Annotated in this window: 49 protein-coding genes and 2 pseudogenes; 18 read left to right on the top strand and 33 right to left on the bottom strand. The window is 73.3% G+C overall.

Features of this window, described 5'->3' with window-relative positions; translation table 11 throughout:
• Positions 1–124: 124 nt before the first annotated feature.
• The 3 genes from ACWDVG_RS19995 to ACWDVG_RS20005 form a co-directional block, all read right to left on the bottom strand.
• On the bottom strand, positions 125–1,015 hold the full coding sequence (locus tag ACWDVG_RS19995; protein WP_451700611.1) for a TIGR03943 family putative permease subunit: 891 nt from the start codon (positions 1,013–1,015) through the stop codon (positions 125–127).
• The gene (locus tag ACWDVG_RS20000; protein WP_451700612.1) at positions 1,012–2,064 is read right to left on the bottom strand and encodes a permease; all 1,053 of its coding nucleotides are present in this window, start codon (positions 2,062–2,064) and stop codon (positions 1,012–1,014) included. The genes ACWDVG_RS19995 and ACWDVG_RS20000 overlap by 4 nt, the downstream gene beginning before the upstream one ends.
• A gap of 225 nt (positions 2,065–2,289) precedes the next feature.
• A complete protein-coding gene (locus ACWDVG_RS20005) occupies positions 2,290–3,453 on the bottom strand; it encodes an esterase-like activity of phytase family protein (RefSeq protein ID WP_451700613.1) in 1,164 nt (387 codons plus the stop codon).
• A gap of 256 nt (positions 3,454–3,709) precedes the next feature.
• On the opposite strand from ACWDVG_RS20005, the gene lanKC reads away from it, so the two are divergent.
• From lanKC to ACWDVG_RS20025, 4 genes are all read left to right on the top strand, one after another.
• Complete coding sequence (gene lanKC / locus ACWDVG_RS20010) at positions 3,710–6,343, top strand: class III lanthionine synthetase LanKC (RefSeq protein ID WP_451700614.1); 2,634 nt, start codon at positions 3,710–3,712, stop codon at positions 6,341–6,343.
• Positions 6,344–6,387: 44 nt separating this feature from the next.
• Positions 6,388–6,516, top strand: coding sequence for a mycelium formation morphogenetic lantipeptide SapB (gene ramS / locus ACWDVG_RS20015; RefSeq protein WP_015037662.1), 129 nt, complete (start codon positions 6,388–6,390; stop codon positions 6,514–6,516).
• 153 nt (positions 6,517–6,669) lie between these two features.
• On the top strand, positions 6,670–8,490 hold the full coding sequence (locus ACWDVG_RS20020; RefSeq protein WP_451700615.1) for an ABC transporter ATP-binding protein: 1,821 nt from the start codon (positions 6,670–6,672) through the stop codon (positions 8,488–8,490).
• Positions 8,487–10,238, top strand: a complete 1,752-nt coding sequence (locus tag ACWDVG_RS20025; protein WP_451700616.1) for an ATP-binding cassette domain-containing protein — start codon at positions 8,487–8,489, stop codon at positions 10,236–10,238. The genes ACWDVG_RS20020 and ACWDVG_RS20025 overlap by 4 nt, the downstream gene beginning before the upstream one ends.
• 36 nt (positions 10,239–10,274) lie before the next feature.
• Here the strand turns inward: ACWDVG_RS20025 and ACWDVG_RS20030 are convergent, their stop codons facing one another.
• The gene (locus ACWDVG_RS20030; protein WP_451700617.1) at positions 10,275–10,886 is read right to left on the bottom strand and encodes a helix-turn-helix transcriptional regulator; all 612 of its coding nucleotides are present in this window, start codon (positions 10,884–10,886) and stop codon (positions 10,275–10,277) included.
• Between the two features lie 538 nt (positions 10,887–11,424).
• Here ACWDVG_RS20030 and ACWDVG_RS20035 point away from each other — a divergent pair.
• Positions 11,425–13,164 carry a SpoIIE family protein phosphatase gene (locus ACWDVG_RS20035; RefSeq protein ID WP_451700618.1) on the top strand — a complete coding sequence of 580 codons (1,740 nt, stop codon included), beginning with the start codon at positions 11,425–11,427 and terminating at the stop codon, positions 13,162–13,164.
• On the opposite strand, the gene ACWDVG_RS20040 is transcribed toward ACWDVG_RS20035, so the two are convergent.
• The 21 genes and pseudogenes from ACWDVG_RS20040 to ACWDVG_RS20140 form a co-directional block, all read right to left on the bottom strand.
• Positions 13,156–13,662: a hypothetical protein gene (locus tag ACWDVG_RS20040; protein WP_451700619.1), complete on the bottom strand. Its 507-nt coding sequence runs from the start codon at positions 13,660–13,662 to the stop codon at positions 13,156–13,158. The two genes, ACWDVG_RS20035 and ACWDVG_RS20040, sit on opposite strands and share 9 nt — an antisense overlap.
• 149 nt (positions 13,663–13,811) lie before the next feature.
• The gene (locus ACWDVG_RS20045) at positions 13,812–14,543 is read right to left on the bottom strand and encodes an alpha/beta fold hydrolase (protein ID WP_451700620.1); all 732 of its coding nucleotides are present in this window, start codon (positions 14,541–14,543) and stop codon (positions 13,812–13,814) included.
• 44 nt (positions 14,544–14,587) lie between these two features.
• Complete coding sequence (locus tag ACWDVG_RS20050; RefSeq protein WP_451700621.1) at positions 14,588–15,493, bottom strand: helix-turn-helix domain-containing protein; 906 nt, start codon at positions 15,491–15,493, stop codon at positions 14,588–14,590.
• A gap of 41 nt (positions 15,494–15,534) precedes the next feature.
• The gene (locus tag ACWDVG_RS20055; protein WP_451700622.1) at positions 15,535–16,386 is read right to left on the bottom strand and encodes an alpha/beta fold hydrolase; all 852 of its coding nucleotides are present in this window, start codon (positions 16,384–16,386) and stop codon (positions 15,535–15,537) included.
• Positions 16,387–16,525: 139 nt separating this feature from the next.
• Positions 16,526–17,773, bottom strand: coding sequence for a PucR family transcriptional regulator (locus tag ACWDVG_RS20060; protein ID WP_451700623.1), 1,248 nt, complete (start codon positions 17,771–17,773; stop codon positions 16,526–16,528).
• 136 nt (positions 17,774–17,909) lie between these two features.
• Positions 17,910–20,729 carry a helix-turn-helix transcriptional regulator gene (locus tag ACWDVG_RS20065; RefSeq protein ID WP_451700624.1) on the bottom strand — a complete coding sequence of 940 codons (2,820 nt, stop codon included), beginning with the start codon at positions 20,727–20,729 and terminating at the stop codon, positions 17,910–17,912.
• Between the two features lie 124 nt (positions 20,730–20,853).
• Positions 20,854–20,976 (bottom strand): annotated as a pseudogene (locus ACWDVG_RS20070) (LLM class flavin-dependent oxidoreductase); the annotation flags it as partial.
• Positions 20,977–21,014: 38 nt separating this feature from the next.
• Positions 21,015–21,851, bottom strand: a complete 837-nt coding sequence (locus ACWDVG_RS20075; protein WP_451700625.1) for an alpha/beta fold hydrolase — start codon at positions 21,849–21,851, stop codon at positions 21,015–21,017.
• Positions 21,852–21,987: 136 nt separating this feature from the next.
• Positions 21,988–24,744 carry an ATP-binding protein gene (locus ACWDVG_RS20080; RefSeq protein ID WP_451700626.1) on the bottom strand — a complete coding sequence of 919 codons (2,757 nt, stop codon included), beginning with the start codon at positions 24,742–24,744 and terminating at the stop codon, positions 21,988–21,990.
• Positions 24,741–25,628: a carbohydrate ABC transporter permease gene (locus ACWDVG_RS20085; RefSeq protein WP_451700627.1), complete on the bottom strand. Its 888-nt coding sequence runs from the start codon at positions 25,626–25,628 to the stop codon at positions 24,741–24,743. Before ACWDVG_RS20085 ends, ACWDVG_RS20080 begins: the two co-directional genes overlap by 4 nt.
• A complete protein-coding gene (locus ACWDVG_RS20090; protein ID WP_451700628.1) occupies positions 25,625–26,590 on the bottom strand; it encodes a carbohydrate ABC transporter permease in 966 nt (321 codons plus the stop codon). Before ACWDVG_RS20090 ends, ACWDVG_RS20085 begins: the two co-directional genes overlap by 4 nt.
• Positions 26,590–27,921 (bottom strand): ABC transporter substrate-binding protein, encoded by a 1,332-nt coding sequence (locus tag ACWDVG_RS20095; RefSeq protein ID WP_451700629.1) that lies wholly within the window; start codon positions 27,919–27,921, stop codon positions 26,590–26,592. The genes ACWDVG_RS20090 and ACWDVG_RS20095 overlap by 1 nt, the downstream gene beginning before the upstream one ends.
• Before the next feature lie 104 nt (positions 27,922–28,025).
• Positions 28,026–28,382, bottom strand: a pseudogene (locus ACWDVG_RS20100) (alpha/beta fold hydrolase); the annotation flags it as partial.
• The gene (locus tag ACWDVG_RS20105) at positions 28,277–28,597 is read right to left on the bottom strand and encodes a GNAT family N-acetyltransferase (protein ID WP_451700630.1); all 321 of its coding nucleotides are present in this window, start codon (positions 28,595–28,597) and stop codon (positions 28,277–28,279) included. The gene ACWDVG_RS20105 and the pseudogene ACWDVG_RS20100, both read right to left, overlap by 106 nt.
• Positions 28,598–28,642: 45 nt before the next feature.
• Positions 28,643–29,371: a GPR1/FUN34/YaaH family transporter gene (locus tag ACWDVG_RS20110; RefSeq protein WP_451700631.1), complete on the bottom strand. Its 729-nt coding sequence runs from the start codon at positions 29,369–29,371 to the stop codon at positions 28,643–28,645.
• 14 nt (positions 29,372–29,385) lie between these two features.
• Positions 29,386–31,281, bottom strand: coding sequence for an amidohydrolase (locus ACWDVG_RS20115; protein WP_451700632.1), 1,896 nt, complete (start codon positions 31,279–31,281; stop codon positions 29,386–29,388).
• Entirely contained in the window at positions 31,278–32,231 is a 954-nt protein-coding gene (locus ACWDVG_RS20120) for an alpha/beta hydrolase (protein ID WP_451700633.1), read from the bottom strand. Before ACWDVG_RS20120 ends, ACWDVG_RS20115 begins: the two co-directional genes overlap by 4 nt.
• A 44-nt stretch (positions 32,232–32,275) precedes the next feature.
• The gene (locus tag ACWDVG_RS20125) at positions 32,276–32,974 is read right to left on the bottom strand and encodes an alpha/beta fold hydrolase (RefSeq protein WP_451700687.1); all 699 of its coding nucleotides are present in this window, start codon (positions 32,972–32,974) and stop codon (positions 32,276–32,278) included.
• An 81-nt stretch (positions 32,975–33,055) separates the two neighbouring features.
• Positions 33,056–33,634 (bottom strand): Dps family protein, encoded by a 579-nt coding sequence (locus ACWDVG_RS20130; protein ID WP_451700634.1) that lies wholly within the window; start codon positions 33,632–33,634, stop codon positions 33,056–33,058.
• Positions 33,635–33,747: 113 nt separating this feature from the next.
• Entirely contained in the window at positions 33,748–34,254 is a 507-nt protein-coding gene (locus ACWDVG_RS20135; protein ID WP_451700635.1) for a DoxX family protein, read from the bottom strand.
• A 5-nt stretch (positions 34,255–34,259) separates the two neighbouring features.
• Positions 34,260–34,922, bottom strand: a complete 663-nt coding sequence (locus ACWDVG_RS20140; RefSeq protein WP_451700636.1) for a hydrolase — start codon at positions 34,920–34,922, stop codon at positions 34,260–34,262.
• 463 nt (positions 34,923–35,385) lie between these two features.
• Between ACWDVG_RS20140 and ACWDVG_RS20145 the strand changes: the two genes are divergently transcribed.
• The 6 genes from ACWDVG_RS20145 to ACWDVG_RS20170 are packed head-to-tail and all read left to right on the top strand — an operon-like array spanning position 35,386 to position 41,539.
• A complete protein-coding gene (locus ACWDVG_RS20145) occupies positions 35,386–36,231 on the top strand; it encodes an STAS domain-containing protein (RefSeq protein WP_451700637.1) in 846 nt (281 codons plus the stop codon).
• Positions 36,228–36,605 (top strand): STAS domain-containing protein, encoded by a 378-nt coding sequence (locus tag ACWDVG_RS20150; RefSeq protein ID WP_351846482.1) that lies wholly within the window; start codon positions 36,228–36,230, stop codon positions 36,603–36,605. The genes ACWDVG_RS20145 and ACWDVG_RS20150 overlap by 4 nt, the downstream gene beginning before the upstream one ends.
• Positions 36,602–37,024: an ATP-binding protein gene (locus ACWDVG_RS20155; RefSeq protein ID WP_451700638.1), complete on the top strand. Its 423-nt coding sequence runs from the start codon at positions 36,602–36,604 to the stop codon at positions 37,022–37,024. The genes ACWDVG_RS20150 and ACWDVG_RS20155 overlap by 4 nt, the downstream gene beginning before the upstream one ends.
• A 5-nt stretch (positions 37,025–37,029) precedes the next feature.
• The gene (locus ACWDVG_RS20160; RefSeq protein WP_451700639.1) at positions 37,030–38,073 is read left to right on the top strand and encodes an ATP-binding SpoIIE family protein phosphatase; all 1,044 of its coding nucleotides are present in this window, start codon (positions 37,030–37,032) and stop codon (positions 38,071–38,073) included.
• A complete protein-coding gene (locus ACWDVG_RS20165) occupies positions 38,070–39,914 on the top strand; it encodes an ATP-binding protein (RefSeq protein ID WP_451700641.1) in 1,845 nt (614 codons plus the stop codon). The genes ACWDVG_RS20160 and ACWDVG_RS20165 overlap by 4 nt, the downstream gene beginning before the upstream one ends.
• Positions 39,914–41,539, top strand: a complete 1,626-nt coding sequence (locus ACWDVG_RS20170) for a SpoIIE family protein phosphatase (RefSeq protein WP_451700689.1) — start codon at positions 39,914–39,916, stop codon at positions 41,537–41,539. Before ACWDVG_RS20165 ends, ACWDVG_RS20170 begins: the two co-directional genes overlap by 1 nt.
• A 154-nt stretch (positions 41,540–41,693) precedes the next feature.
• Here ACWDVG_RS20170 and ACWDVG_RS20175 read toward each other — a convergent pair whose 3' ends face one another.
• Positions 41,694–41,864 carry a hydrophobic protein gene (locus ACWDVG_RS20175; protein ID WP_451700642.1) on the bottom strand — a complete coding sequence of 57 codons (171 nt, stop codon included), beginning with the start codon at positions 41,862–41,864 and terminating at the stop codon, positions 41,694–41,696.
• 83 nt (positions 41,865–41,947) lie between these two features.
• Complete coding sequence (locus ACWDVG_RS20180) at positions 41,948–42,304, bottom strand: STAS domain-containing protein (RefSeq protein WP_451700643.1); 357 nt, start codon at positions 42,302–42,304, stop codon at positions 41,948–41,950.
• Between the two features lie 399 nt (positions 42,305–42,703).
• On the opposite strand from ACWDVG_RS20180, the gene ACWDVG_RS20185 reads away from it, so the two are divergent.
• Together ACWDVG_RS20185 and ACWDVG_RS20190 are read left to right on the top strand one after the other, a co-directional pair.
• Positions 42,704–46,879 carry a SpoIIE family protein phosphatase gene (locus ACWDVG_RS20185; protein WP_451700691.1) on the top strand — a complete coding sequence of 1,392 codons (4,176 nt, stop codon included), beginning with the start codon at positions 42,704–42,706 and terminating at the stop codon, positions 46,877–46,879.
• Positions 46,876–47,172 (top strand): STAS domain-containing protein, encoded by a 297-nt coding sequence (locus ACWDVG_RS20190; protein WP_451700644.1) that lies wholly within the window; start codon positions 46,876–46,878, stop codon positions 47,170–47,172. The genes ACWDVG_RS20185 and ACWDVG_RS20190 overlap by 4 nt, the downstream gene beginning before the upstream one ends.
• Before the next feature lie 117 nt (positions 47,173–47,289).
• Here the strand turns inward: ACWDVG_RS20190 and ACWDVG_RS20195 are convergent, their stop codons facing one another.
• On the bottom strand, positions 47,290–48,255 hold the full coding sequence (locus ACWDVG_RS20195; RefSeq protein WP_451700645.1) for a pirin family protein: 966 nt from the start codon (positions 48,253–48,255) through the stop codon (positions 47,290–47,292).
• A 110-nt stretch (positions 48,256–48,365) separates the two neighbouring features.
• Between ACWDVG_RS20195 and ACWDVG_RS20200 the strand changes: the two genes are divergently transcribed.
• The 3 genes from ACWDVG_RS20200 (at position 48,366) to ACWDVG_RS20210 (ending at position 49,216) form a co-directional block, all read left to right on the top strand.
• Positions 48,366–48,710, top strand: coding sequence for a tetratricopeptide repeat protein (locus ACWDVG_RS20200; protein ID WP_451700646.1), 345 nt, complete (start codon positions 48,366–48,368; stop codon positions 48,708–48,710).
• Positions 48,711–48,794: 84 nt separating this feature from the next.
• Positions 48,795–49,067, top strand: a complete 273-nt coding sequence (locus tag ACWDVG_RS20205; RefSeq protein ID WP_451700647.1) for a hypothetical protein — start codon at positions 48,795–48,797, stop codon at positions 49,065–49,067.
• Positions 49,052–49,216, top strand: a complete 165-nt coding sequence (locus ACWDVG_RS20210) for a DUF305 domain-containing protein (RefSeq protein ID WP_451700648.1) — start codon at positions 49,052–49,054, stop codon at positions 49,214–49,216. Before ACWDVG_RS20205 ends, ACWDVG_RS20210 begins: the two co-directional genes overlap by 16 nt.
• 102 nt (positions 49,217–49,318) lie before the next feature.
• On the opposite strand, the gene ACWDVG_RS20215 is transcribed toward ACWDVG_RS20210, so the two are convergent.
• A complete protein-coding gene (locus ACWDVG_RS20215) occupies positions 49,319–50,983 on the bottom strand; it encodes an amidohydrolase (RefSeq protein ID WP_451700649.1) in 1,665 nt (554 codons plus the stop codon).
• A 60-nt stretch (positions 50,984–51,043) separates the two neighbouring features.
• Positions 51,044–52,486 (bottom strand): purine-cytosine permease family protein, encoded by a 1,443-nt coding sequence (locus ACWDVG_RS20220; protein ID WP_451700650.1) that lies wholly within the window; start codon positions 52,484–52,486, stop codon positions 51,044–51,046.
• A gap of 157 nt (positions 52,487–52,643) precedes the next feature.
• Here ACWDVG_RS20220 and ACWDVG_RS20225 point away from each other — a divergent pair, with 157 nt between their 5' ends.
• The gene (locus ACWDVG_RS20225; RefSeq protein WP_451700651.1) at positions 52,644–53,273 is read left to right on the top strand and encodes a TetR/AcrR family transcriptional regulator; all 630 of its coding nucleotides are present in this window, start codon (positions 52,644–52,646) and stop codon (positions 53,271–53,273) included.
• A 7-nt stretch (positions 53,274–53,280) separates the two neighbouring features.
• Here ACWDVG_RS20225 and ACWDVG_RS20230 read toward each other — a convergent pair whose 3' ends face one another.
• Positions 53,281–54,807, bottom strand: coding sequence for a dihydrolipoyl dehydrogenase family protein (locus ACWDVG_RS20230; protein ID WP_451700652.1), 1,527 nt, complete (start codon positions 54,805–54,807; stop codon positions 53,281–53,283).
• 114 nt (positions 54,808–54,921) lie between these two features.
• Between ACWDVG_RS20230 and trxA the strand changes: the two genes are divergently transcribed.
• The gene (gene trxA / locus ACWDVG_RS20235; protein WP_451700653.1) at positions 54,922–55,290 is read left to right on the top strand and encodes a thioredoxin; all 369 of its coding nucleotides are present in this window, start codon (positions 54,922–54,924) and stop codon (positions 55,288–55,290) included.
• A 114-nt stretch (positions 55,291–55,404) separates the two neighbouring features.
• Here trxA and ACWDVG_RS20240 read toward each other — a convergent pair whose 3' ends face one another.
• Both ACWDVG_RS20240 and ACWDVG_RS20245 read right to left on the bottom strand, forming a co-directional pair.
• Positions 55,405–55,674, bottom strand: a complete 270-nt coding sequence (locus ACWDVG_RS20240) for a hypothetical protein (RefSeq protein WP_451700654.1) — start codon at positions 55,672–55,674, stop codon at positions 55,405–55,407.
• Between the two features lie 17 nt (positions 55,675–55,691).
• Positions 55,692–56,783 (bottom strand): LacI family DNA-binding transcriptional regulator, encoded by a 1,092-nt coding sequence (locus ACWDVG_RS20245; RefSeq protein ID WP_451700655.1) that lies wholly within the window; start codon positions 56,781–56,783, stop codon positions 55,692–55,694.
• Positions 56,784–56,802: the final 19 nt, after the last annotated feature.

The following is a 56,802-nucleotide window of genomic DNA, read 5'->3' on the forward strand; positions in this document are numbered from 1 at the left end:
CTCCCCGCCCCCCCTCCGGGGCCCCCGCGGTGGCCCGGGGGGGGGGCGGGGGGCCGCACCCGGGGGGGGTGGCCCCCCGGGCCCCCGGCCCCCCGGGGGCCGGCGGCCGCCGGGCGCCGCGGGCTCAGCCGTCCGAGGGCGGCGCGTCCTGGTAGGGGTTGCGGGGCTCGGCCACGGGCTTCAGGGCACCGACGTCCATGGTCGGCACGGGCTCGTCGGCGTCGACCTCGTCGGCGCGCAGGACGCCGGTGACCTCGACCCAGGTGTCGTTGCCCGGCGCCTTCGCGCCGTGCATCTCCACGCGCATCGTCCGCGCGTCGCCCGCGCAGCAGTTGAGCTTCAGGCGGTTGAGGTACCAGGTGTCCGGGCTCTTGCCGGCGGAGACGAAGCCGAGCAGCCGGATCTTGCGGCCGCGCAGGCTCATGGAGTCGTGCACGGAGCGCCCGATGAACTCCTCCATGGCCATGGCGGTGGTCGGCGCGTCGGCCAGCTCCTCGTAGTCGGTCCGCTCGACGCGCACCGCCGCGCCGTCGCGCGAGGCCGTGTACGAGCCGAGCGCGGGCGGGGCGACGAAGAGGAGGGTGAGGGCCGGGACGGCGAGCAGCCAGGCGACGTGCGTGGCCCCGCCGTGCCCGTGCCCGTGGTCACCTCCGTGCCCGTGCCCGTGCCCGTGGTCACCTCCGTGGTCGTGCCCGTGGCCCCGGTCGTCGTGGCCCGCCGCGTGGTCGTCCGACGGGTCGTGCCAGTACCTGCGGCCGGACGCGTCGCGGCGCAGCACCGGCTGCCGCAGGCGGCGCACCGCCTCGGCGCCGAGCCCGGCGAGTCCCAGGGCGACCAGCAGGATGCCGGAGGCGACGAGGAAGGGCCAGAGGCCCTCCTTCACGTACCGGAGGTAGACGTCGCTGCGTACGGTGGCGCGGAGCAGTCCCGCGCCGGTCAGCACCAGCAGGAGGGGCAGACCGAGTTCGCTCAGCGGGCGTGGGTGGCGCGCGCGGGTGGGGGGTCGTCCGGTCACAGGAACAGGCCTCCGACGAGTACGCAGCACAGGACGGCCACGACGAACGTGCCGGCGCAGAAGCGCACGGCGAACGCCCGTCCGAAGGCTCCCGACTGCAGGGCGATCAGCTTGAGGTCGACCATCGGGCCCACCACCATGAAGGCGAGGCGGGCGGTGGGCGAGAAGCCGGTGAACGAGGCGGCGACGAAGGCGTCCGCCTCCGAGCACACCGACAGCAGGACCGCGAGCACCGCCGCCACGAGGACGCCCAGCCACGGGGAGTCGGAGAACACCTCCAGAACGGCCGGCGGTACGAGGACGTTGAAGGTCGCCGCGGCCATGGCGCCGACCACCAGGAAGCCGCCGGCGTGCAGGAAGTCGTGCTGGAGCCCGCGCCGGAAGGCCACGAGACGACTCGCGCCCGCCGCCTGCTCGGCCTGCCCCCTCGGCAGCCGCAGCCACTCCTCGCGCCCGAACCGGATCCACAGCCAGCCCATGACGACCGCGGTGACGAGCGAGGCGCCGAACCGCGCGACCACCATCTCCGGGCTGCCGGGGAAGGCGATCGCCGTCGAGACGAGCACCACCGGGTTGACGGCGGGCGCCGCGAGCAGGAACGTCAGGGCCGCCGCGGGAGCGACGCCCCGGCGCATGAGGCTGCCCGCGACCGGCACGGAGGCGCACTCGCACCCGGGCAGCACCACGCCGGCGGCGCCGGCGACCGGGACGGCGAGGACGGGGTTGCGGGGCAGGGCCTTCGAGAACACCCGGGCGGGGACGAAGGCGCCGATGGCCGCCGAGACGACGGTCCCGAGGAGCAGAAACGGTACGCCTTGTACGACGATCGCCACCAGCAGCGTGCGCCAGGCCCCGAGCGCGGCGAGCCCGAACAGCCGCTCCAGCAACGGTCCCGCGCAGACCGCGACGACCGTGGCGGCGACCAGGAAGGCGCTGACCCTGCCGGTCCTCGGACGGCGCCCCCGCTCCCCGACGGCCTTCCCGCCCGGCGGGTCGGGTTGCCGTGCCGGTGGTGCCTCCGTCGCCGTACCCGCCGCACCGTCAGCCACGCCGCGCCCCCTCGCTCCTCGTCCGCCGCGGTACGGCGGAACGCGCCCGGCCCGCCCGGAGGTCGCCCGGCGCGAGCGGCCACACAATAGCCGACGATATTCATGTTCATCTAGGCCCGGGCGAGGCCCGGCCCGGCTCCGGTCGGGGCTTCACAGCAGCGCCCCGTCACCCTCGCGGTGGCGGGGCGACGGGGCGTTCGCGGTCGGGCCGTACGTCCTCCGGGGTCAGCGGAGGGCGAGGGCGACGATCTGCGTGACGGCGTCCGCGGCGAAGTTGTCGTCGCTGACGAGGATCAGCGTCCGCTCGCCGGAGGGGAGCGTGGGTCCCCAGGTCATGCCCTCGGTGTTGTCGACGGTCGACAGGCCGAGGGCGTGGAAGTCCGCGACGAGCCGCTTGCGCATCGGCGTGACGGTCGCTCCGGCCAGGGCGTCCACGGCCCGTACGTCGGTGGCGCCGCGCGTGGTGGCGTCGTACAGGCGGATCTTGTACCCGGAGCCGGCGACCCAGGTGCGCTCCAGCACGAGGTAGCGGTCGGGGTCGTCCGGGAAGGCGAGCAGGGACGGGACACCGGTGTCGGGACCCCACGGGCTGTCCGGGTCGGACTCGGCGAAGATCTTCTCGATCGGGTACGCGAACTGGCCGAGCACCCGGCCGGCGCGGGTCTGCTGGGTGACCCGCACGAGGGCGCCGTGCGTGACGTCCGGCACCGGGCCGTCCTGGAGCAGCGGGCCCTCGATCGCGCTGGTCACGACCTTGCCGCGGGGTCCGAAGGTGAGCGCCTCGATCGCCTGGTTCCGGCGGGGTCCGCGCTCGGCGGTGACGGTGAGGTTCTCCGGCAGCCGGAGGCGGCCTCGGTGGCTGCCGTCCGGGTCGGAGATCTCGATGGACGGCTGGATCACCGGCGGCCCGGCGACGGCGGGCCGGTCGCCCTCCTGGCCCCACCAGTAGCGGCAGTGGAGCGGGTCGACGCGGATCTCCTCCGGGTCGACGGCCTTGCCGTCGCCGAGGGCGGGCGACGGGTAGAGCGACCCGTCCGGCTGGAGGAAGGGGCGGGTTCCGGTGAAGTCGACGGCGTGGACGCCGCGGGCGTCGACGTCGAGCCTCGCGGTGTAGAAGCGCGCGGGCTGGAGGAAGGACCGGTCGTCGCTGATGAAGACGTACTCGCCGGTGCAGCGGTCACGGTCGATTCCGGAGAGGCCGCCGACGGTGGTGCCCCGGAAGTCGAGCTTGTGCGGCACGATCTTCTCGCCGAGGAGACGGGCCTCGACCGGCCGCTTCGACTCCGGCCCGGCGGAGCCGGGTTGGGGCGCGGCGGCCGCCGTGGGGGCGAGGGTGGACGTGAGGAGCAGGGCCGCGGCGCAGGCGCGGCGGATCAGGGAAGCTCGCATGCGGATGATCATGACCCGGCCCGCCCGTGCCCCGCAGTCACCCACGCGGGTGTTCCTCGCCCGTCCCGTCCTTTTCACCCGCCCCCGGACCGACAAGCCGATGATCGGTCCGTTCGCCTCCCGATCGGGGTCGGGGGCGTGCAGGGGGCCCTGGTTACCCGTGCGTTCCGCACATACGGAAGGTGACAGCGGCGACTGTCGGAGCTCGTGGGGGAGGTGACAACGTCGTGTCCGTCACCGACCGAGGGAGTGCGCAGTGAACAAGGGGTACGCGGTCTTCTGCGACGCCGACCGTCACTTCTACGACGCGCCCCACCGCCTCGTCTTCGGCGAGGCCGAGCGCGGCTCGCTCTACCCGGCCGCCGGCCTCCCCGTCCCCGAGGGCTGGACCTCTCACCGGACGGGCGACTGGCTCGCTCTGCGTCCGCTGGACCGCCCGCTCCCTTCGCAGGGCTGGAAGATCCACGTTTCGGCCGGTCTCGACAACGCGGAGGCGGTCCTCGCCAAGGTCCGGGAGTACTGCCTGGGGCAGGACGTCGCCTTCAAGTTCGTCCCCAGCCGCTACCTGCTGCACCAGCGCAACGCCAAGTACGCGGACCGCTCGGCGAGCGGCAAGTTCATCACCGTCTACCCGGCCGACGACCGGGAGTGCGAGCGCGTGGCCACCGACCTGGCCGGGCTGCTGGACGGCGAGGCGGGTCCGTACATCCTGAGCGACCTGCGGTGGGGCCGGGGCCCCGTGCACCTGCGGTACGGAAGCTTCACCCGCCGCCACTGCTACGACGGGCACGGTGAGCTGCGGCCGGCCCTGGAGGACGCGTCCGGGACGCTCGTACCCGATCGCCGCGGTCCCGTCTTCCACGTGCCCGACTGGGTGACGCCGCCGGCCTTCCTGCTTCCGCACCTCGCGGCACGGGCCGCGGTGACGGTGGGGAACCTGCCGTACGACATCGAGAAGGCGCTGCACTTCTCCAACGGCGGCGGGGTGTACGAGGCCCGGCACCGGCCGACCGGTCGGCGGGTCGTCCTCAAGGAGGCGCGCCCGTACGCCGGGCTGGCCGCGGACGGGGCGGACGCCGTGACCCGGCTGCGCCGCGAGCGCGAGGCGCTGGAGAGGCTGTCGGGTCTCGCCTGCACTCCGGAGGTCCTCGACAGCTTCACGGTCGGCGACCACCACTTCCTGGCGCTGGAGTTCGTCGGGGGCAAGCCGCTCAACACCTTCTTCGCCCGGCGGCACCCCCTCATGGAAGCGGACCCGCCGGCGGAGAGGCTCGCGGAGTACACGGAGTGGGCCCTGCGGATCCACGGGCTCGTCGAGCGGGCCGTGGCCGAGGTCCACGCACGCGGGATCGTCTTCAACGACCTGCACCTGTTCAACATCATGGTGTCCGAGGACGAGTCCTCGGTGGTGCTGCTGGACTTCGAAGCCGCCAAGCCCGCCGCGGAGGGCGGTCGTCAGACCGTCGCCAACCCGGCGTTCGTGGCACCGGCCGACCGGCGGGGCTTCGACGTCGACCGGTACGCCCTCGCGTGCCTCCGGATCGCCCTGTTCATCCCCCTCACGAGTCTGCTGGCCGTGGACCGGGCCAAGGCCGCGCACCTGGCGGAGGCCGCCGCGGCGCGGTTCCCCGTGCCCTCCGGATTCCTGGACGAGGCGGTGCGGGAGATCATGCGCGAACCGGCCGGGAACCGGCCACGGGACGGCGTCCGGGTGCCCGCTCGACACCCGGACGGCTCCCGGTTCCTGCCCGTGGAGCCGGGAGACTGGCCCGCCGCCCGTGACTCCCTGGTGCGCGCCGTCCACGCCTCGGCGACACCGGGCCGGGAGGACCGCTTCTTCCCCGGCGACATCGCCCAGTTCGCCACCGCGGGCGGGGGCATGTCCGTCGCGTACGGCACCGCGGGGGTGCTCCACGCCCTGCGGGAGAGCGGGGCCCCCCGGTGTCCGGAGGCCGAGGACAGACTGCTGCGGTACGCCAAGGCCCCCGACTCCGGCACGCCGCTCGGCTTCTACGACGGACTCAGCGGCGTCGCGTGGACCCTCGACCGGCTCGGGCACACGGCCGCCGCGCTCGAACTGGCCGCGCTCGTCCTCGAACAGGACCACGAGGCCCTCGCCCCCGACCTGCACGGAGGGACCGCCGGCATCGGCCTCGCCCTGGACGCCCTGGCCACCGCCACCGGCGAGACCGCCCTGCACGCGGCGGCCCTGCGCTGCGCGGAGCTGACGGCCCGCCCGCCCCGGACGTCCGTCGGGACGACGGGGGGCGCGGCCCCGGGCACGGTGCGCACGGGGCTGCTGCACGGCGGTGCCGGACGGGCCCTGCTGTTCGTACGGCTCTACGAACGCACGCGGGACTCCGCGCTGCTCGACCTCGCCGCCGAGGCGCTCCACGACGACCTCTCGCGCTGCGTCCGGGGAGCCTCCGGCACCCTGCAGGTCGACGAGGGCTGGCGCACGATGCCCTACCTCGGCGCGGGCAGTGTCGGCATCGGCACGGTGATCGACGACTTCCTCCTCCACCGGTACGACGACGTCCTGGACCGGGCCCGCCGCGACATCGTACGGGCGGCGCAGGCCACCTTCTACGCCCAGCCGGGCCTCTTCCGCGGCGTCGCCGGGATGGTGCTCCACCTCTCCCGTACGAACGTCGGCGGGCCCGGTACGGCGCCGGAGGACGTACGCCGCCAGGTCGGATGCCTCTCCTGGCACGCCATGTCCTACCGGGGTCACCTCGCCTTCCCCGGCGAGCAGATGATGCGCCTCTCCATGGACCTCTCCACCGGCACCGCCGGCGTCCTGCTGGCCCTCGCGGCCGCGCTGGACGACCGCCCCGCGCAGCTGCCGTTCCTCCCGCCGCTTCCGCGGCCCCACGAACCGGCCCCGTGACGGGGTCGTCCGCACCATCCGTCCCCCAACGAAAGGAAACGATCATGAACCTGTTCGACCTTCAGTCGCTGGAGACCCCCAAGGACGAGGCCATCGGTGACGTCGAGACCGGGAGCCGCGCGAGCCTCCTGCTCTGCGGCGACAGCAGCCTCAGCGTGACGACCTGTAACTGACCCGATCCGGCTTCCCGCACGGCGCCTTGACGCCGGTGTGGAGTCACGGTGCCCCGGGAGCGCTGCTCCCGGGGCACCGGCCGTCGGGGCCGGGCACCGCCCGCGGTCCCGTGGGGCGCGTTCCGGTACGAGAAGGGAAGAGAGGGGGATCGGATGGCCTCGCCGACCGGTTCCGACCGGCTGCTCGTCGGCGCCGCACGGCACACCGCGGGCATCACCGCGGCGCTGCTGCTCTGCTCCGTCGTCGGCGCCGCCTGCTCGCTCGCCGTCCCCGCGCTCGCCGGCGGGACCCTGGACCTGCTGCTGCGCCACGGACCCGGGGCGCGGACGTGGCTGGCGTGGACCGCCGCGCTGCTCGCCGTGGAGATCCTCGCGGAGACCGGCACCGTGCTCCTCACCCAGCTCGCCAACGCCCGCGCCACCGCGTGGATCCGGCTGCGCGCCCTGGCCGGCCTCCTCGGCACCGCCCCCCACCGGGCGGCGCCCCACTCGGGCGGTGACGTCGCCGCACGGCTGTGCGTCAACGCCGCCGACAGCGGCACCGCCCCGGCGGCCCTCGCGACCTCGGTGTCCTCCGTGCTCGTACCGATCGGGGCGCTCGTGGCCCTGGCACTCATCCACCCCTGGACCGCGACGGTCTTCGCCGCCGGTCTCCCGCTGCTCCTGCTGCTCCTGCGCGCGTTCGCCACCCAGTCCTCCGACTCGGTCGGCCGGTACCAGCAGGCGCAGGGCGTCATGGCCGCCCGGCTGGCCGAAGCGCTGGGCGGCGCCCGGACCGTCGCCGCCGCCGACACGGCTCGCCGAGAGGAGGACCGCATCCTCGCCCCGCTGCCGGAACTCGCCCTGCACGGCACGCGCATGTGGCTCGTCCACGGCCGAGCCGTGGCACGGAGCGGAGTCCTGCTCCCGCTGCTCACCACGGCCGTCGTCGCGGTGGCGGGGTGGGGCCTCGCCGCGGGTGACGTCAGCGTGGGCGAGCTGATGGCCGTGTCCCGGTACGCGGCGCTCGCCGCCGGGATCGGAGGCGTCGCGGCGCCCCTCGGCACCCTGGTCCGGGCATGCAGCGCGGGTCGCCGCACCGCCGAGCTCGCCCGTCTGCAACCGATGGCCCACGGCGCCGCCGTCCTGCCGCCCGACGGGCCCGGCGATCTGGAGCTGCACCGGGTGCGGGTGGTGCGCGGGGGCGTTCCCCTGATCACGGACGTGACGCTCACCGTCGAGGGCGGCTCCACGGTGGCTGTCGTGGGCCGCTCGGGTGCGGGCAAGTCCACTCTGGCGGCCGTCGCGGGCAGGCTGACCGACCCCGACGCCGGACACGTCCTCCTGGACGGTGTCGACCTGGCCGACCTCACCGCGGCGGAGCTGCGGGGGGCCACCGCGTACGCCTTCGCCCGTCCGGTCTTCGACGGCGGTGCCACCGTCACCATCGGCGCGGCGCTGGCCGCCGGGGCCGGCCCCGCACGGGGCCCCGCCACGGCGGAGAGGGTCAGGGAGGCCGCGACGGCCGTCCGCGCCGACGCCTTCCTCCGACTGCTGCCCCGCGGCTACGAGACCCCGGTGGACGAGGCGCCACTGTCCGGAGGAGAGGCCCAACGCCTGGGCCTGGCACGGGCCTTCGTCAACGAGGGGCGCCTGATGATCCTCGACGACGCCACGTCCAGTCTGGACACGGCCACCGAACGGCAGGTGGAGCGCGCCCTCGCCGCGTCACCGCGACCGTGCACCAGGCTGATCGTCGCCCACCGGGTGTCCACCGCCGCCCGGGCGGACCGGGTGGTCTGGATGGAGGCGGGCCGTGTACGCGGGACCGGACCTCACCGTCTGCTGTGGGAGGACCCGGAGTACCGCGCGGTGTTCACGGCGGAGGCTGCACGGCCGGCGGCCGGGGCGGACTCCGTGACGGCCGGGCCGGAAGCGGTGGCACCGGAGACGGAGACGTCGACACCGCCGACCGGAGCGGAGGCGCGCACATGACACCGCGCGCCTTGGCGCCGGTCCGGTCCCTCCTGCTCCGTCGCAGGGGCGCCCTGGCGAGACTGGCGGCCTGGTCGGCCGCCGAGTCCGCCCAGACGTTCTTCGGCGGCTACTGCGTGGCCCGCTCCCTCGACGACGGCTTCTTGCAGGGCTCCCCCGCCACAGGACTGCTCTGGCTGGCGGGAGCCGCCGTGGCCGTCCTTCTCGGCGCTCCTGTCGTCCGGGGAATCTTCGCTCAACTCCCTCACCTCACGGAAGGGTTGAGGGACGACCTCGTACGAGGGTCGGTCGTACGGGCTCTGCGTTCGGCCACCGCCGGGGGCCGCGGCGCGGACACCACGGCGGTGTCCCGGCTGACGAGCCAGACCGAGATCGCCCGGGACAGTTTCGCCGGACTGGTGCTCGCGGCCCGCTCCTTCGTGTTCGTCGCCGTGGGAGCCCTCGCCGGCCTGGTGTCGCTCGCACCGCAGTTCCTCCTCCTCGTGGTCCCTCCCCTGGCGCTGGGCCTCGCCCTGTTCACGGCGTCGCTCCGGCCCATGGCACGGGCCCAGCACCGCTACCTCGACGCCGACGAGGCGGTCGGCCGGCGCGCCGAGGTCACCCGTACCGCCCTGCGCGACATCGTGGCCTGCGGTGCCCAGGAGGCGACCGCCGCGGCGAACCGCCGTGCCGTCGAGGAGGCCGCGGCCGCCCAGCGCGTCCTGGCCCGCTGGGCGGCCGTCCGCACGCTCTCCGTGGCGACGGCCGGGCAGCTGCCGGTGTTCCTGCTGCTCGCCGCGACTCCGTGGCTCCTCCGCCAGGGGGTCACGGCGGGCGCCATGGTGGGGGCGCTCACCTACGTCCTCCAGTCGCTGCTCCCCGCCCTGCACACCCTGATGACCGTGCTGGGCGCGGCGGGCGCGCGGCTGTTCGTCATCCTGGACCGGCTCACCCGGCCGTTGCCCGCCGGACCCTCCCCCGCCGCTCCGTCCCCCGCCGGCCCCTCCCCCGCCGGCCCCGCAGCCGGTTCCCGCCGCACGGGCCGGGCGACCGCGGCCCTGGAACTCCACCGCGTGCGCGCCGCGTACGGACCCGGGTCCCGGCCCGTACTGGACGATCTGGAACTGACCGTCGAACGGGGTGAACACCTCGCGGTCGTCGGTCCGAGCGGCATCGGCAAATCCACCCTTCTGCACGCGATGGCGGGCCTGCTGACGCCCGAGCGAGGGGAGGTACGTCTCTTCGGCAACCCGATCGGTACCTGCCGGCCGCCGGAACTCGCGGCCCTGCGCGTGCTCCTTCCTCAGGAGGCGTACGTCTTCACGGGCACCCTGCGGGAGAACCTGCGCTATCTGCGGCCCGACGCCGGCCGGTCCGATGTCGAGGAGGTCGTGGACGCGCTGGCCCTGCGGCCGCTCGTCGACCGGATGGGCGGGCTCGACCGTACGCTGACGCCCGACACCCTGTCCCTCGGCGAACGCCAGCTCATCGCCGTGGGACGGGCGCTGTTGGCCTCAGCCCCACTGTTGCTGCTCGACGAGGCGACCTGCCACCTGGATCCCGTCGCGGAGGCCACGGCCGAACAGGCGCTGCGGGCACGGCCCGGCACCCTGGTCGTCGTCGCCCACCGGCTGTCGTCCGCGCTCCGGGCCGACCGCGTCCTCGTCCTCGACGGCGCCCGTGCCCAGGACGGCACACACGCGGAGCTGCTGGAGCGTTCCGCTCTCTACCGCGATCTCATGGGGCACTGGGTCGCGAGCGAGCGGTGAGTCACCCCGGCCGCGGAGACCTCACGCGGCCCGGGTTCAGGTCCACCCGGCGCCCTGGGCGATCCGGATGGCGTCCACCCGGTTGCGGGCGCCGACCTTGCGTATGACGCTCGCCATGTAGTTGCGGACGGTGCCCTTGGACAGGAACAGCGTGGCGGCGATCTCGGAGATCGGCGCTCCGTTGGCGGCCAGCGACAGGACGCTCAGTTCGCGCCGGGTCAGGGGCATCTCCGCGGCCTGCAGAAACCCGAGCGCCAGCGTGTCGTCGATGAAGCGCTCCCCTCTGGCCAGCCGGTGCACCGCCTCCACCAGTCGACACTTGGGGCTGTCCTTGTCGACGAAGCCGGCCGCTCCTGCCGCGTGCGCCCGTCTCAGCACCCCCGGCCGGTGCCCCGGGACGAGGGCCAGGAGCACCGAGCGGGCCGCCGCGTCGGCTCGTGACGAGGGTAAGCAGGCGCCGACGGGTAAGACGGAGGGCGGCAGACACTCGGCGTCGACGACGTACACATCCGTCTCCGGCCGCTCGGCGGCCGGGCCGTCGGGCCACCGGGGCAGCGAGGACACCACATGAATCCCGCTCGACCGCAGCAGTTCCTCGAGCGCGGTGCGCAGGAGCTGTGCCTCGTAGACCACCGTCACCCGTATCATTCCCAGCCCTTCGGTCCTGCGTCGTGCCAGGGGTGCACGACGCGATCAGTCACCCCCACCCCTCTGCCCTTGACGCTCCGCTAAGAACGGGTCACCAGGCGCACGGAGGGCGCACGGCGCAGCGTCCCGGCCGGATCCGATCCGTGCCCGGCACGGGAGCGCAGGCCGACGACGTGCGGTGCCGACCCGCGCGCGCGGGGGTTGTCCGGATCCCACCCCGGCACGGCTCGCCCGCGGCTCGGCGTCAACCGGACGGGACCTCACGCGGGAGCCCGGCCGAGACCGTGTGCGCCGCACGATCGGGTGACGCCTGAGGTGGCCTGCCGTGAGGCAACCTCGGCCCGCCGCCCCCCAGCGGCGTGGTCGCCGTACGGGGACGCCGATACCCACCGTGTACGGTTCCTGTGTTACCCAGCCGTCCCTGAGCAGCGGCAGCGCCGTGTCCTTGCGCGGTTGCCGGTGTCGTGGCCGGCCCCGCCGTCCGGTCGGGTGCCGGGCACCGGGCGCACAGGCCTTTCCGGAGCGTGGAGGTGCGGGGATGAACGACACGGCGGGTTCGAGGAGCCCCCGCGAGCGGTTGGTCATGCTGCAGCGTCTGCTGGGGCAGGCCCTGGACCGGCTGGGCGCCGGGGCCTACGCCGTGGACGCCGACTGGGCTCTGGTCGCGATGAACGCGCAGGCCGAGATGCTGCTCGGCCGCAGCGTGGACGAAGCGCTGGGGCAGGACGCGCACGACCTCCTTCACCGGCAGGCCAACGGGATGCGCATGCCGCGCAGCCAGTGCTCGATCATGGAAGCCTTCATCGGCGGCCAGGCACGCCAGGAGAAGCAGGGCTTCTTCGCACGCGGGGACGGCACGCTGCTGACCGCGTCCTGGCTGGTGACCCCCTTGCGCTTCACCCCCCAGGAGACCGGGGCCCTGGTGGTCTTCCACGCGTACGACCCGGCGGCCGGCGGCTCCCTGCCGGCGCCCACCCTCCACACGGGGCTGCTCCCGGAGCTGGAGCGGCTGGCGCTGCTGGCCGAGACCACCACGCAGCTGACGGCGACCCTCGACGTCAACGAGGCGCTGGACCGGCTGGTCAGGCTGGTCAGGCTGGTCATCCCCATGCTGGCGGACTGGATGGTGGTCGACCTGATCACGGAGAGCGGCCATGTCCAGCGCACCCTGGTCGCCCACGGTGACGAGGGGGGTGTCACCCGCAGACAGGACCTGCAAGGAACCCTGTTCTCCGTCCCCGAGACCTCTCCGCTGCCGCTGTCCCGTGCGCTGCGCGGCGCGGGCTCCACCTTGGCGACCCCCCAGACGTACCAAGGCCCGCCCGACACCCACATCGCCGTCGAACAGCGCAGACTCTTCGATACCACCGGCATGCACTCCGCGGTCATCGCGCCCATCCGGGGCCTGCGCGAGGTTCTCGGCGCACTCACCCTGGGCCGGGCCGCCCACCCCGAGCCGTTCACCACCGCCGAGATCCCCCTTCTCGAGGACATCACCCGCCGGGCCGGTCTGGCACTGGACAACGCCCGCCTCTACCAGCGTCAGCGCAAGGTCGCCGACACCATGCAACGCCATCTGCTGCCCCAGCTGCCGAGCGTGCCGGGCCTGGAGATGAACGCCCGCTACCTCTCCGCCCCCTACGCCTCCCAGGTGGGCGGCGACTGGTACGACGTCTTCCGCCTGCCCGACCAGGCACTCGCCCTGGTGATCGGCGACGTCGCCGGACACGACCTGGACGCCGCGGCGGGCATGGCCCAGCTGCGCAACATCCTGCGCGCCTACGCCTGGTCCCAGCAGGAACCGCCGAGCGTCATCGTCGACCGCTTCGACCGGTCCCTGCCCCACATCACCGATGTCGGCATGGCGACGATGATCCTGGGCCGGCTCGAGCCCGGGACCGACGGGCAGTGGCAACTGCACTGGACGAACGCCGGCCACCCGCCTCCCCTGCTGGTCACCGACGACGGCCGGGCCCGCTACCTCACCGGTGGGCACGGCATCCTGCTCGGCGCCCAGGCGGGCCTCCGCCGCACCGACGCCGCCCGCACACTGCCGGCCCGGTCGACACTGGTGCTCTACACCGACGGTCTGATCGAGTCACCCAGCCACCCCATCGACGACGGACTGGAACGACTCCGCCGCCACGCCGCCCGCCTCGCCCACCACCCGTTGGAGAGCTTCGTCGACGCCCTGATGGAAGCCCGTCCCTCCGACAACGACGACGACGTGGCCGTGCTCACCCTCCGCGTACCCCTGGCCGAGGCCCCCTCACCGTGAACCGCGTGATCCGGGCGAGGCGCTCGGACGTCCCGGGGAACGGATGACGGCCGCCTGCGACGCCCCGCGCTCCCCCGTGCCCGAGCGGCGTTCGCTCGGGCTTGTGTGAACGGCCACGACGACGCCGGCAGCCTGCGGCTCGGCGCCGGCGTCCACGTCCATCCAGTACGCTCCGGGCCGTCCCTCGACGGAGCGGTCGCTGAGGACGGGGATGCGGGCGGCCAGGAGGTCCTCGACGATCGCGTCGTCGGCGACGGGGTCGGCCACGACCATCGCGTCGAGCGACAGGTCCGCCCACTCGCTCTGCAGGGAGCCGGCGGGCAGCAGCACCACGGCGTAGCCGCGTCGCAGCGACGTCGCGGCGGTGGCAGCGGTCAGCCGGGCGACGTACGGCGACTCCGGAAGGTCCATCCGCTCCCGCACTTCGGGAGAGAGCCTTCCGGAGCCGTTCAGTGCCGCCGAGACGGTCGTCTTGGCGAGGCCCGCCTCGCGGGCCACGTCGACGAGGCGAACGCATGGGAGGGGCGGCGAGGAGGATCGCCCGCACCAGGGACGTGCGGGCTTTCGGGGAGTAGACGAACCCGACCGTGTCGTCGAGAACGACGATCCGGCCGTGGGGACCCGCCGGTTCCGGGCACCGGCCAGCGTCACGCCCGGTCGGTCGGTCGGCTCGTCGCTCGTACCGCGGCCCTGATCAGGTCGGCGACCCTGGTGGGTTCGGAGAGGGTGACGGCGTGGGATGCGTCCGGGAGTTCGACGACGACGGCGCCGGCCCGTGCGGCGCCGAAGCGCTGGACCTCGGGGCCGATCGTGCGGTCGGCCCCGGCCACCAGGGCCCAGGACGGCTTCGTCCGCCATGCCGCCACCGCCGCGGTCTCGGTGAACGCCGCCGCGGCTAGAGGGCGTTGGACCACCGCCAGGACGCCGGCGACATCCTCGGGCACGTCCGCCGCGAAGACGGCGGGAAACGCCCTCTCCTCGATGGTGACCTCCACCGCGTGGGCGCCGTCGTGGAGCGGATAGGTCCATTCCTTCAGGCTTTCCGTCAGCGGAGGACCGGGGAAGTTCCCCTGGAGCCGGCCGAGGCTCTCGCCCTCGTCGGGCACGTAGGCGGCCACGTAGACGAGCCCCACGACGTTCTCCGCGGCGCCGGCCACGGTGATCAGCGCACCGCCGTACGCGTGGCCGACGAGTACGGCCGGACCCTCGACCCGCGTCAGGGCGGAGGCGAGGTAGGCGGCGTCCGATGCCAGGCCCCGGAGCGGGTTCGGCGGGGCGACCACCGGGATGCCGCTGCTCCGCAGTTCCGCGATGACGCCTATCCAGCCCGTCGCGTCGGCAAAGGCACCGTGCACGAGGACGACGGTGGGGTGGGGCATGCGAGTTCTCTTCTCGGTGTCGGGCAGGACGAGGCGCACGCGTCTCAGCGCCGTCGCTCGTCCCGGGCGTCGGCGATCATCGGCGCGAAGGCCGAGGTCGCCAGGGCCTGCCATTCCGTGGGGCTCATGCCGTAGGCCCCGCGGAACGTGCGGCTGAAGTGCGAGGGGCTGCTGAAGCCCCAGCGGTGCGCCATCGCGGCCATCGTGGTTCTCCGGGTGGAGCGGCCCAGCTCGAACCGGCAGGACTCGAGCCTGCGCTGCCGCACCCACTGGCTCACCGTGCTGCCGTCGTTCTGGAACAGCTTCTGCAGGTAACGGACGGAGATGTGGTGGGCGCGTGCGATCGACTCCGGCGAGAGGTCCGGGTCCCTCAGGTGTTCTTCGATGTGGGCGTGGATACGGGACAGCAAGGCGTTGCCGGCTCCGGGCGCGTCGTCGACCGCGTCCGCCGTCTCCGCTTCGAGGAGCTCCATGACCAGGACGGAGAGGAGCTGTACGGCCGTCCGGGCACGCCGGTCCCCGATCGTGGACCGGCGGAACTCCGCCTTCTCGGCGAGCGCGGTCAGGAAGTCGGACGCCAGCGCCCCGATGCCCTCCCCGCCGCGTACGGGGACGCCGAGCACCCGGTCGAGTTCCGGCTCCGGGAGGCCCAGATAGCAGCGGGGCACCCGGAAGAAGATCATCTGGCAGTCCTCGCCGAACCGGAGCAGGTGCCGTCGGGCCGGGTCGCAGAAGACCAGGTCGTTCGGCTCCAGCAGCGTCCGGGCGCGCTCGTGGACGACGGTGACGGGCCCGCGGACGTGGACGCCGAGGTAGACGTGGTTCCGGTCCTGCGCGTCCGGAATCTCGGAGAGCAGCTGGACCAGCTGTCCCGAGCGGGAGGAGGGCGGGGGCGGAGCGGCCGGCTGTCGGGGCAGTTCGGGCCCGCGTGACATGAGGGGGAGGGGCATGGTGGTTCCTAGCCGTGGGTTCGTGCAGCGGAGGGCGGGGTTCACGCCCCTCTCGCCGGCTCCTCGGTCAGGAACTCCTCCACCACGGCGTTGAAGGCCGGCGGGTTCTCCAGGAAGGGGAAGTGCGAGCTCGCCACGTCGGGGGCGAAGACGTGCAGGCGTGCGCCGGGAATCCGCTCGGCGACGAAGCGCTGCGAATCGGGCTGCACATGGCTTCCTTCGCAGCCGATCACCAGGGTCGGCACGTCGATCCGGGGAAGCACGTCCCGCCAGTCCTGCGCGCAGTGGTCGAACAGCAGCGGCACGCCCGCGTGGGCGGGTGTCGACCCGATCTCCTCGGTGACGAAGGCCAGTACCCCGGGGTCGGGCTCGCCGGAGAACATGCCGCGCACGAAGTCGGCGAGGACCGTGTCGCCCTCCGGACCGGCGAGGGCCGCGCCCAGGTACAGCAGTCCCGACACGTCGAAGATGGCGCCGGACTCCCTCTGTTCGCGCTCGGTCATCCACGGCACGGCGGCGACCGCCGCGGGCTGGTCGACGGCGACGAAGCGCCGGATCCGTCCGGTTCCGTACTGGTCGACGAAGCTCCACCACACCGAGACGCCCATGGACCACCCCAGCGCGTCGAAACGGTCGAGACCGAGGTGGTCGACGAGTTCGAGTACGTCGCGGGAAAGCCGGGCTATGCGGTAGCCGTGACGCGGCTTGCCTGACTTTCCGTGGCCACGGAGGTCGACGGTGACGACGCGCCGACCGACCGCCAGACCCTCGATCTGGTGGCGGAACATCGCCTGCGTCTGTCCCCAGCCGTGCAGCATCACCAGCGGGACGCCCTCGCCTCCGGTGTCCTGGTACGCGAGCCGCGCGCCGTCCGTCGTCATCAGTTCCCTCATGACCTCTCCCCTGGTCAGGGGCGGTGTGTCCGCCCCGCCCGTCCCGAACATCATCAAATGGGGCCCGCCGCCCGCACCACCGCGCGCTGTAGGAATCCGACCGTGGATCCTCCTCGCTCTGTCGAAGGCGGGGCCGGGGTCACAGGCCCCCGACGGAGCCCGGGCCGAGGAGCTCCCCGACCCGGAGGCCGAGGTGCAGAGTGAGCCGGTGGGCGCCGTCGTCGAGGTCGAGTCCGGTGATCTCCTGGATCTGGCGCAGGCGGTAGTACAGCGAGGTGCGGTGGATGCCCAGCGTCTCCGCGGTCCTGGGGATCGACCCCGCGTGGTCGAGGAAGCAGCGCAGGGTGTCCCGCAGGCGGTCGCCGCCGTGAGCCTCGGTCAGGGTCCGGAGCGGCTGGGGGACCAGCGAGGCGTTCAGGGCGTGCTCGGGGAGCTGGAGCAGCACGGCGAGCTCGCCCAGGAGTTCCCAGTCACCCGTCTTCTGCAGAGAGGGCAGTCGGCGTGCCGCGCGGGCCGCAACGAGCGCCTGCTCGTACGACGTCCACGCGTCGTCCAGGCGGGTGTGCCGGCCCCCGACGCCGATCACGGGGTCCGCCGACGGGTCCAGGAACGTGCGGAGTTCGCCGAGGATGCGGGCGGACTGGGCGGCGACCTCGTCCGGGTACGGCGGCCTGTCGCGGAGCTGGAGCAGGATCGCCCGCTCCCTGCCGATCGCGATGAGGCCCTGGGCGGAGCGCGTCTGCCGGTACCCCTCCAGCGCCGCCCACAGGGCGGCCTCGGGCCGGCGCACGAGCTCCGTCCCGCAGCTCAGCTGGACGACGGTGACCAGGACGTGCTCCGCCCCACCGAGCAGCCCCAGTTCCGCGCCGCGCCGGCGCGCGGTGGTGCGTGCGGCGACGTCGGCGCCGACGAGTTCGAGGGCGAGGTCCCGCTCGTCGGACTTCCGGGTGTCGGCGGCGATCTGCTCTCCGTACATCAGGACCGACATGGCGTCCGCGGCCCGCGCGATGGTGGAAGTCTCCTGCTCCCCCAGCGTCCTCTCGGGCACGACCACCACGAGCAGTCCGAGGAGATGCCCGCGCTCGCGCAGCGGCACGATGTACCGGGGCAGCAGTCCGAGATCGTCGCGGCCGTCGATGAAGCCGGGCCTCGACCACTGGGTCACGCCCTGGTCGAGGACGTAGCGGATGGCGGCGTTGTCGGCGCGGCCCTGCAGCAGGGTGCCGATGCGCACCGGGTCCTCGTCGCCGAAGTGGCGGCTCGTGCAGACCATGCGGACCAGCGGGTCGTCGACGGCGACGGACCGGCCGAGCCGCTCCGCGAGATCGTCCACGAGTGCCTGGAGCTCGGGGCTGCCGGGGCGGGCTCGCTGGAGCCTTCCGGTCATGCGTCGTTCCTCTCTCGATCACGTGTCCCCGCGGACTCCTCCCTTCCGCGGTTCGTGATCAGTCTGAGGAAACGACAACGTCCGCACATCGCACGAATCGTTCATTGCCGTGACGCCCCTGGGGGATACGAAGCGACTACTCTCCGCTGTCACGGTGCTTCAGCAACCGGGTCAGCTCCCCCCGCGAGGTGACGTCCAGCTTGGTGAAGGCCCGGCGCAGGTGCGAACCCACCGTGTGCGGGGAGAGGGAGAGCCGCTCGGCCGCCTGCCGGTTGGTGAGCCCCCGGGCCACGAGCCGTACCACCCGCGTCTCCCCGGCCGTCAGCTCGGGCCATCCGCTGTCCGGCCCGGCCGGCGAGGGCCGCTTGCGCACACCACCGGCCCGCAGGCGCCGGCGCACCCGTGCGGCGTCCCGTTCGGCGCCCGCTCCCGCGTAGAGCGCGAGGGCCTTCTCGAAGTACGGCACCGCTTCCGGCTTTCGGGTGGCCGCCAGCTTCCGTCCGGCGTCCTCCAGCGCCGACGCCCGGGCCAGCACCCGGGGGCAGTCCTCGTAGAGCCGGACGGCGCGTACGAGAGGGGCGAGGTCGTTGTCGAGGAGTCCCCGGGCGTGCGCGGCGGTGGCGGCGAGGAACGGGAGGCCGGGATTGAGCACGGCTCGCTTCTCGGCCATGGCGACCGTCTGCACGGCCCGTTCGTGCCGGCCCGCGCGCAGTGCCATGCGGACGAGCACCGGGGCGTCGGCCGGGTCGATCAGGCCGGCGTAGGCGGGCCGGTCCTCGGCGGGCGCCGTCATCACCGCGTCGAGTTCGGCCATGGCGCGGTCGGGCCGGCCCTCGTGGTCGGCCATCAGTGCCAGCATCCAGGTGCCGAAGTGCCGGACGACGAGGGCGTCGTCGCCGCGCATGCGCCTCGCCTCCGCCGCGTACGTCTCCGCCGTCTGCCGGTCGCCGGTGTGGAGGGCGACGCGCAGCATCACGTACCGGAGCGTGACGTCGGCGAGGTTGCCGGGGCCGGGTTCGTCGATCGCCGGGGACGCGGCTTCCGCGTCGGCCCGCGCGTCCGACAGCCGTCCGGCTTCGAGGAGGATGCGGGTGCGGGTCATGAGCCACATGCGGGTGGCGGCCGTCCGGCCCTGCTCCCTGGTGATCCGGATGCCCTCCTCCGCGACGGCGAGCGCCTCCGCGGTGCGTCCGGTGGTGTTCGACAGGAGGGCGCGCCACAGGGCCTCCGGCACCCACTGCGAGGTGCTGACGCCCAGGGCGTCGGCCAGCGCGGCGGACCGCTCGGCCTGACGGAACGCCTCGGCCAGGTCCATGCGGTGGAAGCTCACGGCCGAGCGGACCGTCGTCAGGGTGGCCTCGGCGGTGCGGTCCCCCGCTGCCGCCGCGGCTTCCCACGCCCGCGCGGCGACCTCCTCGGCCGCCGTGTGTTCGCCCGACATCGACAGGCCGACGGCGAGCATGGCGAGCAGTCGCCCCCTCGCGGTCGGGGAGATCCCGGGCAGCGCCGCCCCTGCGCGGGCCTGCCGGACCGCCTCGGAGAAGTCGGACCGCACGGCGAGGCGTGCCAGGGCCAGGCGTAGGAGCGCCTCGTCCTCGGGTCCGAGACCGTCGGCCGCCAGGGCGGCGGCTCCCAGGGCACGTGCCTGGGCGGCCCGGCCCGTCTGCCAGAGCAGCGGGATCGTCTCGGCCACCACCCGCGGCCGCCCCGGAGCGTCCGCCGGGAGGAGTTCCAGGGCCTCGAGGCCGCGTTCCGCGGCGGCAGCGGGGTCGGTGCGGGCGAGTTCCGCCGCTTCGGTGCGCAGCCGGTCGGCCTCCGCCGCGTGTCCCGGCGCCGCTCTGCGGACCTCCGTCGCGTCCGCCGGCGCTTCCTCCGGCGGCATTCCGGCGGCATGTCGGCGCCGGGCCTGCCGCAGGGGCAGGGGGAGGCCGGCTTCCACCGCCTCGCGGACCAGGTCGTGGCGGAAGACGAGCAGATCGCCGCTCTCGGCGAGCAGGTCGGCTTCGAGGGATTCCCGTACGGCTGTGATGAGCGCCGCCGAGGACCTGCCGAGCAGTTCGGCGAGCAGCGCGACGGGGGCCGTGCCGCCCACGGAGGCCGCCGTCTCCACCAGCTCCCGCGCGTCGTCGGACAGCTGGTCGAGGCGGCGCGCGACGGAGGGGAGTCGACGCGGGGCGGGGGGTCCGGCCGGCAGCCCGGCCCTGCCGTTCTCGATCGTCACCTCCTCCTCGTGCAGCGAGCCGAGCAGTTCGACGAGCAGCTGGGGCACCCCCTCGGCGCGGTGCGCGAGGCGGAGGACGTCCGCGTCGGGAGGGGCGCCGAGGACGTCCTCGGCGATCCGGGCGACGGCACGGTCCCGCAGCGGATCGAGGACCAGCTCGCGTGCGCCCGCCTGACGGATCCTGTCGAGGGTGGTGCGCACCCCGGACGGCACGCTGCCGGCGCGGACGGCGACCAGCCACAGGATCGGGTGCGACGAGAGACCCGCCGCGAGGGTGTGGAAGGTGAGGAGGGTCAGGTCGTCGCACCACTGGAGGTCGTCGAGGACGACGAGCAAGGGTCCGTTCCGGGCCGCCTCGCGCAGGCGGTCACCCAGCTCCTGAAGCAGCCAGAACCGCTGGCCGGGCGTGGCGGCGAGGTCCCGGAGGCGAGGGGCGCCCGGCAGCGGTTCCTCGCCGGAGAGTACGCCTTCGAGGAGCGGGCCGAGCGGTACGCACTGTTCGTCGCCGTCCGTCGCCCTTTCGAACACCCGCACCCCGCGCCGCCTCGCGGCCCCCGCTGCCTCGGCGAGGATCCTGGATCTGCCGATGCCGGCGGGACCCTCGACGCGGACGATTCCGCCTTCGCCCCGGCCGAGCGCGACGAGCCGTTCCCCCAGGAACGCCATTGCGGCGTCCCTGCCCCGGAGGGGCGTCCGTACGCCGTCGGGCGCCTCGGGCGCGTTCCTCGTCGTCACTCGGTTCACGCTCATTCCGCCGGCCCGGGCCGCACGGGACGGACTCGGTTCTCGTGCGGTACGGCGGAACAGTATGAACCATGTGGACCACCCCGCCCTCGGCCGGCCCGGTGGCGCGCCGCAGTCGAAGCGCAGGTTCGAACCACGGGTGGACGGGGCCGGTGTTGCCGCGGCCCGGCATGAGGTCGACCCGGCCGTCGGCCAGGTGCTGGAGCATCGCGTAGTCCTCGGCGACCTTCACCGGGTCGGGGCTCGCGCGCCACCCGGCCGGTCAGCGGTGCGGTGTCACTTCGCCAGGAAGGCGAGGAGGGCGGTGTTGACCTCCTCGGCGTGGGTCCACAGCAGGCCGTGCGGGGCACCCTCGATCTCGACGTAGTCGGCCGACGGCAGGGCCTTGTGGAAGGGGCGCGCGGTGTTCTCGGCGGGCAGGATGCGGTCGGCGGTGCCGTGCAGGATCAGGGCGGGCACGTCGACGGACGGGATGTCGGCGCGGAAGTCGGTGTACCAGGTCGCCGGCGCGGCGGAGGCGGCGAAGGAGCCGCCGCGGGCGGCGGTGTTCCAGCTGTTGCGGACGGCCTCCTCGCTGATGCGGCTGCCCAGGTTCTCGTCGAGGTTGTAGAAGTCGTTGAAGAAGGCGGTGTAGTAGGCGTACCGGTCGGCCTTGACCGCGGCGACGACTCCGTCGAAGAACTCCCTGGGGGCCACGCCGTCGGGGTTGTCGTCGGTCCGGAGCAGGCAGGGCTCCAGAGAGGCCAGGAAGGCGACCTTGGCGACACGGGCGGAGCCGTACGTGGAGATGTAGCGGGCGACCTCGCCGGTGCCCATGGAGAAGCCGACGAGGACGGCGTCGTTCAGGTCGAGGGTCTCCATCACGGTGTTCAGGTCGGCCGCGAAGGTGTCGTAGTCGTAACCGGTGGTCGGCTGAGTGGAGCGCCCGAACCCGCGGCGGTCGTACGTGATCACGCGGTGCCCGGCGTCGAGCAGGGCAGCGGTCTGCCGCTCCCAGGAGTGGCCGTCGAGCGGGAAGCCGTGGATGAGGACGACCGGCTGCCCGGCCCCCTGGTCCTCGAAGTACAGCTCGACGGGGTTGGTGTTCTCCTGGCCCACGGTGATGTACGGCATGGGGATGTGTCCTCGCTTCGGGGTGGCTGGTCCGCGCGTCGAAGCGGCGCGGTGTGCCCGTCACGCTAGGCCCGGCCCCGCGCCTCCTGTTGCCGTACCGCGCACCGCGCCTTGCACGGGGGCGCAGAGCTCGTGCTCAGTCGTCGTCGGCCGTTCCCTCGTCGTCCTCGGCGAGGACGATCCGGGCCAGGTGGACCCTGGAACGCACCGCGAGCTTGCGGAAGATCGATGCCAGATGGGTGTTGACCGTGTGCGGCGAGAGGACGAGTGCCTCCGCGGCCGACCGGTTGGTGTGACCCGCGGCGATCAGCCGGGCCACCTTCCGTTCCGAGGCCGTGAGCGCGTCCCAGCCCTGCTGGGTGCGCGGCCGGAGGCGTCCGGTGCGCCGGCCGGGGCGGTGTGTGGTCCGTTCCAGTTCGGCCCGGACCCGGTCGGTCTCGGCGTCTGCCCCCGCCTGGGCGTAGATGTCGTGCGCCCTGGTCAGGGCAGGTGTGGCGGCGGGATCGCCCGAGGCCAGGAGCGCCCGCCCGAGGTCGGCGGACGCGGCGGCCAGGAGCAGGGGCCGGGGGGCGTGCAGGAGGATGTCCACCGCCCGCTCCAGAAGGCCGTGGTCCGCGTCCACCAGCGCGGACGCGTGGGCGGCCGTCCCCTGCGCGGTCGGCACGGTGGGGTTGCGGGCGGCGTGTGCGGCGGCCTGTGCCGCGAGGTCCTCGGCGAGCTTCCGGTCCCCGCCGCGCAGGGCGATCCGCACGGCCTGGACGACATGGGGGCGCAGGAGCCGCCACCGGAGGAAGGGATGGTCCCGCTGCACCGCCCGGACGAGTTCGGCCGCTGCCGCGTGGTCGCCGTCGGCGTCGGCGACGACGGCCTCGAAATAGCGGTGCGTGGCGTGGTTGCCCGTGTTCGGCCGGTCGGCGACGGCCGCCCGCACGACGTCCAGGTGTTCTCGCGCGGCCTCGCGGTCGCCGCGCAGCAGGGCGAGGAGGCCGCGGTTGACGCGGATGTTGACGAGGTTGCCGGGCACGTGGAGGTCCGCTTCGAGACGTTCGGCGGTGACGAAGTCGGCGTCCGCGTCGTCGAGCCGCCCGAGCCCCATGTTGAAGGTCCCCTGGGTCCACAGGAGCATGGCCGGGCGCGGGGGGACGTCGCCCGCCGTCCGCAGCAGTCGTCGTACGGCGTCGAAGTCGTCCATGTGGATCAGGGCGACGGCCTCCTCGGGAAGGAAGGCCGAGTCGAACACGCTCAGCGCGGTGTGGTGTTCGACGGCCGCGGCGCAGTCGCCCGCGTTGAGGGCGATCTCGCCGAGACCCCACAGTGCGAGGACGCGAGCCTCCCGGTCGCCTGCTCGCTCCGCCTCGGCGAGCGCCCGTTCGCCGGTCTCCCGAGCGGCCGCGAGGTCGCTCCCGCGGGACCGGGCCAGCGCGTGGCGGGCGAGCAGCCGGGCGCGGACCGCGGGGTCGGTGACCGCTGCCAGTGCCGTCGTCGTGCGGCGGGTCAGCTCGTGGACGTCGTCGAGATGCCAGAGCGTATCGCCGAGCACGGACTGCAGGCGGGCGAAGACGTCCAGGGGCGGCTGCCGGGCGAGCAGCAGGTCGCCTGTCTCCCGTGCCTGTGTGTACCGGCCCGCGCGGGTCAGGGCGACGATGGCCCGCTCCCCCACGTCGTACGCCATGGGCGCACGGGGCGGTACGAGTTCCAGGGCGCGGACGGCCAGGTCGGCAGCGAGGTCGGGCATCACGGCCATCACGTCCTCGGCGGCCGTGCCGAGGAGCCGGATCGCCTCCGTGTCGCCGGGTTCGGCGCTTTTCAGCAGGTGCGGGACGGCGTCACCGGAGCTCCGGCCCGCCGCGACGAGCCGGCTCGCGGCCTCCCGGTGCAGTGCCCGGCGTACGGAGGGGGTGAGGTCGGCGTACACCGCCTGGCGGAGCAGGTCGTGGCGGAACAGGAGGCGGTCGCCGTCGTCCTGGAGGACGGCGGCCGCGATGGCCTCGTCCACTTCGGCGCTGAGCTCGGAGGCGGGCCGGCCGCAGAGGGCTGCGGCGTCGGTGAGCGAGAACGCGCGGCCGAGGACCGAGCCGATCCGCAGGAAGTGCAGGGTGCCCGACCGGAGGTCGGCCAGGCGGCCGCGTACGCCGAGGCCCAGCCGCTCGGGGGGCTCCGGCCCGTCCGCGCCCGTCGCCGCGATGCCCGAGAGCAACTCGGCCGCGAGGAAGGGATTGCCGCCCGCCCCGTCGAGGAGTTCCCCCACCCGCGTCGGCACGTCCCCGCCGAGGACGTCGCGGGCCAGTTCGGCCAGGGCCTTCTCGGACAGCGGCCGCAGGGGCAGGGTGGTCGTCAGCGGCCCCTGCCCGTACAGCTCCGGGTCCTCCCTGCTGGTGAGCAGCCAGAGGATCGGGGAGCTGAGCAGCCGTGCCGGCAGGACGCTCAGGGCGAAACGGCTCAGCGGGTCGGCCCACTGGACGTCGTCGACCGCGATCAGTACGGGGCTGCCCGCCGAGCGTTCCTCGATCAGCTGGGCGAGCCGTTCGACGAGCCGGATGCGCTGGTCGTGGTGGCCGGCGAGGTCCGCGAAGTCCGTGCTGGAGAGCAGCGGCGGGTCACCGTGCAGGAGACCCGAGGCAAGGGAGGCGAGCGGCGCCAGTTCGTGCAGTTCCTCGGCGCGCCCCTGGCTGACGAGGAATCCCCGGGCGCGTGCGAGCGGGACGGTGGCACGCAGCAGCGCGGTCTTGCCGATTCCGGGCTCGCCGATGAGCAGCGCGACCGCGCCTCCCTCGCCGTCCCGCACCGCGTCGACCAGGGCGCGCAGCTGTTCCAGCTCGGCTTCGCGGCCTCGGAGCCCGGGCCGGCTCAGCATCTTCGCCGCGTTCTGCCCGTTGGGCCCGGCGGGGGTCATCCCTTGACCGATCCGGCGAGCAGTCCCCGAGCGAAGTGCCGCCGGAGGAGGAAGAAGACGAGCAGCGGGACGAGCGCGGCGACGAAGGCTCCCGCGGTGAGACGCTGCCAGTCGTTGCCGTAGGTTCCCGCCAGGCTGGCCAGTCTGACCGTCATCGGCGCGGTCTCGGCCGTTCCTCCCGACAGGGTCAGTGCCACGAGGAGGTCGTTCCACACCCAGACGAACTGGATGACGGCGAAGCTGACCAGGACCGGGCGGGCCAGCGGGAGCACGATCCGGAGCAGCAGGGTGCCGTGCGACGCGCCGTCGACGCGGGCGGCCTCGATCAGCTCCCGGGGCAGCCCGGCCAGGAAGTTGTGCAGGAGGAACACCGCGAACGGCAGCGCGAAGACCGTGTGGGCGAACCAGACCTGACCGAACCGGGCGTAACCGGTGAGGTGCCACGCGGGCAGGAACAGCCAACCCTGGGAGAAGAGTTTCAGGAGGGGGACGAGCGCCGTCTGGAGCGGCACGACCTGAAGCGCGAAGATGCCGACGACGAGCGCGTCACGCCCCCTGAACTCGATCCAGGCCAGCGCGTACGCCGCGAAGAAGGCCAGGACGAGCGGGAACAGCACCGAGGGAACGGTGATGACGACGGAGTTGACGAAGTGCTCCGCGAGCCGCCCCGCCCCGTTCCCTCCGCCGGAGAGCACCTCGCCGTAGTTGTCGAGGGTGAGGTGCGGCGCACCGAACACCGTCCACCAGCCCGTCGTCTTGATCTCCCGCTCGGGGCGGAACGAGGACATCAGGAGACCGAGGGTCGGTGTCGTCCAGAGGACCGCGATGACCACGGCCGTCGACGTGAAGGCACGGGAGGTCAGACGCTCCCGGACGCCGCTCATCCGGTCCTCCGCCGTGCCCGGAGCTGGTGGGCGACGAAGGGGGTGACGAGGAGGAAGAGGAGCACGGCCAGCGCCGCGCCGCGGCCCGTCTCGCCGTAACGGAAGGCCTGGTCGTACATCTCGTGGGCGAGGACGCCCGTGTCGAACTGTCCGCCGGTCATGGTCCGGACGATGTCGAAGGCCTTGAAGGTGCCGATCGCCAGGGCGAGGAGGACGACGAGCAGGGTGGGCCTGATCGTCGGCAGGACGACGCGCCGGAATATTTGCCGGGGGGACGCGCCGTCGAGCCGGGCGGCCTCGGTCAGCTCCGCGGGTACGGATCTGATCGCGCCGGCCAGCAGTACGGCCGCGAAGCCCGCTTGCGTCCACACCATCGCCACGACGAGGAACAGGACGTTCCAGGGAGAGTCCACGAGCCATTGCCGCGGCTCGCCGTCGAACGCGACGACGATCCGGTTCAGCAGGCCGATCTGTCCGGCCTCGGCCGGACGGTAGGCGTAGAGGAACTTCCAGACGACGCCGGCGCCGACGAACGAGATCGTCATCGGCGTGAGGAGGAGGGACAGCGCGAACGTTCTGAACCGTGACCGTGCGACGGCTGTGGCGTAGAGCAGACCGAACGCGGTGGACGTGAGCGGCACGAGCACGACCCACGCCAGGGTGTTGCGCAGCGCCACCAGCGCCCGGTGGTCGGTGAACACCCAGACGTAGTTGTCGAAGCCGGCCCACGTGTCTCCCCCGCTGTCGGTGAACGACAGCGCCAGGGTGCGCAGACCGGGCAGGACGAGACCGACCGCGAGCAGCAGCACCGCGGGGGCCAGCAGGATCAGGGCCGCGGCCCTCCTCCGCACCGGTCCCCGGTGCAGTGCGAGCAGGATCAGGGCGATCACCGCCCCGAAGGCGGCGACGCCCTGGAGCAGGTACAGCAGCTTGGGCTGCTGGGCGACGACGTCGAACGGCATCACTTTCCCGGCCAGGACCGTTCGATGGAACCGGCGACCTGCCGGGTGCTCGCGCCGCCGATCCAGTCGACGGCTCCCTTCCAGAACGTCCCGGCGCCGACCGACGCCGGCATCAGGTCCGAACCGTCGAACCTGAACTGTGTCCCGGGGTCCTGGAGCAGTCGGATCGAGAGCCTGTCGACCGGGGTCGCGGCGTTCGCCGGATCCACGCCCCTGTTCGCGGAGACGAACGGGCCCTTCTTCATCCGCGCGTTCGCGAAGTCCGCGGACGCCAGGTACTCCTGGAACGCCCGCACCTCGGGGCGGTCGGCGAACGCAGAGGTGAACACTCCACCGCCCAAGACGGGGCGGCTCGCCGGGTCGACACCCGGCAGGAGGAAGGCGTGGACGTCCTTGTCCGGTCCGATCTCGGTGCCCTTCGGCCACATGTCGGCATAGAACGAGGCCTGCCGGTGCATCGCGCAGTCGCCGGAGAGAACCGGTGTGCCGGCCTCCTGGAAGGAGATCGACGCCATCGAACGGGCCGGACCGAAACCGCCGTTGGCGTATCGGTCGTTCTTGAGGACGGAGCCCACGGTGTCCATGGCCTTGATCACTCGTGGGTCGTCGAACGGGATCTCGTGGGCGACCCACTGGTCGTAGACGTGCGTGCCCTGCTGGCGCAGCAGGACGTCCTCGATCCAGTCCGTCACGGGCCAGCCGGTCGCCTCGGCGGACTCGATGCCCGCACACCAGGGTGTGACCCCCGACGCCGCGACCTTCTCGGTGACGGCCATCAGCTCGGCCCACGTGCGGGGAACGCTGAGCCCCTTGTCACGGAAGAACGTCGGGGAGTACCAGACGAACGACTTCACGTTCGCGACCAGCGGCGTGCCGTAGAGGGTGCCGTCCACGGTCGCGTAGCTGTTCCAGTCCGCCGACCAGCCCTGCTTCGCGAGAGCGGCGACGCCGGCGCTCACGGGCTTGAGCCTGCCCGCCCGCGCGAAGCGTTCCAGGAGGCCGGGCTGGGGAAAGAACGCGACGTCGGGGGCGTTCCCGCCGTCGACCCGGAGCTGGATCCGGGCCTCGAACTCCCCGTCGCCCTCGTACTGGACGTCGATTCCCGTGCAATCGGCGAAGTCGGCCCACGTCTCTTCGAACAGGTCGGCTTCGCGGTCCCGGTTCTCCGCGTAGACGGTGACCTCGGTGCCGGGGTGCTCGCCGTAGCGGGCGTACGGCGCGCAGTCCGCGGTGGTGTGCGACCGCGGACCGCTGTCCTGCGGGGTCCCGCAGGCCGTGGTCGTGACGGCGAGGGTGATGACGGCGAGCGCGAGCCTCGCGCCGAACCTCATGGGTGTGCTTCCTCCGATCGCCCGCCGCATGTTCTCGGCGGGCGTGTCGGAAAGCTACCTCGTTCGAACGACAGAGACCAATCGTTCGATGTTCAAGCAGGGGGTCAGTGCCCCGTGGACCGGGCCGCGTCCAGGATCAGCTCCGCCACCGCCTTGGGCTGGGCGAGCATGACCAGGTGGGAGGAGTCGACCTCGACGGTGGTCATGCCGGCCCGCTCGTAGCCGTACCGCTCCACGTCGGGGTTGATCGTGCGGTCGGAGGAGGCGCCGTGGACCAGGACGACGGTGGGGCGGGCGTGTCGGGGCATGGGTGAACTCCTCGGTGCGTGGCGGGGGAAGGCGGTAGTGGGTCGGTTCACAGACCGAAGCGGGCGCGGCGCCCCTCGGGCACGAGGTCGGCGTAGTCGGGGTGCTTGCCGATCCAGCCGCGGATGAAGGGGCAGTACGGCAGAACGCGCAGGCCGCGGTCCCGGGCGTCGTCCAGGGCGCCGCGGGCGAGCAGCCCGCCCAGGCCCCGGCCGCCGAAACGGGGATCGATCTCGGTGTGGATGAAGGCGATCTCGCCCTCCGAAAGGTGGTAATCGGCGAAGCCGGCGGTCTCGGTGCCCTTGCCGTCGTCAGTGGCGACGATCTCGTACCGGGACTTCTCGGGACGGTCGATGACGTGGGGGTCCACGGGTGCTCCTGTGTGATCAGGGTGCGACGGGGCCGGTGGCCGCGATCAAAGGGTGCGGCGCACGCCCGCCTGGCGTTCCAGGTTGCGGAGCTGGACGGCGAGGTCGCCCTCCACGGCGAGGTGGGCGGGGCCACTGCGGCCGATGGGCAGGACCTGCTCGCTGCGCATGTCCTCGAGCATCAGGGCGAACGCCGTGTACATCGCGACGAGCGCCACCACGAGGCCGAGCGCCCCGGATGTGCGGGTCAGCCATTCGGCCCCGGTGACGCCCGCGAGGCCGGTGGCCGCCCAGCGGGGCAGCGAGACCGCGAGGACGAGCCACAGCGCCCGCTTGGGCCCGGTCACGGCGGTCATCAGCGCGCCGAAGCAGAGGAGCGCCAGGTTGAAGACGCCGAGGACCTTCGGGCCGTCGGCCGCGCCGCTGAGCATGATGAGCGCGTAGGGCAGCCAGCTGCCGGCGAACACCGCCATCAGGGTCGCCGCGATCACGTCACGGGCGCCGAAGGCCAGGAAGCTCACGAGGAGTTGGAGGACGAACGCCGGCAGCACCGTGAACGCGACGGCGGCACGGGCCTCCTCCCCGAAGATCCCGAGCTGGAGACATCCCGTCATCACGGACGCGATGGCGATCGTGAAGAAGCCGAGCGGCATGGGTGAGGCGATGGGACGCAGGGTGATCCGTGTCATCGACCGGAGGTCCGGCTCGAAGCGGCGTCCCGGGGGCGCGGCCGGGCCCCGTTCGTCGCCGTCGGCGGCCGGGGAGGCGGCAGTCATCGGATGTCTCTCTTTCAGTGATCGAAGCAGGGGTCGACGAAGGACGGCGTCGTCTCGGGGACGGAGCCGCGCGCGACACGCCACCGGCGGTGCTGCTCGGACTCGGCGGCGGCCTCGACCACCAGGGAGGCCTGGTGGGCGCCCCGACGACCCGACTGGTAGCCGCCGAAGTGGGCCACGGGACTCCACTCGGGGCTCACCGGCGGCACGGCCTCGTCGAGGCCCTCGTACTCCGCGGTCGCGTGGACGATCCGGCCGCCGACGACGGTGAGCACGGACTCGATGCCGGGGATGACGTCCTCGGCCACGGTGAGGAAGTCGTCGGAGAGGACCGCGAGGTCGCCGTAGTAGCCCTCCCGCAGGGTTCCCTTGACGTCCTGCTCGCCGGTGAGCCGCGCTCCTCCGCGGGTGTAGAGGCCGAGGGCGGTCTCCCGGTCGAGCAGGTTCGCGGCCGGGTACAGCTCGGTGCCGCCGACGGTGCGCCCGGTGACCAGCCAGTGGAGGGCGACCCACGGGTTGTACGAGGAGACGCGGGTGGCGTCGGTCCCGGCGGCGACGGTGAGGCCGCGGTCGAGCATGGCCCGGACCGGCGGGGTGCGGGCGGCGGCCTCGGCGCCGTAGCGGTCGAGGAACGCGGCGCCCTGGAAGGACATCCGGTTCTGGACCGAGACGGCTCCGCCGAGGGCGGCGATCCGGTCGAGGCTGCCGGCGGAGACGGTCTCCGCGTGGTCGAAGAGCCAGCGGTTGCCGTCGGGGAAGAGTCCCTCCGCGGCGAGCTTCTCGAAGACGGCCAGGTCGCGGCGGATGGTCTCGTCGTAGGTCGCGTGGAGCCGGAAGCCCCAGCCGTTCTCCATCAGGAGCCGGACGGCCTGCTCGAACTCGGCCTCGTACCCGGCGCCGAGTTCGGGCCGCGGCTCGGAGAAGTTCTCGAAGTCGGCGGCGGCCCAGGTCAGGTTCTCACCCGCGCCGTTGAGCCGGAGCCACTCGTCCCCGTCGCCGGGCTTGACCGTCTCGGTCCAGCGCTTCAGGTCGGCGAGCTCCTGCCCGGCCGTCTGCGGGAACAGGTGGTAGGCGATCCGCAGGGACAGCTCCCCCGACCGGGCGAGGTCGGCGACCGTGGCGTAGTCGTCGGGGAAGTTCTGGAACCCGCCGGCGGCGTCGACGGCCGAGGTCAGGCCGAAGCGGTTCAGCTCGCGCAGGAAGTGACGCGTCGACGTCCGCTTGTCGGCCTCGTCGAGAGCCGGCGCCTTGGCCAGCGTCGAGTACAGGATCAGAGCGCTCGGGGCGGCGAGGAGCACCCCGTTGGGTGCGCCGTCCCGGGCCCGGACGATCTGTCCGCCGCGTGGATCGGGGGTGTCCCGGGTGAATCCGGCGGCCTGGACGGCGGCCCGGTTCATCAGCGCCGACTGGTAGAGGTGCAGGACGAAGACCGGGGTGTCGGGGGCGGCCGCGTTCAGCTCGGTGACGGTCGGCATCCGGCGCTCGGCGAACTGCTCGGCGGTCCAGCCGCCGACGACCCGGATCCATTGCCCCTTCGGGGTGCGCCCGGCCTGCTCGCGCAGCATGGCCAGGGCGTGGCGGAGGCTGCGTACGCCGTCCCAGCGCAGCTCCAGGACGTAGTTCAGGCCGCCCCGGATGACGTGCAGGTGCGAGTCGTTCAGTCCGGGGATCACCCGTCGGCCCAGCGCGTCGACGACTTTGGTGCCGGGCCCGACGAGGTGGGCGAGGTCGTGGTCGTCGCCGAGGGCCGCGACCCGGCCGTCGCGGATCGCGACGGCGCGGGCCTCGGGACGGGCGGGGTCGCCGGTGAACACCTTGGCGTTGCGGACGAGGAGGTCGGCCCGCACGGGTTCCCGGCGCGGGGCGGGGACGAGGCCCGCCACCGGCATGCCGGTCGACGGCCCGGTCATGCGAGGGCCTTGCGGAGGGTGTCGACCGCGAGACCGATGGCGAGGTCCGCGGCCCACGTGTCGCGCAGCGCGTTCAGCATCACGAAGTCGTGGATGGTGCCCTGGACGCGCAGGGCGGTGACGGGGACGCCGGCGGCACGGAGCTTCGCCGCGTACGCCTCGCCCTCGTCGCGCAGGACGTCCGCCTCCGCCGTGATGACCAGGGCCGGCGGCAGACCGGTGAGCTGCTCGGTGGAGGCGCGCAGCGGCGAGGCGGTGATCTGGGCGCGCTCGGCCTCTTCGGTCGTGTACTGGTCCCAGAACCACTTCATGGCGTCGCGGCGCAGGAAGTAGCCCTCGGCGAAGGCGTGGTACGAGTCGGTGTCGAAGCTCGCGTCCGTGACCGGGTAGAAGAGGACCTGCTGGAGGAGCGTGACGTCGCCGCGCTGCTTGGCCATGAGGGTGAGGGCGGCGCTCATGTTGCCGCCGACGGAGTCGCCCGCGACGGCGATCCGGGTGCCGTCGAGGTCCTTGTGGTGTCCCTCGCGGGCGATCCACTGGGCGACGCCGTAGTTCTGCTCGATCGCGACGGGGTAGCGGGCCTCGGGCGAGAGGTCGTACTCGGGGAAGACCACGGCCGCCCCGGTGCCGACGGCGAGTTCGCGGACGAGCCGGTCGTGGGTGTGGGCGTTGCCGAAGACCCAGCCCGCTCCGTGGACGTACAGGATGACGGGGAGCGTGCCGGTAGCGCCGCGGGGGCGGACGATCCGGGCGCGGACGTCGCCGGTCGGGCCTCCGTGGACGGTGACCCACTCCTCGTCGACGGCGGGCAGCGGCACGCCCTCGCCGCTCTGGACGTCGTCCACGGCCTTGCGGCCGTCGGCGACGGGGATCTGGTAGAGGTACGGCGGCCGGGCGGTGGCGTCGGCGAAGGCCTGGGCGGCTGGTTCGAGGACCGGACGGTCGTTCATGAGGGGCTCTCCTTCGGGATGTGCGGGAGGGGAAGGTCGGGGATTCAGCGGGTCGCCCGAGCGGCGGCGAGGATCACGTGGGTGACCACGACCGGGCGGGAGACGGCCACGGCGTGCGACGCGTCCACTTCGGTGACGTGCGAGCCGGCGCGCCGGGCCATCCACCGCTGGGCGGCCGGAGGAATGTTCTTGTCGGAGGTGGCGATCAGCGCCCACGACGGGATCGTCCTCCAGGCCGCTCGGCCGGCCTTCTCCTCCAGCGCGGTGATGGCCACCGGTCGCTGGCTCACGGCCATGACCGTCGCGTCGGCGGTGGGGACGTCGGCGGCGAACTGCCGGTGGAATCCGGCCCGTTCGATGACGAGTTCGGTGCCGGTGCCGCCGCCGGGCAGCGGGTACGACTGCGGATTCACGGTGTCGCCGAGGGTGGAGCCGGGGAACTTGGCGGCGAGCTCGGCCGCGCTCTCGCCCTTGTCCGGGGTGAATGCGGCGATGTGGACGAGGGCCCGCACACGGCTGTCGCCCACCGCGGCGCCGCTGATGACGGCGCCGCCGTAGGAGTGGCCGACCAGGACGACGGGTCCGTCGACGACGGCCGGCACACTGCGCAGGTAGGCGGTGTCCTCGGCGAGACCGCGCAGCGGGTTCGCGGGGGCCATGACGGGGTAGCCCACGTGCTGCAGCAGCCGGATCGTGCCGCTCCAGCCGGAGGCGTCCGCGAACGCTCCGTGGACCAGGACGATCGTGGGCTTGGGATCGTGCCGGTCGACGCCGGCGGCGACGGCCGGTCCGCCGCCCGATCGCGGCGACGTCGTACGCGTCCGTCAGCCGCGCACGAGCGGGGTGTCCACGAGGTGCTCGGCCAGGAACCACACCTGTGCCTCGCCGGTGCGGATGACCTCGGAGACGAGCAGGTCGGTGCTGCCCTCGTCGCCCTCCGCCGCGATCCGGGCGGCGGCGTCCCGCGCGTCGATCAGGATCCGCTCGTGCGCGTCGAGGAGCCGCGACAGCATGACCGGAACCGGCTCGACGCCGTCCGGCGGCCGGGGGATCGCGGTCAGCTCCGCGACGTGGCGGGGGTCTCCGACGGCGAGGCCGCCGAGGCTCTGGACCCGCTCGGCCAGCGCGTCGACGATGGCCAGCTGGGCCTCGGCGTGCTTGTCGAGCATGAGGTGGAGCGAGTAGAAGGTCGCTCCGCGCATGAGCCAGTGGTGCTTCTTGTAGAGGGAGTGGAGGATCTGCGTGTCGGCGAGGACGCGGTTCAGTCGCTGGCAGGCGTACATGCGGGCGTCGTGGCCGAGGCCGATCGGCAGCTGCTTGAGCGTGCCGAACGCCTGGGTCTCGACGCCCTTCTGGTGCAGCAGCGGCTGACCGCCGCCGTGCGGGGTCGTGAGGGTGTCCATCGAGTGCTCCTGAGGGGAAGGGGTGGGGAGGGCCCGGCCGTCCGGTCGGGGCGCGCGCGGCCGGACCGGTCCGCGTGGCTCGTGCTCGGCGCTCGGCGCTCAGCGCTCGGCGCTCAGCGCTCGGCGACAGCCGGGGCGGCGGGCCGGTGCAGGACGAGCCGGGCGAGGAGCCCGCTGCCGAGACCGGCCGCGAGGGCGAGGGCCGCCCACCACAGGGGATAGGGGGTGAGGCCCACGGCCGCGTCGAGGGACCAGGCGCCGGGCCCGGTGGCGGCGAGGGCGGCGGCGCTGCCGATGAGGACGAGCGGGTACTCGTACCCGTCGTTCTGCACCCAGAGGCCGTGGCGCCATTTCACGGTGAGCGCCACCGTCATGACACCGATGGTGCCGGTGGCGGCGAGCGGGGTCAGGAGGCCTGCGGCGAGCAGCAGGCCCGATCCGATCTGGCCGCCGCCCGCCGCCAGTGCGGTGAGGGCCCCGCCGCGGAAACCGTCGGCACGGAACTCCTCGGTGCCGCCCGCGAGCCCCTTGCCGCCCAGGTGGGAGCTGACCTTCTGCACCCCGTGACCGGCGACGAGCAGACCCACCAGCAGGCGCAGGACCAGAATGCCGGTGTCCAAGGAGATCAGCCGGCCGCGTGCGCGCCGATGACGCTCTGCGCGTACACGACGCCCAGGCCGTATGCGCCCGCGTGGGCCTTGACGATCTCCATGACCGCGCCGTACGTCTCCTGGCGCGCCCAGTCGCGCTGCAGCTCCAGGAGGACCTGCACCCAGGTCACCGGGACGGCCCCGGCGGCGACCATCCGCTGCAGGGCGTGCTCGTGGGCGGCCGGGCTGACGCCGCCGGAGGCGTCGGTCACGACGTACACCTCGTAACCCTGCTCCAGCGCCGAGAGCGCGGGCAGCACCAGGCAGACCTCGGTCCACAGACCCGACAGGACGATCTTCTTGCGTCCGGTCGCCTTGACCGCCGCCACGAGCGCCTCGTCCTCCCAGGCGTTCATGGTGGTGCGGTCGATGACGTCCCGCTCGGGGAACACCTCGGCGAGCTGCGGCAGCAGGGGCCCGGAGAAGGACTCGGCGGCGACCGTGGTCAGGACGGCCGGCACGTCGAACGCCTTGGCCGCCTTGGCGAGGCCCACGGTGCTGTTGATGATCGCGGCACGGTCGCCGCTGCCGGTGCCGAAGAACATCTGCGGCTGGTGGTCCACGAAGAGCATGACCGAGTTGTCGGGCGTGAGCAGGTCCTTGCTCGGAGCGGCCTGCACCTGGGCGATGTCGAACATGAGGGGTCCTTTCGGAGCTGTCGGGGGCGCGCCGACCGCCTCCGCGGCTCGGCGCTTCCTCACACTAGGAGCGGCCCGACCGGCCGAGTTGACCTCCTGCGCCCAAGCGTTGGCACGACGGCGCACGACCACCCCGAGGCGTCACGGAGCCCACGGCGATCCCCGCCACGCACACGGGCCCGGCGTAGCGACGGTCGCCGCGGCCGTGGTCGAGCGCTGACCCGGCTGCCGGGGTCACGAGGCCCCCGGGCGGGCCTCGTGCACTTCTCCGGCGTGACGTGTCTCACGTTCGGGTGCGAGGTGTGGACCGGATCGCGCGGGGCAGGCGGCCAATCATGGGGCTGGGCACCGGGTCGGGGCGTGGGGAGCGCCCTCCTTCGCGACGGCGGGTCGGGGTGGGGCCCGCGACTGTGCCGTATGGTCGGCAGCGTTCTGACTTGGTGACACGTGGAGGGAACTGCGTATGGACAGCGGCGATTCAAAGCGGCTGCTGGAACTGCTCACGGCACGCCGCGCCGAGCTGATCGCGCAGTGGGAGCAGGCCGTCGGCGCGTCCCTGCACGGCCGGCTGAGCACCATGGAGCTGGGCCGTGAGCTGAGCGAGTTGTACGACGCCGTCGTCGACGCCCTCGCGACCGGCGGGTTCGCCGGGCGGAGCTCGGAGTACGCGGTCGTGCGCAGTCTCCTGGTGGAGCTTTCCCGGAACCGGGCGCGCCAGGGCTTCACCCCCACCGAGACCGCCGTGAGCGTGTTCGCCCTGAAGGAGGTGCTGGAGTCCCTGCTCGGCGGGTCCGTCGAGGAGATCCGCGTCTACCTGCAGTTCTCGCGCCTCCTGGACGACCTGGGCCTCTTCACGGTGGAGGAGTACGCGCGGACCCGCGAGGAGATCATCTCCGCGCAGTCGCAGCAGCTCCTGGAGCTCTCCACGCCCGTCGTGAAGCTGTGGGACGGCGTCGTGGGCGTGCCGCTCGTGGGCACGCTGGACTCCGCCCGTACGCAGGTGGTCATGGAGAAGCTCCTCCAGGCTCTGCTGGACTCGAACTCCGCCCACGCGATCATCGACATCACGGGGGTGCCCGCCGTGGACACCCAGGTGGCGCAGCACCTGCTCAAGACGGTCGTCGCGGCGCGCATGATGGGCGCGGAGTGCGTCATCTCGGGGATCCGGCCGCAGATCGCGCAGACCATCGTGGGGCTGGGCATCGAGTTCGGCGACATCCCGACCAAGGCCACCCTGGCGGACGCGCTGCGTCACGCCCTCGTCGAGATCGACAAGGCCGCTGCGACGCGTGCGGCGGGGCTGCTGTGAGCGATCGCGTTCCGGTCCTGAAGATCGGTGACATCCTCCTGGTGTCCATCCAGGTCGACCTGGAGGACCAGATGGTGCTCGACCTGCAGGACGACCTGTCCCAGCAGATCGTCGCCACCTCCGCCCGCGGCGTCGTCATCGACATCTCCGCCCTGGAGATCGTCGACTCCTTCGTGGGACGGATGCTCGCCACCACGGCGGCGATCTCCCGTGTCCTGGGCGCGGAGACGGTCGTCGTGGGCATGCGGCCCGCGGTCGCCATGACCCTGGTGGAGCTCGGCCTGTCGCTCGGCGGCGTCCGGACGGCTCTCAACCTCGAACTCGGGCTGGGCTACCTTCGTCGTGCGCAGGTGTCACCTCCGGCGAGCCGGTGAGGGACTACCCGGCCGACGAGGCCTCACGCGAGGAAGTGGCGATCCAGGCCAGCGGGGACGTGGTGAAGGCGCGCCAGACGGTCCGTCTGCTCGCCCAGCAGGCCGGTCTGTCCCTGGTCAATCAGACGAAGCTGGTCACCGCCGCCAGTGAGCTCGGTCGCAACACCCTCATCTACGGCGGCGGGGGCACAGCTCAGGCGGCGATCGTACGGGACGTGGCCAGGGTCGGCGTATGGGTGCGTTTCGCCGACGCCGGCCCCGGCATCCCGGACACGGAACTGGCCCTCACGGACGGATGGACGTCCGGCAGCGGCATGGGTCTGGGGCTCAGCGGCGCCCGCCGGCTCGTCGACGAGTTCGAGCTCGATTCGACGCCTGGTGTCGGCACCACGGTGACGGTGCTGAAGTGGGCACGGTGAATCCCGTGGCCGACGGCCACGGGACCGAGGCCGAGGACGTCGTGTGGATGCGCCTGGGCGCGGTGCTGGACGCGGTCGCGCGCCGTGAGGCCGCGCGTCTGTCACACCGCATCGGCATGTCCGCGGACAGAGTGGCCGAGGTGGAGCTCGCCGTCACCGAGGCGGCCACCAACCTCCGGAAGTACGCGAAGGACGGCTCCCTCGCGCTGCGGATCGTCCGCATGCCCGGCCGTGCCGCCGTCGAGCTGCTCTCGCTGGACACCGGTCCCGGCATCCCGGACCTCTCGGCCGCGCTCGCCGACGGCGTCTCGAGCCGCGGCACCCTGGGCATCGGGCTGGGCTCCATCGCGCGGTGCGCCGACACCTTCGACGTGTACTCCGTGCCGGGGGTCGGAACGGCGCTGCTCGCCCGTTTCTGGTCCGTCAGGGCCGGCGGTGCGCTCGTGGACGTCGAGCCCTCGGCGGCCGGGCTGACCCGGCCGATCAGCGGGGAGACCGTGTGCGGGGACAGCTGGGCCGCGCGCACCGACGAGCGGCCCGACGGGGTCGTGGTCACCTCCATGATGTGTGACGGGCTCGGCCACGGCCCGCTGGCGGCGCTGGCCGGTGAACGGGCACGGGCCGCGTTCAGGACCAACGCGCACAGGTCGCCCGAGCTGATCATCAGGGCGCTGCACGACGAGCTGAGGGGGACCCGTGGCGCGGCGGTCGCGGTGGCACGTGCCGACTACGCCCGCGGCACCGTCGAGCACTGCGGCGTGGGCAACATCAGCGGCTGCGTGGTCATCGGTGACAAGCGGAGCGCCCTGCTGTCGGTTCCCGGGATCGTGGGCCACCAGATGCCGGCCCTGAAGACGCACCAGGTGCCTTTGGAGCGGAGCGGTGTCCTGGTGCTCCACTCCGACGGGCTGAGCGACCGCTGGTCCCCCGCTTCCTTCCCCGGACTGTTCCGGCGGCGTCCGGCGCTCATCGCCGCGCAGATCCTCGGTCAGGCGGGTGTACGACGGGACGACGCCGGCATCGTCGTCGTCAAGGCGGCCGACTCGTGAGAGCCGTGGGGAGCCACGAGTTCAGCGATCTGCCGCTCAGGGCCGACCGGGACGTGTTTGAACTCCGCAGACAGGGACAGCTGCTGTGCAAGGCCCTGGGGCTGGAGGGTCACGAACTGGTCCGCGTGGTGACCGTACTGAGTGAGGTGGGGCGTGATCTGCTGGGGTCCCCGGCCCTTCGCGTGGGGCTTCGAACGGCGCCTGAGTCCGGTGGCGTCCACTTCCTCGCCTCCTTCACCTGGAGTGGGCACCGGCGTCCCGGTGCCGAGACCGTACAGGCGGCGCAGCGGCTCCTTGACCACAGCCGGTACTGCGCCTCGGAGGAAGGGCACACCCTGACGGTGGGACAACGACTGCCCTCCACGACCACTTCCGAACAGCGCGTCGAGCGGGCCCGCGCGGCGCTCCTCGGTTCGGGTGACCTCAGCATGGGCGAGGAGCTGCGTTCACAGAACCGGCAGCTGCTCCGGGCCCTGGAGGAATCACGCGCCCAGCAGGAGGAGCTGCGGCGACTGAACAAGGAGCTGGAGGAGACCAACCAAGGAGTGGTCGCCCTCTACAGCGAGCTGTCCGCGGAGCTGGAGGAGACGAACACGGGCGTGGTCGCCCTGTACGCCGAGCTGGAGGACAAGACCCGGCAGTTGCGTCTGGCCAGCGAGGCCAAGACGAGGTTCTGGGCCAATGTGAGCCACGAACTGCGCGCCCCGGTCAACTCGGTCATCTCCCTCGCACGCCTCCTCATGGCGCCCGGCGCCGATCCGCTGAGCGAGGAACAGCGGCAGCAGTTGTCTCTGATAGCCGGCTCCGGCAGCACCCTCCTCGCGCTCGTGGAGGAGCTCCTCGACGTGGCGAAGGCGGAGTCCGGGCGGCTGGAGCCCGCGCCGGCCGACACCGACCTGCGGACGCTGCTCCATCAGCTCCGCGGGACGCTCGGCGGCATGGCACACGAAGGGGTGCGCCTGGACATTCCCGATGTGCCGGATGCCCCGCGGCTCGTCACCGACGAGGTCATGCTGACCCGTGTGCTGCGCAACGTGCTCTCCAACGGGCTGAAGTTCACGACGGCGGGCGAGGTCCGGCTCACCGTCGAGACCGAGACGCGGGGCGGGCGTACCTGGTTCGCGTTCACCACCACGGACACGGGCGTCGGGATCCCGCTGGACCAGCAGGAGCGGGTGTTCGAGGAGTTCTACCAGGTTCTGGGCGTGCACCAGCGCGGTCAGCCCGGCACCGGCCTGGGGCTGCCGTACGCGCGCCGGCTCACCACGATCCTTGGGGGCACTCTCACGCTGACCAGTGCTCCCGGTGCGGGAACCACCGTCCGCGTGGACATCCCCGCCCATCTCGACGCTCCCGCCGGGGATGCGCCGGGTGCGGACGGAGACGCGCCGCAGGCGGTCGAGCCAACCGCCCGGCTCGGCTCCCTCGTGGTGGTGGACGACGATCCGATGTTCCTCGACCTGTTGCGGCCCACGCTGGAGCGCATCGCCGACGACGTCACCGAGGTCGCGGTCAGCTCGCAGGCCGTGGACATCGTCCGCGCCCGCCGGCCGGACGCGATCCTGATCGACCTCGTCATGCCCGCGCCGGACGGCTACACCCTGCTCGGGGTCCTGGCACGCGACCCGGTCACGGCGCGCATCCCCGTCGTGGTGCTGACCTCCACCGACCCCAGCGAGGTGGACCGGACCCGGCTCACCCACGCACGTTCCGTGCTGAACAAGACCCACCTCACCCGAGAGCGCATCCTGCTGGCCCTGGGCCTCGACCCGGTGCTCGCCGGTCCCCCTCCCCCGGCGGCGGGGAACGCACCTGCCGAGAGCGGAAAGACGACAGCGTGATCCCCGACCCGTCCCCGTCCGACAACTCGCCGGCGAGCATCCTCGTCGTCGACGACAACCCGACGAACCGTTACGTGCTGAGGACCACGCTGTCGCGGGCGGGGCACACGGTCGTCGAGGCCGAGGACGGCACCCAGGCCCTGGCGATCCTTTCGTCCGGCGAACCACTGCCGGAGGTGGCCATCGTCGACGTGCGCCTGCCGGACATGACCGGCTTCGACGTCTGCGAGCGCATCAAGGCGAACGCCGTCACGGCGGCCCTTCCCGTCATCCACGTCTCCGCCTCGGCGATCACCGCCACCGACCGGACACAGGGCCTCAACCGCGGAGCCGACGCGTACCTCACCGAACCCATCGCCCCGGACGAGCTCCTCGCCACGGTCACCGCAGCCCTGCGCTACGCCCGCGCCCGGCGCAGGGCCGAGCACCTGGCCGAGCGCCTCCTCCACCTCAACGAGGCCACGCACCTCCTCTACAGCGCGGACGACGCCATCGAGGTCGCCCGTGCGGCGGCCGCAGGCGCCGCGACCGTGCTGGGTACGACGGCGGTGGCGGCTCTGGTCTCCCCGCACGGCGAGCCCGCCTCGGCGGCCCGCACGGCGGCGCGGGCCGAGGAGGCTTCCCTCGGCGTCGAGGCCGGCGAGGTCGACGTGCGGGAACTGCCGTCGTACCACGAGTTCGGTGAACGGACCGGCACCCGACTGCTGCTCGTGGAGGCCCGGTCCTGGCCGGGCTTCCCGGCCCGTCCGATACCCGGGGGCATGCTCGCCGTCGGCTTCGCCCGGGCGAAGCCGGGGCGCCCCCCGGTGTGTCTCGCGGTGCCCGCCGAGGTCGTCGCGACGTCGGACGACGAGCAGCTGCTCACCCAACTGGCCCAGGCCTGCGCCCTGGCCCTGGAGGCCCTGCGGAGCTACACCGAGGAGCACGACCTGGCGCTGACGCTCCAGCGGAGCTTCCTGCCCGACACGCTGCCCCGTTCCTCCCTGGCCGAGCTCGCGGTGCGGTACCTGCCCGCCAGCGAACACGCGGAGATCGGCGGCGACTTCTACGAAGCCCTGCCCACCCGGGACGGCCTGCTGCTCGCCGTCGGCGACGTCGCCGGCCACTCCCTCGACGCGGCGATGCTGATGGGGCAGATCCGCCACGCCCTGCGCGCCTACGCGATCGAGGAGCACTCGCCGCAGGCGATCCTCGACCGCATCGAGAACCTTCTCGTGGCCGTCGAGACACAGCTCACCCTCACCCTGTGCATCGTCCTCGTCGACAGCGGGTCGGGGCTGCTGCACGTCGCCAACGCCGGCCACCTGCCGCCGCTTCTGCGCACTCCCGACGGGAGCGTCCGTTTCATCGAGGAACACGGGCCCCTTCTCGGTCTGCGCCTCCCGCAGCCCTCGGCGGTCCGGGTGGCCGCGCCCCCGGGCTCCGTGCTCGTCATGACGACGGACGGCCTGATCGAGCGGCGCCACGAGGACCTCGGCGACTCGCTGACGCGGTTGTCGACCGTCCTTGGCACGCTGCCGACCGACGCGGAGAAGGTGTGCGACGGGCTGCTGACCGCGTTCCCGCCCGACGGGGAGGACGACATCGCCCTGATGGCGGTCCGCGTCACCGGTCCTTCGGAGTGACGCGGGGGCCGGTGTCGCGGACCTTCCACGACGCCCGTCCCTCTTCTGCCGGTCGCGCGGCGCCCGGCCTTCCGAAGCACCTCGGGGCCCGGCCGTTTCCGTCCGGCCGGGCCCCGAGGTGCGTGGTGCGCGAGGAAGCGCCCCCTCGCTCACCTCACCATCTGTACCAACGGCCGCGCCCGCCGCCCGCGTTGGTGGACCGCATGACGAAGCCGAGCAGCCAGATCACCAGCACGGCTATGGCGACCCACCACAGCACCTTCAGGGCGAATCCCGCGCCGAACAGGATCAGGGCGAGAAGCAGGACCAGAAGCAAAGGAACCATTGTCATCAACCTCCTGGCAGCCGCCTGCCCCGCAATGCCCGTCCGATGCACCGATCCGGCGGGCCGACTCGTTCCTTGCGCGATCAGGGCCGTGCGGGGCCCAGCGCGTCCGCGACCGTGGGCACGAGGGTGAAGACCTGGTCCAGGCCCATGATCCCGAAGACCCGGGACAAGTCGTCGTTCACCCCGGCGAGGGCCAGGACGCACTGCGCCGCGTGTGCCTTCTGGTAGGCACTGACGAGGACGGTCACGCCGGTGGAGTCGCAGTAGGTGAGGGCGGTCAGGTCGAGTACGACGCGGGCGTCCGGGACGAACACCTCCTCGCCGAGGAAGCCGGCGAGGAGCGGGGCGGTGTGATGGTCGAGCTCGCCGTCCACGACCAGGACGGTGGCGCCCGGGGCGGTGTTCTGGGGGCTGATGGTGAGGGTGCGATCGTCCACCGGTTCTCCTGTGCGGCTGGGGGCGTACGGTTCGTCGGTCGGTGTGCGGGGCGTACGGAGCAGGACGTCGTCCCTGGACCCTTCGCCTCTCCGCGGCTCGGCGGAACATGTGTCACCGGCCGCCGACCCGAGGTGAATCGGTTGGTCGGCCCGCGCGCTCCCTGGCCCCACGGGCCGGGCGCCCACGCCCGGGGGCGCGGGGGCAGGTCTATCCTACGGATCAGGCGGGTACCCGCGGGGCGCGGGCGTGCTGGCCGGTGACCGGAGCGGACGGTCGCAGGCGATGGGGCCGGGGACCCGTCGTCACGGGCGGGGTGCCCGAGCACGGGAACGAGAGGGCGGTCAGTGGGCGAGCGTGAGGGCCGGGGGCCCCGTACGACGGGGACGGGCGTGCCCGAGGTGTTCGCCGCCGACCAGGAGATCGGCCCTGATCTCGCGGCGGTGGACTGGGCGGCCACTCCACTGGGTCCCCTGGAGAGCTGGCCGCAGAGTCTGCGCACCGCCGTGAGCATCCTGCTGTCGTCCCGCTTCTCGATGTGGATGGCGTGGGGGCCGGAACTGACGTTCTTCTGCAATGCCGCCTACCGGCGCGACACGCTCGGGCGCAAGTACCCGTGGGCGCTCGGCCGGCCGGTGCGGGAAGTCTGGCAGGAGGTCTGGGAGGACGTCCGTCCACGGATCGAGAGCGTCCTCGCCGGCAGTGCCACGTGGGACGAGGCGCTGTTGTTGTTCCTGCAGCGCTCCGGGTTCCCGGAGGAGAGCTACCACACCTTCTCGTACAGTCCGCTCCGCGACGAGGACGGCCAGGTCGTCGGCGTGCTGTGCGTCGTCAGCGAGGAGACCGACCGCGTCATCGCCGAGCGCCGCATGAGCACGTTGCGGGACCTGGGCTCGGACTCCCGCGCCCTCCTGACGGAGCAGGAACTGGTGGCCTTCGCGAGCCGACAGCTGGAGCACAACGCCGAGGACCTGCCGTTCACCCTCACGTACCTCTTCCAAGAGGACGGCTCGGCCCGGCTGGCGGCGAGCACCGGCATCGCCGCCGGGCATCCCGCCGTCCCCGACATGCTGGCGGCCGGCGACGCGTCGGCCCCGTGGCCGACGCAGGCGCCCGCCCGGCAGGAGACCGCGCTGGTGGCCCTGGACGGTGCGGCGTACGGGGCGCTGCCGGGCGGCGCCTGGTCCGAGCCGCCGACCCGCGCTCTGATCGTGCCCCTGCTGGGCCAGGGCACCGCCCCGTACGGCTTCCTGGTGGCCGCCCTGAACCGCTACCGGCCGCTGGACGAGGACTACCGGGGCTTCGTCGAACTCGTGGCGGGGCACATCGCAGCCGGCATCTCCCGTGCTCGCAGCTATCGGGCACAGCAGCGAAGGGCCGAGGAGCTCGCCGAACTCGACCGTGCCAAGACCGCCTTCTTCTCCAACATCAGCCACGAGCTCCGCACCCCGTTGACCCTGATCACGGGCCCGGTGGAGGAGCTGCGCACCCGACTGGCGGACGCCGGTCCCGCGGTGCGCGACGAACTCGACGTCATCCACCGCAACGGGCTCCGCATGGGCAGGCTGGTCAACGACCTGCTCGACTTCTCCCAGATCGAGGCCGGTCGCATGGGAGGACGCTACGAGCCCGTGGACCTCGCCACGGCCACCGCCGACCTTGCCGGGGTGTTCCGTTCCGCCATCGACAGGGCGGGCCTCGACCTGGTGGTGGACTGCCGGGCTCTGGAAGCCCCGGTGTACGTGGACCGCGGCATGTGGGAGAAGGTGATCCTCAACCTGCTGTCCAACGCACTGAAGTTCACCTTCGAGGGGACGATCGGCGTGTCCGTGCGCTCGGAGCGCACGGAGGCGGTGGTGACGGTCACCGACACCGGCACCGGGGTGCCCGCCCACGAGGTCCCACGGCTCTTCGAGCGCTTCCACCGCGTGGAGAACGCCCGCGCGCGCTCCGGTGAGGGCAGCGGCATCGGGCTCGCCCTGGTCCGGGAGCTGGTCGGACTGCACGGCGGCACCATCACCGCCGAGTCCGCCGAGGGCGAGGGCACCCGGTTCACGATCCGTCTGCCGTTCGGCACCGCACACCTGCCGGCCGACGCGGTGGTGCCCGCGACCACGCCGGCCGAGGGGGGTGGCACGGCCGAACCGTACCTGCAGGAGGCACTGCGCTGGCTGCCCGGCGAGACGGCCCCGAAACCGGTCGACGCGGGGGGCGGGAGCGGTGCGGCCCTCGCCGCAAGCGGTTCGGGGAGCGGTACGGCGACGGGAACGCGGACCGGTGCCGCCCTCGAGGCGAGTGGACGATCCGTCCCGGCGGTCGCGACGAGGGTCCTCGTCGCCGACGACAACGCGGACATGCGCGAGTACCTCACCCGTCTGTTGTCGGGCGCCGGTTACGAGGTGCGGGGTGTGTCCGACGGGCAGGAGGCCCTCGCCGCGGTCCGTGCCCAGGTGCCCGACGTGGTGGTCAGCGACGTGATGATGCCCCGCCTGGACGGGCTGGCGCTCGTGACCGCGCTGCGCGCCGACCCCCGCACCGCCACCGTCCCCGTCCTGCTGCTCTCCGCCCGGGCCGGTCAGGAAGCCTCCGTCGAGGGCCTGCGGGCCGGCTCCGACGACTACCTCGTCAAGCCCTTCGCGGCCGTCGAACTCCTCGCCCGGTTGCGCGCCACCGTGCAACTCGCCCGGCTCCGCAACCACCAGGCTCGCTGGCGCACCGCTCTCGTGGACAGCCTCCAGGAAGGCTTCTTCGTCTGCGACGAGACGGGCGGCGTCGTCGAGATCAACGCCGCCTTCACCGACATCCTCGGTTACGGTCCCGAGGGGCTGCCGTACGCGCCCGTCCCTCCGTGGTGGCCCGACCCCCGGCTCGACCCGGAAGCCCGCCGGCAGGTCGAGGAGTCCTTCGACCGGTTGACCCGGACGACGAAGGGCTCCTTCACCGTCCCCCTCACCCACCGGGACGGACGGCGGGTCTGGGTGAGCGCCGCCGTGGTCCGTGCCCAGGACCCCGACACCGGTCGGCGCGTCGTCGTGGGCACCTTCCGCGATGTCACCGCCGAGCACCATGCGGTTCAGCGTGACAGCGCCCTGGCCGCCTTCGGCGCCCGGCTGTCGGAGGCCGACAGCACGTCCGAGGCACTCGCCGGGGCGCTGGACGAACTGCGGAGCCTGTGGCGTGCGCGCCGGGCGACGGCCGCCGTCTTCACGGACGGGGACCGGCCCGAACTGACCGTGGCGGGTGCGCCGGTGACGTGGGACCGGCTCCCCGCCGAGGAGCGACAGCTGCTGACCGGGCTGCGCGGGCGGCCCGCGCTCGCGCCGGTCGTGGACGACGCCGGCGCCGCCGTCCTCCTGGAGCACCCCGACGGCGCCCTCGTCCTCCGGATCGACCTCGGTCACGGGCGCCCCTTCGGCGACGAGGACGGGCTGCTGCTGTCCTTGCTGGCCGGCCGTCTGGCACAGGCGCTGACCCGCGCCCGCCTGATCGACCAGCAGCGGGAGACCGCACTCGCTCTGCAGCGGGCCGTACTCGGCCCCTCCCGGCTCCCCGACGGTTTCGCCGTGCGCTACGAACCGGCCGTCCGGCCCCTCGAAGTGGGCGGCGACTGGTACGACACCGTGCCGCTGCCCGACGGACGCATCGGCATCGTCGTCGGGGACTGCGTCGGCCGCGGACTGGAAGCCGCCGCGGTCATGGGTCAGCTCCGCAGCGCCTGCCGGGCCCTGCTCCTGCGGAACCCGGACCCGGCCGGGGTCCTCATGGCGCTCGACCACTTCGCCGTCGACGTTCCCGGCGCGCTGTGCACCACGGTGTTCTGCGGCGTGCTCGACGACAGGACCGGACACCTGGTCTATTCCAGCGCCGGACATCCGCCCGGTGTCCTCACCCACCCCGACGGCACCACGGTCCTGCTGGAGGACGGCCGCTCCACGCCCCTCGCCGTCGCCCCGGGGAAGGAACGCCCGACCGGCTCGTGCACCGTGCCGGGCCGCGGCACGCTGCTGCTCTACACGGACGGCCTGGTCGAACGCCGTCGCGCCTCCCTCGTCCACGGCATCGCCGAAGCGGGCCGCGTCCTGCGGGACGGCCGCGACACGGAACTCGACGTCCTGGCCGGCGACCTCATGACCCGGCTGGCTCCGGCGGACGGTTACGACGACGACGTCGCCCTCCTGCTCTGCCGCCATCCCGCCCCCCTCGACGTGACGTTCCCCGCGGCATCGGAGCAGCTCGCGACGGTGCGCCGGGCCCTCCGTGGCTGGCTCGACCGGTGCGACCTGCCTCCGCGGACGGTCCAGAGCGCCCTCGTCGCGGCCGGGGAGGCGTGCGCCAACGCGATCGAGCACGGCCACCGGGACTCCCCCGGCGGCGCCGTGCGCCTGCGTGCCGATGCCCTCGGCGGCGAGCTGCGACTCAGTGTCGAGGACACGGGCCGCTGGAAACGACCCGATCCCGGGTCCCACCCCCATCGCGGCCGCGGAGTGACCCTCATGCGGGCCCTGATGCAAGACGTCACCCTCACCCCCGGCCCGGCCGGCACCACCGTCGACATGCGCACGAGGATCGCCCCATGACCACGACACCGCTCACCCTCACCCCCGGCCGCCGGGCGGACGGCACCCGGGTCCTGAGTGCGGTCGGCGAGATCGACATGAGCAACGCCGACGCCCTCGCTGCCGCCCTGGACGCCCTGCCGGGCCGGCTCGTCGTCGACCTCACGAAGGTCGAGTACCTCGACAGCGCGGCCCTGAGCGTGCTGTTCGCCCACGCTCACCGCGTCGATCTCGTCGCGCCCCCGCTGCTCACTCCCGTCCTGACGATCTCCGGCCTCGCGGAACTCACCACCGTCCACCAAACCGACGCCTGAGCGCACGGCAGGCGAGGTCACCGTCGTCGGGCACCTCTGCGAGGAGGACGGCCCGGTCGTGCGCCCCCCGGCACGTCCGCCCTCAGGAAGAGGGTCCTGCCCAGGCGGCGATCCGGCTCAGCGCACCCGACCCCGGGCCTTGAGGTGGGTGACGGGGACCTCGGGAGCGGCCAGGCGGTCGCCGTCGTAGCCCTTCACCTCACCGAAGCGGTCGGTGGTCATCCAGTCCTCGCGGGCCTTGCGGATTTCGGCGTCCGTGCGACCGACGAAGTTCCACCACATGACGATCTCCTCCTCGAAGGGTTCGCCGCCGAGGAGCATCAGGCCGGCGTCGGAGGCGGCCCGCAGGGGCAGTTCGGTGCGGCCGCAGCCGAGGTAGAGCATCGAGCCGGGGAGGACCGGGACGCCGTCGACGTGGGCCTCGCCCGACATGGCGAGGACCGCGTACTCGAAGTCGGGGTCCAGCGGGAGGCGCGCCTCCGCGCCCGCGGCGAGGGTGAGGTCGGCGCCGACGATCGGGGTGTACGTGGTGCCGGGCGAGGCCGCTCCGTCGAGGTCGCCGAGGAGGACCGTGGCGGTCAGGCCCGGGGCGGTGACGCGGGGCAGCCCGGCGTGGTGCTCGAAGTGGGGCTCGACGTGGCGGTGGGCGTCGGGGAGCGCGACCCAGAGCTGGGCGCCGTGCAGGAAGCGCGCGTGCGGGCGGGGGCTCTCCTCGGAGTGGGAGATGGCGCGGCCGGAGGTCATGAGGCCGAGCTCGCGGGGGCGGATGGTCTGGAGACTGCCGGTGGAGTCGCGGTGGAGCACCTCCCCCTCGTGGAGCCAGCTGACGGTCTGCAGGCCCGTGTGGGGGTGGGGCGGCACCTGCATGCCGGGCTCGTCGGCGATGTCGTCGGGACCGTAGTGGTCGACGAAGACCCAGGCGCCGACCATCCGGCGGCCGAGGTTGGGGAGGAGGCGCCGGACCTCGGTCGACTCGCCGAGCCGGACGTGGCGGGGGCTGAGGAGTTCTCGCACGGGTTCGGCGACGACGAAGCCGCGGCCGCCGCAGACGGTCAGGGAGGCCTGACGGTCCAGATTGCTCATGACGCTCAACCCCTTGCAATGGAATGTGGAATGTTCAACCAGTCAGCCGTGTTGAGGCGATCGACCACCCCACAGGGTGGCAGATCCGGTCCTCCGGAAAGGGAGCGCAAGTGAGCGACACGTACTACGAGTTCGGAACGGCGGGCGAGCGCTGGGACCGCGCGCGGCTGTTCTTCGACGCCAAGGAGTACGGCACCGCCGTCCGCATCCTGCGCGGCCTCGTCGCCGAGCACCCGGAGCAGACGGCCCAGCGGCTGCTGCTGGCGCGGGCCTACTACCACTCCGCCCAGCTCTCCCGGGCCGAGACCGAGCTGCGGGAGATCCTGGAGCGCGACCCCGTCGAGCAGTACGCCCGGCTGATGCTGGGCCGCACCCTGGAGCGGCAGGGCCGGGCGGGCGAGGCGGCGCCGCACCTGCGGATGGCCGCGGCGATGGCCGGCGAGCTGCCCGTCTGAGGTCCGGGCACCGGGCCGGGACCGTCTCCTTACACGGATCCGATACCCCTCCACGGTATGGTCGGGGCTCTGGAGGTCCTGATCATGCGTGCACGCCGGGCGAGCGGCGACGGTCGAGCGGGAGGTGCCCTCGCGCACCTCCTGCTCGTCGTCGTGCTCGCGCTCGGCGTGTTCATGATGCATTCCACCGGCCACCCCGCCGGCTCCGAGGGCGGTACGCCCTCCTCCGTGTCCCAGGCACACCACGGGAGCGGTCACTCGGGCGGTGACACCGCCGGCGCCACGGGCACGCCGGACGGCACGTCGCACGACTCCGGTACGGGGATGGACATGACCACCCTGTGCGTGGCGAGCTGATGATCGCCCACCACGAGGGCGCCGTCACCATGGCGGAGGAGGAGCGGACGGACGGCCGTGACGCCGCCGCCAAGCGGCTCGCCGACGACGTCGTGCGGACCCAGTCCGCCGAGATCGACCGGTTGCGGAAGATCCTCGACCGACTCTGAGGGGTCCGGGGTCACCGGCTGTCGGCCGGTGACCCGATTTGCCGGCGGCCCGCCCGCACGTGCAGGGGCACCTGTACGTGCACGGGCGGGCCGCCGACCGGTTCACTTCCCCGCGCGGCGCTCCACGACGACCTCGCCGCCGACGACGACCGTCTCCGCCACCGTCCCGGGGATCTCGGCGGGGTCGACGCGGAGGATGTCCCGGGACAGCACCACGAGGTCCGCGAGCTTGCCGACGGTGAGGGAGCCCCTCTCCTCCTCCAGGAAGTTGGCGTGGGCGGAGCCCATCGTGTAGCCCTCGACGGCGGTGGCGACGTCGATCGTCTCCGCCTCCGTCCAGGGCTCCCCGCCGTCCACCGGCCGTCGCGTGACGGCCGCGTGGATGCCGACCATGGGGTCCATCTCGGCCACGTTCCAGTCGCTGGAGAGCGCCAGGACCGCGCCCGCGGCGTGCAGGCTGCGCAGGGGCCAGGCCTTGTGCCAGCGGTCGGGGCCGATGTTCTCGGCCCAGTCCTGGCCGGGTCCCGCGATGTCGGGGGCGGCGTGGCGCGGCTGCATGCAGGCGACGACGCCGAGCGCGGCGAAGCGCGGGGTGTCGTCCGGGTCGAGGCACTCGACGTGGACGATCTGGTGGCGGGCGTCCCGGGCGCCGTTCACGGCGCGGGCCCGCTCGACGGCGTCGAGGACGGTGCGGATGCCCCGGTCTCCGGTGGCGTGGACGAAGCACTGGAAGCCGCGGGCGTCGAGCCGGGTGAGCAGCTCGGCGAACTCCTCCGGCGGGTAGAAGGTGTCGCCGCGGTGGTGCCCGCAGCCGGCGTACGGCTCCAGGAGCGCGGCGGTGCGGGGCTCGACGACGTCGTCGATGTAGAGCTTGAGGGGTCCGACGCGCAGCCGGTCGTCGGCGTACGTCGCGGCGGCCGCCGCGAAGTCGTCGAGGTCGGCGTCGGTGGTCCCGCGCGGGTGGAAGAGCGCGGCCACGACGCGGGAGCGCAGGCGGCCCTCGGCGCGGGCGCGCTCGAAGAGAGCGAGGTCGTCGAGGGAGTTCTGGGGTTCGACGACGGTGGTGATGCCGAAGCCGATCGCGTCGTCGAGGCTCTTGGCGAGGCGCCCGTACTGGCGGTCGGGCGAGGCCCAGGGCACACCGAGGGCGCGCAGCGCGCGGTGGCCGTCGCGGGAGAGGCCCTTGACGGCGAAGTCCTTGACGAATCCGGTGGGCTCGCCGGTGGCGGGGTCGGTGACGGCGCGCCCGAAGGGCAGGTCGGTGTGGTCGCGGTCGACACCGAGGCGGCGGAGGGCCGCGGTGTTGAGCCAGGCGGTGTGGACGTCGTAGCTGAGGACGAGGGCAGGGGTGTCGCCGGTGGCGGGGTCGAGGTCGGCGGCGGTGGGCATCCGGCCGCCGGGTACGGCGGAGTAGTCGAACGCCTCGGCCTCGATCCAGTCGGCCTCCGGGTGGGCGGTGCGCCAGGCGCGGATGCGGTCGTGGATCGCGTCGAGGGTGCGGGCGCCCGCGAGTTGGACGCAGGCGTCGTCGGAGCCGAGACGGACGTGGTTGTGGGCGTCGACGAAGCCGGGCAGCACGAGGCGGCCCTCGCCGTGCAGGACCCGGGTGCCGGGGCCCGCCCACGCGGCCGCGTCGGCGTCGGAGCCGATCCAGGCGATGCGGCCGTCCCGGACGGCGAGGGCCTCGGCCTCGGGCAGGCGGGGGTCGACGGTGTGGATGCGGGCGCCGGTGAGGAGCAGGTCGGCGCCGGGGGCGGTGCGGGGCATTGCGGCGAACTCCAGGGAGAGGGAGAGGGCGAGGGAGAGGGGGACGGGGTGGTGTGACGGCTACGGCGCGGCCGGGGCCGGCTCGGGTGGCGCGGTGGTGGTGGCGGCCGGTGTCGCCGTGCGGCCGCGGGCGAGGAGCACGTACACGAGGGCGGCGACGGGGGCGCCGAGCAGGGTGAGGTCGGCGCCGCCGAGCGGGCCGACGAGGGGGCCCGTCCAGAGCGCGGAGTCGCAGGTGAGGGCGGAGAAGAGCATCCCGGCGAGCAGCGCGGTCACGCCCGCGGGGTGGTACCCGGCCCGGTACCAGTAGGCCCCGTGCGCGCCGGAGTGCAGGGCCCGGGTGTCGTACCGGCAGCGGCGCAGCACCATGTCGGCGAGGAAGACCCCGCCCCAGGGGGCGAAGACGATGATCAGGAGGGAGAGGAAGGAGAGGAGGGAGGTGGTGAAGTCGGTGAGGAAGAGGGCGCCGAGGGAGCCGGCGGCCGTGACGGAGGCGCTGATGAGGATGGCGCGGGCGCGGCTCCAGGGAATGCCGAGGACCTGGAGGTTCAGGCTCGACGAGTAGAGGGTGATGATCGAGTTGGTGACGGAGCCGCCGAGGACGAGGGCCAGGAAGAGCGGCTGGAACCAACCGGGGAGCAGGTTCTCGGTGCCGGCGACGGCGTCGGTCAGGTCGGCCTGGGTCGCGGCGGCCACGCCGGCGACGCCGAGGGCGACGGAGGAGAGGAAGCCGCCGAGCGCGCCGCTGAGCGTGACGGAGCGGAGGGGGGTGGTGCGGGGCAGGTAGCGGGTGTAGTCGGCGGGCATCGGGACGTACGAGAAGGGGCCCGCGAGCATCACGACGAAGGCGAGGCTCCAGCCGGAGACCCCGGGCGCGGCGGCGGGGGCGGAGGTGTCGGCACCGGGCAGGACGAGGACGAGCAGGACCGCGAAGCCGACGGCGAGGACGTACGCCATCCAGCGCTCGGCGAACTGGACGGTGGCGTGGCCCCAGAGGGCGACGGCGAAGGTCAGCGCGAGGGTGACGGCGAGGGCGAGGGCCCGCGGGGCGTGCCCGCCGCTCCAGCCGAGGTCGGCGAGGAACGCTTCCAGGGCGAGGGTGCCGACGACCGTGTTCACGACGGTGTAGCCGATGCTGACGATCCAGTTGAGCAGTCCGGCGGGCCAGTTGCCGCGGACGCCGAAGGCGGCGCGGGAGAGGACGAGGGTGGCGGTGCCGGTGCGCACGCCGCCGAGCCCGGCCGCGCCGATGGCGAGGAACGCGAGCCCGCCGAGGACGACGACGGCGGTGGCCTGCCAGAAGGAGAGCCCGAAGGCGACGGCGAGGGCGCCGTTGATGACGTAGGTGAAGGTGAGGTTCGAGCCGAACCAGAGCCAGAAGACGTCCTTGGCGCCGCCGTGCCGTTCGGCGTCGGGGATGGGGTCGATGCCGTGCTCCTCGACCTTGAAGACCTGGTCGCGGTCCGCGCTCGGGGTCACGGGCGGCGTCTCTCGTTCGCGCACATCGCGCTCCTGCCTGCCGACGACATCTTGAATGCCGTTCTAAGTTCTTGAATGGCATTCAAGATGGGTGACGAGTTCCGGCCGCGTCAAGACCCCCGGGGGTTGCGGTTAAGGTCGGAACACGGCGGTACGGACGGACAGGACGGGGCGGGCGACGGTGGCAGGCGCGGCACGACGGCGCGACGGGAACGTCACGCGGGAGCGGATGCTGGAGGAGGCGACGGCGGCCATCGCCGAGGACGGTCTCGCCTCGCTCACCATGGCGGCGCTGGCGGAACGGCTCGGCACGAGCGGCGGCCACATCCTGTACTACTTCGGCAGCAAGGACCTGCTGCTCCTCGCCGCCCTCCGCTGGAGCGAGGGGCGGCTCGCAGAGGAGCGGAAGGAGCTCCTGGCCCGGCGGATCACCGCCGAGCGGAAGCTCGACCTCTTCCTGCGCCTGTACCTGCCGCGCGAGCCGCGCGATCCGCGCTGGACCCTCTGGATCGAACTGTGGGCCCGCACGCCCGGGAACGCCGCGCTCCGCGAGGCCCAGGACGAACTGGACCGGGGCTGGCAGCGGGACCTGGAGGCGCTGCTCTCGGCGGGCGTCGCGCGGAAGCGCTTCGCCCCGGCGGACGTTCCGGCCCGCGCTTCCGAACTCCTGGCGCTCCTCGACGGGTTGAGCACGCGGGTGGTCATCGGACAGGAGGCCGGCCGGGATCCCCGGCCGGCCCTGGACGCCGCCCGCGCCGCCGCGCGCATCCTGGTCCCGCCTTACGACTCCCCTGCGAGTGGGTCGAGTTGACGGACCGTCATCCTCGGTAGGCCTCCAGGAGGCGCAGCCAGGCCTCGCTCAGCGTCGGGTAGGACGGCACCGCGTGCCAGAGGCGGGCGATGGGCACCTCGCCGGCGACCGCGACGGTCGCCGAGTGGAGCAGCTCGCCGATGCCCGGCCCCACGAAGGTGACGCCGAGGAGGACCTCCCGTTCGAGGTCGACGACCATCCGGGCCTGGCCGCGGTACCCCTGGGCGTACAGCCCCGCGCCCGCGACCTGCCGCATGTCGAGGTCGACGGCCCTGACCCGGTGTCCGGCGCGCTCGGCCTCGGCGAGCGAGAGGCCCACGGCCGCCGCCTCGGGGTCGCAGAAGACGACCTGCGGGACGGCGGCGTGGTCCGCGGTGGCCGCGTGCGCGCCCCACGGGGCGGTGTCCAGGAGCGGGGAGCCGTCCGCGCGGGCCGCGATGGCGGCGCCCGCGATCCGCGCCTGGTACTTGCCCTGGTGGGTGAGCAGGGCTCGGTGGTTGACGTCGCCGACGGCGTACAGCCAGTCGGTCCCGGAGACCCTCAGGCTGTCGTCGACGTCGAGCCACGAGCCGGGGGCGAGGCCCACGGTCTCCAGGCCGAGGTCCTCGGTGCGCGGGGCCCGTCCGGTGGCGAACAGCACCTCGTCGCCCTCGACGTGGTCGCCGCCCTCCAGGACCACGGTGACCGGCCCCGTGCCCCCGTCGCGTACCACCGCGGAGACCGAGACGCCGGTACGGACGTCGGCGCCGCGCGCCGTGAGGGCCTCGGCGACCCGCTCGCCGACGAACGGCTCCATGCGCGGCAGCAGCCCCCCGCCCCGTACGAGCATCGTCACGTGCGCGCCGAGGGCCTGCCAGGCGGTGGCCATCTCCACGCCGACGACGCCGCCGCCGACCACCACGAGCCGTTCCGGCACGCGGTCGGAGCTGGTCGCCTCCCGGCTCGTCCAGGGGCGGGCTCCGGCGAGGCCCGGGAGGTCGGGGAGGACGGCGCGGCTGCCCGTGCACACGGCGACGGCGTGCCGGGCGGTGAGCACGTGGTGCTCGCCCTCGGGTCCGGTGACGGTGACGCGGCGGGGGCCGCTCAGCCGGCCGTGGCCGCGGTGGACCCGTACGCCGATGGAATCCAGCCAGTCCACCTGGCCGTCGTCCTTCCAGTGGCCGACGGTGGCGTCCCGGTGGGCGAGGACCTCCATCGCGTCGAGCGGCCCGTACACCGCCTCGCGCAGGCCGGGGACCTTGCGCGCGTCGGAGCGGGCGAGGGCGGGGCGGAGCAGCGCCTTGCTGGGCATGCAGGCCCAGTACGAGCACTCGCCGCCGATCAGCTCGCTCTCGACGATCGCGGCGCTCAGCCCGGCCGCGCGCACCCGGTCGACGACGTTCTCGCCCACCGGGCCCGCGCCGATCACCACGACGTCGTAGTCGTGCGTACGTCCGTGATGGCCCCCTTGCCCCTGCCCTTGCCTCCGGACCTGCTCCCGGGTCTCCGCCTGCTCGTGGCCTTCTCCGGGCCCCTGCTCCACCGTTCGTGTCATGGTTCCCAGTCTGGTGGCAGCGGCCCGGAATAGCGCGGCTCGATACGCCGTTGTGCCGGGCGAGTCCCCAGGGGACCGTGAGGACACCACCGGAGACCGTGAAAGGCAGGCGGCATGAGCACCGTAGAGCTCACCAAGGACAACTTCGACGAGGTCGTGAGCGGGAACGAGTTCGTCCTCATCGACTTCTGGGCTTCCTGGTGCGGCCCGTGCCGTCAGTTCGCCCCGGTCTTCGAAGCAGCGTCGGAGCGCCACCAGGACCTCGTCTTCGCGAAGGTCGACACGGAGGCGCAGCAGGAGCTGGCGGCCGCCTTCGAGATCCGGTCCATCCCGACCCTGATGATCGTCCGGGACAACGTGGCCGTGTTCGCGCAGCCGGGTGCGCTGCCGGAGGCCGCGCTGGAGGACGTGATCGGGCAGGCGCGCAAGCTGGACATGGACGAGGTGCGCAAGGCCGTGGAGGCGCAGCGACAGGCGCAGTGAGCCCGGTCCGCCGCGGACGGAGGGGTACGGGACCGGGTCCCGTACCCCTTTCGCGTACGACCGGGACGTGACGTGCGGTCGGGAGGCGCGGGGGCTCGGGCGTCGCGCCGGGGTTCAGGCGCGGGCCGCCGGGCGGGCCAGGGCCGTGAGGCCGAGGTCGAGTTCGCGTCCGTCGACGAGCAGGGCCTCGACCGTGTGCGTCTCCGGGTCGATGTCGGCGACGACGCCGTGCCCCTCGTAGATCGGATAGCCCGACTCGCCGCGTCGGCCGGTCGCCTCGACGACCGCCGTGCGGACGGCGCTGTCCGCGACGGACGCGCCGCCGCGGTCCTCGACGTGCTCGGGGACCAGGAGGATCTCGAAACGCTTCACGACAGTGCTCATGGACCGACGCTAAGCGGTCAGCCGGACTCCCGCCGGACGACCCGCGAGGCGAGCAGCGAGCGGGACACGGTGGGGGCGTCGGGCTCCCGGACGGCCCGGTCGACCAGGTCGGCGAGCTCCCGGCCGAGGACCATGTCGATGCTGACGGTGCTGAGCCGGGGCCGCAGCAGCCGCCCGAGGAGCAGGTCGTCGGCGCCGATGACGGCCGTCTCGTCCGGGACGCCGATCCCCGCGTCCTGCAGGGCGCGCATGAGGAGCATCGCGTACTCGTCGTTGTACGCGAAGACGGCGTCCAGACGCAGGTCCCGCCAGCGCGCGGCGAGCGCCTCCGCCGACTCCTCGTCGTACCGGAGCGGCAGGGGTACGACCTCGGCCCCGACGCCCTCGGCGGCGCGGCGGGCCCCGTCGAGCCGGGGCCCGGAGAACATCGCGAGGCCCGGCTCCTCCGGCATGACGACGCCGATGCGGCGCCGCCCGGTCCCGACGAGGTGCGCGGCGGCGACCTCGCCGACCCGGCTCTGGTCCCAGAGGAGGGTGTGGGCCCCCGCGACCCGCGCGCTGCCGAGGGTGACGACGGCGCGGGCGCCCGAGCGCTTGAGGATCTCGACGCCCTGCGCGGTGAGCTGGACGCCGCCGAGGGAGACGACGGCGACGGGGCGCAGCTCGGCCCAGGCACGGGCGGCCCCGTCGGCGTCGAGGCCGGCGCTGGCGTACTGCACGACCGTGTAGTCGAGTCGGCGCAGCGCCCCCTGGAGGTCGTCGAGGAACCGGCTGTAGAGGGGCCCTACCGGTACGTGCGAGGCGGGAAGCAGGACCATGCGGCTGTGGCCGGCGCGCAGACTGCGGGCGGCCGCGTGGGGGACGTATCCGAGCTCCTCGGCCGCCTCGCGGACCCGGCGTCGGGTGGGTTCGCTGATGCGGACGGCCGCGGTGTTGTTCAGGACGTAGCTGACGGTGGCCCGGGAGACGCCCGCGAGGCGGGCGACGTCGGCGCTGGTGGGCACGGCCCGCCCTGCGGGGCGCCCGGCGGAGGCGGCGCGCGGTGCCTCGGCGGGCGCGGGGTCGGCGGGCGTCGCGGGGTCGGCGGGGGGCTCGGTTGGCTGGCTCATCGCTCCGGCATCTTTCCAG

The organism is Streptomyces sp. NPDC003327 (genome assembly GCF_053589515.1).

Excerpts from the sequence above, each read along its gene's own strand:
- ACWDVG_RS20005 (WP_451700613.1), bottom strand. The coding sequence starts at position 3,453 with ATGCGAGCTTCCCTGATCCGCCGCGCCTGCGCCGCGGCCCTGCTCCTC.
- ramS (WP_015037662.1), top strand. The coding sequence starts at position 6,388 with ATGAACCTGTTCGACCTTCAGTCGCTGGAGACCCCCAAGGACGAGGCC.
- ACWDVG_RS20020 (WP_451700615.1), top strand. The coding sequence starts at position 6,670 with ATGGCCTCGCCGACCGGTTCCGACCGGCTGCTCGTCGGCGCCGCACGG.
- ACWDVG_RS20025 (WP_451700616.1), top strand. The coding sequence starts at position 8,487 with ATGACACCGCGCGCCTTGGCGCCGGTCCGGTCCCTCCTGCTCCGTCGC.
- ACWDVG_RS20030 (WP_451700617.1), bottom strand. The coding sequence starts at position 10,886 with ATGATACGGGTGACGGTGGTCTACGAGGCACAGCTCCTGCGCACCGCG.
- ACWDVG_RS20035 (WP_451700618.1), top strand. The coding sequence starts at position 11,425 with ATGAACGACACGGCGGGTTCGAGGAGCCCCCGCGAGCGGTTGGTCATG.
- ACWDVG_RS20045 (WP_451700620.1), bottom strand. The coding sequence starts at position 14,543 with ATGCCCCACCCCACCGTCGTCCTCGTGCACGGTGCCTTTGCCGACGCG.
- ACWDVG_RS20050 (WP_451700621.1), bottom strand. The coding sequence starts at position 15,493 with ATGCCCCTCCCCCTCATGTCACGCGGGCCCGAACTGCCCCGACAGCCG.
- ACWDVG_RS20055 (WP_451700622.1), bottom strand. The coding sequence starts at position 16,386 with ATGAGGGAACTGATGACGACGGACGGCGCGCGGCTCGCGTACCAGGAC.
- ACWDVG_RS20060 (WP_451700623.1), bottom strand. The coding sequence starts at position 17,773 with ATGACCGGAAGGCTCCAGCGAGCCCGCCCCGGCAGCCCCGAGCTCCAG.
- ACWDVG_RS20075 (WP_451700625.1), bottom strand. The coding sequence starts at position 21,851 with ATGCCGTACATCACCGTGGGCCAGGAGAACACCAACCCCGTCGAGCTG.
- ACWDVG_RS20080 (WP_451700626.1), bottom strand. The coding sequence starts at position 24,744 with ATGACCCCCGCCGGGCCCAACGGGCAGAACGCGGCGAAGATGCTGAGC.
- ACWDVG_RS20085 (WP_451700627.1), bottom strand. The coding sequence starts at position 25,628 with ATGAGCGGCGTCCGGGAGCGTCTGACCTCCCGTGCCTTCACGTCGACG.
- ACWDVG_RS20090 (WP_451700628.1), bottom strand. The coding sequence starts at position 26,590 with ATGCCGTTCGACGTCGTCGCCCAGCAGCCCAAGCTGCTGTACCTGCTC.
- ACWDVG_RS20095 (WP_451700629.1), bottom strand. The coding sequence starts at position 27,921 with ATGAGGTTCGGCGCGAGGCTCGCGCTCGCCGTCATCACCCTCGCCGTC.
- ACWDVG_RS20110 (WP_451700631.1), bottom strand. The coding sequence starts at position 29,371 with ATGACTGCCGCCTCCCCGGCCGCCGACGGCGACGAACGGGGCCCGGCC.
- ACWDVG_RS20115 (WP_451700632.1), bottom strand. The coding sequence starts at position 31,281 with ATGACCGGGCCGTCGACCGGCATGCCGGTGGCGGGCCTCGTCCCCGCC.
- ACWDVG_RS20120 (WP_451700633.1), bottom strand. The coding sequence starts at position 32,231 with ATGAACGACCGTCCGGTCCTCGAACCAGCCGCCCAGGCCTTCGCCGAC.
- ACWDVG_RS20130 (WP_451700634.1), bottom strand. The coding sequence starts at position 33,634 with ATGGACACCCTCACGACCCCGCACGGCGGCGGTCAGCCGCTGCTGCAC.
- ACWDVG_RS20140 (WP_451700636.1), bottom strand. The coding sequence starts at position 34,922 with ATGTTCGACATCGCCCAGGTGCAGGCCGCTCCGAGCAAGGACCTGCTC.
- ACWDVG_RS20145 (WP_451700637.1), top strand. The coding sequence starts at position 35,386 with ATGGACAGCGGCGATTCAAAGCGGCTGCTGGAACTGCTCACGGCACGC.
- ACWDVG_RS20175 (WP_451700642.1), bottom strand. The coding sequence starts at position 41,864 with ATGGTTCCTTTGCTTCTGGTCCTGCTTCTCGCCCTGATCCTGTTCGGC.
- ACWDVG_RS20190 (WP_451700644.1), top strand. The coding sequence starts at position 46,876 with ATGACCACGACACCGCTCACCCTCACCCCCGGCCGCCGGGCGGACGGC.
- ACWDVG_RS20195 (WP_451700645.1), bottom strand. The coding sequence starts at position 48,255 with ATGAGCAATCTGGACCGTCAGGCCTCCCTGACCGTCTGCGGCGGCCGC.
- ACWDVG_RS20205 (WP_451700647.1), top strand. The coding sequence starts at position 48,795 with ATGCGTGCACGCCGGGCGAGCGGCGACGGTCGAGCGGGAGGTGCCCTC.
- ACWDVG_RS20215 (WP_451700649.1), bottom strand. The coding sequence starts at position 50,983 with ATGCCCCGCACCGCCCCCGGCGCCGACCTGCTCCTCACCGGCGCCCGC.
- ACWDVG_RS20230 (WP_451700652.1), bottom strand. The coding sequence starts at position 54,807 with ATGACACGAACGGTGGAGCAGGGGCCCGGAGAAGGCCACGAGCAGGCG.
- trxA (WP_451700653.1), top strand. The coding sequence starts at position 54,922 with ATGAGCACCGTAGAGCTCACCAAGGACAACTTCGACGAGGTCGTGAGC.
- ACWDVG_RS20240 (WP_451700654.1), bottom strand. The coding sequence starts at position 55,674 with ATGAGCACTGTCGTGAAGCGTTTCGAGATCCTCCTGGTCCCCGAGCAC.
- ACWDVG_RS20245 (WP_451700655.1), bottom strand. The coding sequence starts at position 56,783 with ATGAGCCAGCCAACCGAGCCCCCCGCCGACCCCGCGACGCCCGCCGAC.